Source organism: Mycobacterium sp. (assembly GCF_035506235.1).
Lineage (GTDB): Bacteria > Actinomycetota > Actinomycetes > Mycobacteriales > Mycobacteriaceae > Mycobacterium.
The window spans coordinates 1-57,090 of the sequence record NZ_DATJPU010000003.1 but is presented as its reverse complement, the minus strand read 5'-3'; the positions used below and the strand labels follow the sequence as shown (position 1 = coordinate 57,090).

Genomic DNA, 57,090 nt, shown 5'->3' with positions numbered 1-57,090 from the left:
TTGACTCTGCCGAGCGTGGCGGATACCGGCAGGGAACCGGATCCGTTGCAACGCCTCTCGACCAGAAAAGTCTACGTCGTCACCCAACGTCTGGACGCCCAGCTCGACCGGACCCGCTCGGCGATCGCGGTGCCCCTGAGCGCCAGTTCGCGGATCTTGTCGGCAATGTCGTAGTTACCGGTGTTAACCAGTTTGCAGTCGAACGTATTTCGTCTTGACCACGTCGACGCCGCTTGTTGACGTCGTCCAGGGTGAGGTCCGCGGCCTGCAACTGGGTGCCCATCGCGCCGTCGCCGACCACCACGCGCTGGGACAACGTGTCCAGGATGTCGCTGTCGTAGTCGTATTCGTCGGCGGCAGTCACGCCACAAGGATAGTCGTCCTATGAAATACGCCCAGTGGTTGACAGGTCTCTGCCAGGCAAGCCGCGCGGAACGGCGCAGGCGGTTTGCGACAGGCCGTACGCTGATTCTGTGACATTGCCGGATCGTGGCCAGGAAGCCTCTGCGCTGCCCGAACTGCACAACACCGTCGTCGTGGCGGCGTTCGAGGGCTGGAACGACGCCGGCGACGCGGCCAGCGACGCGCTCGAGCACCTCGACGCCATCTGGGAGGCCGACCCCATTGTCGAGATCGACGACGAGGCGTACTACGACTACCAGGTGAATCGCCCGGTCATCCGGCAGATCGACGGGGTGACCCGGGAGCTGGTGTGGCCGGCGATGCGGATCACCCACTGCCGGCCCCCGGGCAGCGACCGCGACGTCGTGTTGATGCACGGCGTGGAGCCCAACATGCGCTGGCGCACGTTCTGCGCCGAGTTGCTGGCCATCGCCGACAAGCTCAACGTCGACACCGTCGTCATCCTCGGGGCCCTGCTCGCCGACACCCCGCACACCCGACCGGTCCCGGTCTCGGGCGCGGCCTACTCCCCCGAGTCGGCGAAACGCTTCGGCCTCGAGGAAACCCGCTATGAGGGCCCGACCGGCATCGCCGGGGTTTTCCAGGACGCCTGCGTGGCCGCCGGGATCCCCGCGGTGACGTTCTGGGCCGCGGTCCCGCATTACGTGTCCAATCCGCCGAACCCGAAGGCGACGGTGGCGCTGCTGCGCCGGGTCGAGGACGTGCTGGACATCGAGGTCCCGCTGGGTGACCTGCCGGCCCAGGCCGAAGAGTGGGAGCAGGCGATCACCGAGATGGCCGCCGAGGACGAGGACCTGGCCGAATACGTGGCGTCGCTGGAGCAGCGGGGCGACGCCGAGGTGGACATGAACGAGGCCCTGGGCAAGATCGACGGCGACGCGCTGGCCGCGGAGTTCGAGCGCTACCTGCGCCGCAGACGCAAATAGTCCGCCGGGCGTCGACAGTGGTGATCGTGAGCGCGGCGTAGCCGGGCGAAACGGGTCGCCACCATCGAGCTAGTTGGGCGCAAGACCCTGACGGTTTTCGTGCAACAACTCCGCGTTGGACGCGGACATGGACCGGCCCAGCGCGGCGACCTCGGCGCCGATCCTGGGCAACAGCTCGGCGGTGATCTTGCGGATGGGAAGTTCGCCGGCCGGGGTGGACAGCACGGGCTTGAGCGATCGGAACAGGCCGGCTAAGCGTGGGCAGTAGATGCGGTCGGCACGTGCCTCGATGCCTGACGAACGCGTCCGCGCGCTTATCGACGGTGAGTGGCGATCCTCGCCGAGCTCGCCCCAGAGCGCCGTCAGTTCGGCCTGGTCGAGATTACCTTCCGGATGACCGGAGACGGCTACGGCCAGTATTCGTTCATCGGTTGGGCGAATTTGTCGTTGTTGGTCAACGGCGGCAGTCCCAACGAGTTTTCGATGGTGCGCAGCAAGCTGTAGTGATTGTTGTAGTTGACGGCCACGAAGTGGCCTTGGCGCATGCCGGAGTTCGGCGACGGGATCACGATCATGGGGATGTGGTTGCCCTCGTTGCCGTTGCCCAGATACAGGTTGTTGTAGTCCTCGTCCCAGGTGATGAAGACGGCGGAGCGCTGCGTCTGGAATGCGGGTGAGTTCAAGATCGTGGGCAGCGTCGCCGCGAGGAACTGGTCGCCGGAGCGGATGTCGTACTGATGAAACGCCAGCTGGCTGGCGGCGAAGCGCACGTCGTTGCACCCCTCCTGGTTATGACATTCGTCCGGCTCGAACCACACGTAGTTCGGGGTGGTCGCCGTAGAGGCGAGGTCGGTGGCCATCTGCGTCAGCGGGAGCACGTGCGCCTGGCAGCGGGGCCCGTTGGCGATGATGTCGTGGAAGGCGAGGAACGGCAGTTCGCCGGGGCTGTAGGGACCCGCGGTCCCGGTGAAGCACGGGCTGGGCATGGACTGCTCATAGGCGGCCCACGTCTTGCCCGCATGCTCGACGCTGTCGGCCAGGTTGGGTTGGTCGAAGCAGTCCATGGGGCAGTTCCAGTTCACGCCGAAGTCGGACCCTCCCAGGATCGGATAGTAATTGGGGCTGCTGGGGTGAGTCAGGGCGAAGTAGTTTGCGCCGTAACCGTATTGGTTGATCAAGGCGTTGATGTAGTCCGCATTGCGGCTGCCCACAATGTCTTTCACGCCGTGGTTTTCCAGATAGATCATGAACACGTGATCGAGGGGCCCGACTTTCGACGCCGGTGGTGCGGGCGGCGGCGGCGCGGGCAGCGCGGCGCCGACGGTGAAGGACAAGTTGTCGGCGTAGGCGTTGTTGTAGCGGCTGGGCGACGGGTTGCAATCCTTGAAATTCACGACCACAACGGCGCTGCGGGCGCCCACCGGAACCGTCCCCGTGGTGACCCGTTGCAGCAGCGCGGTTTTGAATCGGCGTTCTACCACACCGACCGGACCGATCTTGCCGGTGCCCAGCTGCGACTGGTCGGCCGCAAGGAAGTTGACGGTCACCGAGGCCTCGGAGGGGTCCTCCAGGAAGCCTCCGAGCCATCCGCTCAGGGTGTACGGCACGGTGCCGGTATCGATCTGGGCCGCCGCGCCGCTGAGGTCGACGGTTTGGCTCAGAGTGGCATCGGCCACGTTTCCGCCGCCGAAGAACTGCCCGCCGTCCGGGGGTCCCTCACCGGGCCGGGGAAATTGCAGGATCGTCGGAAAAGGCGGCGGCGGAATGGACAACCCGATCGGCCAACGCGTGACGGTGCCATATTTGACCACGGTCGGCGTGCCGGCCACCGTCCAGCCCGGCACCGACACCGAGCTGTAGCCCGACAACGACGGATCGCCCGCCTCGGCGCCCGGGTTCACCAGCAAGTTCGGACCCTGAATGGGGCCGGCCGACGCGGGAACCGTGTTCATCGAAACGACCAGCAGGCCGGCCGCGCCGAATGCCCCGGCCACACGGCGAAAACGACTGAACATCAGGCAATCACCTCTGTGATTGACGCGCTGCGTGCGCGTTGCTCCGTCGATGGTGGCCGATGACACGCCGCCTACCCAGATTGTTGTGCGAATCGACGCTCAGGCGTTGCCGTTTGGTGACTTTGGCGAGGCAAAGGCGCGAATCACCTTCTGCGCGCCGGCTTTTACAGCCGCACTCCCAGCAGCGCGTCGACCGCGGTCGCCACCAGCCTCGGCGAAGCGGCGTCGTGGCCGCCGTACTCCAGCGCGTCGGTGGACCAGCCATCCAGTGCGGCAAGGGCTTTCGGCGTATCGAGGTCGTCGGCCAGATACCGGCGAACGCGGCCGACGACGTCGGTGGCGTCCGGGGCGGCGGGCAGCGCGGTCGCCGCACGCCAGCGCAGCAGCCGGGCGTTGGCCTCGTCGAGCACCTGTTGGCTCCAGAACCGGTCGGCGCGGTAGTGCCCGGCCAGCAGGCCCAGCCGGATGGCCGCCGGCTCAGTGCCTTTCGCGCGCAGGTTCGACACCAGCACCAGGTTGCCGCGGCTCTTGGACATCTTGTGCCCCTCCCAGCCGATCATCCCCGCGTGCACGTAGTGCCGGGCGAATCGCCGCTCGCCGCGCACGCATTCGGCGTGGGCGGCGGTGAATTCGTGGTGCGGGAAGATCAGGTCGCTGCCCCCGCCCTGGATGTCCAGGCCGCTGCCGATGCGGCTGAGCGCGATCGCGGCGCACTCGACGTGCCAGCCGGGCCGGCCGGCACCAAACGGCGAGGGCCAGCTGGGCTCGCCCGGCCGCGCGGCGCGCCACAGCAGGGCGTCGAGCTCGTCGGTCTTGCCGGGGCGGCGCGGGTCACCGCCGCGCTCGGCGAACAGCTGCAGCATGGTGTCGCGGTCATAGCCCGACTCGTAGCCGAACTGCGGCGTGGCGTCCGCCCGGTAGTAGACGTCCGGGTATTCGCCGTCGAGGACGTACGCGGCGCCCGACGCCAGCATCTTCTCGACGAGTTCGACCACCTCGGCGATCGCCTCGGTCGCCCCGACGTACTCCCGCGGCGGCAGTATTCGCAGCGCCGTCATGTCCTCGCGGAACAGCGCGACCTCGCGATCACCCAGGGCGCGCCAGTCGACGCCGTCGCGCTCGGCGCGCTCCAGCAGGGGGTCGTCGATGTCGGTGACGTTCTGCACGTAGTGCACGTCGTGGCCGAGGTCCAGCCATTGCCGGTGCACGAGGTCGAAGGCCAGGTAGGTGGCCGCGTGACCCAGGTGAGTCGCGTCGTAGGGGGTGATCCCGCAGACGTACATGGTGGCCTTCGACCCGGCCGCCACCGGGCGCACCTGCCGGTCGGAGGTGTCGTACAGCCGCAGCTCAGGGCCGCGGCCCGGCACCACCGGGACCTGTGCGGAAGACCACGCCTGCATAACGTCGACTCTAAACGCGCGCCAGATCAGCGAAATTCCTGGCGGATCGCGCCGAGCAGGATCGGCGCCAGCTCCGCGCGGCACATGACGAAGTCGGGCAGGTACGGGTCGAGCTGGTTGTAGCGCAGCGGCGAGCCGTCGAGCCGCGAGGCGTGCATGCCGGCGGCCATCAGCACCCCGGCGGGGGCCGCCGAGTCCCATTCCCACTGGCCGCCCGCGTGCACGTAGGCGTCGACGTCGCCGTCGATGACGGCCATCGCCTTCGCGCCCGCCGAGCCGATCGCGACCGGTTGGATGTGCAGCGTCTGGCGCATGCGGTACAGGACGGCGGGCGGCCGGGTGGCGCTGACCGCGATGCGGATGGTTCCCGGGATGCCGACGCGCGCGCCGTCGGCGGTCACGGTGTCGCTGCGGTACACCGTGTTCCCGCGGGCGGGCAACGCGACGGCCGCATCGGTGATCTCGCGCTGCCCGTCGGTGGGGCGCTGCCACAGCGCGATGTGGACCGCCCAGTCGTCGCGACCCGGCGTGGAGAACTCGCGGGTGCCGTCCAGCGGGTCGACGATCCACACCCGGTCGTGATTGACCCGGGACAGATCGTCGTAGGCTTCCTCGCTGAGCACCGCGTCGTTCGGCCGCTCGGCCCGCAGCCGGCGCAGGATCAGCGCGTTCGCCAGGCTGTCGCCCGCGTCCCCGAGCGCCCAGGGGTGGCCGAAACCGACCTCATCGCGCACCCTCAGCAGCAGCTCCCCCGCGTCCGCGGCGAGTTCGGCGGCCAGCGCGGCATCCGTGAGATCGGACAGGCCCTCCGCGCCGTTGGTCACCGGTTCAGTATCGCCGCTAGAAAGCCGGCCACGGGATGGGGCGATGCCGGTTGGGTCCGGGCATCACCGGATTGCCCAGCAGCGCGAGCGCGCGCCTGCGCAGGGCCGCGATTTCCGCCCGCGTGATGTGGCCGGCCAGTTCGTCGCACAGCGAGGCGGTGAGCGCCTCGGCGAGCCCGGCGACCGCCTCGCACGTGTCGTCGTCGATCGGCTTGCCCGCCCAGCCCCACAACACCGTGCGCAGCTTGTTCTCCACGTGCAGGCACACGCCGTGGTCGACGCCGTACACCCGGCCGTCGAGGCCGCACAGGATGTGGCCGCCCTTGCGGTCGGCGTTGTTGATCAGCACGTCGAACACCGCCATCCGCCGCAGCTGCGCGTTGTCGGCGTGCACCAGGATGACCTCGTCGCCGGCGTAGTCGTAGGCGCGCAGCACCGGCAGGTAGCCCGGCCGCACCTTGTTGGCGGGGAACAGGTCGACCAGGTCCGGGCCCGGCGGCGGGTCGGAGTCGGCCGCGTCGCCGGGCTGCCGCACCCACAGCTGCAGCATCCCCGGACCCGCCGGGCCGTCGCGAATCACGGTGTAGGGCACGATGTTCCACCCCAGCTGCGTCGACACCAGGTATGCGCCCAGTTCGCGGCCGGCCAGGGTTCCGTCCGGGAAGTCCCACAGCGGCGCCTCGCCGGAGACCGGCTTGTAGACGCAGTGCACGCTGGATTCGCCGAGCGTCGATTCGCACAGGAAGGTGGCGTTGCTGGCTGAGCGGATGCGTCCGAGGACCGTCAGCTCGCCGTCCCGCAGCACCTCACGCTCGTCGTGCTCGTTATTCCTCGGCGTCATCGTCGGGCCCGAGCAGCGCGCTGCGCTTGTAGCCGTTGGTGCGCGCACAGATGTGGCCCTCGGGGTCCAGCGGTTCGTCGCACAGCGGGCACGGCGGACGCCCGGCCGAGATCACCCGAGTCGAGCGGGTGGCGAATTGGCGCGCCGACTCCGGCGTCAGGAACACCCGCACCGCGTCGGGACCCTCCTCGGTGTCGTCGAGCACCACCGAGGCGTCGAACTCGGCGTCGGTGACGGCCAGCAACTCGACCACGACGGTCTGCGCCTCCGAATCCCAGCCGAGGCCCATCGTCCCGACCCGAAACTCCGCGTCGACCGGTGTGATCAACGGGTTGAGGTCGTCGATCTCGGCGGGCTCCGGGGGTACGGGCGTGCCGAACCGGCGATTCACCTCGAGTAGCAGCGCCCCGATGCGTTCGGCGAGCACCGCGACCTGTTGCTTCTCCAAAACCACCGATACCACCCGGGAATCGCCCACCGCCTGGATGTAAAAAGTGCGGTTTCCGGGCTGACCGACGGTCCCGGCCACGAAGCGGTCGGGCGTGCGGAAGACGTGAATTGCGCGGGCCATGGCACCTCCAAAATACCGGCTGTTGCCGCTGCCGTGCGATTCGATTGCCCCGCTCCACCTGTTTTCAAGCGGAATTAAGCGCGATCAGTCCGGGGAGCCGCCGACCACCGCGTCGCTCGACGGCACGGCCCCGTTGGGCTCAGTTCGCGCCTCGCCCTTCGATTCACCGTGAGCCTCATCACCTTTGGATTCGTCCTTGGGTGGGGGCCCGGCCCGCAACGCGGCGGACAGGCGCGCGCCAGTGTGGTTGACGTGCAACACGAACGGGCGCAGCGGGGTGTACCGGATCACGGTCACCGACCCCGGGTCGGCGGTGACACGCTGGAACCCGTCCAGGTGCATGCCATAGGCGTCGGCGACGACGGACTTGATGACGTCGCCATGGGTGCACGCGACCCAGAGCGCGTCGCCGCTTTCTCCGCCGTGTTCCAGGGCCAGCCGACGGTCGTGCCCGCGGACGGCCGCGACGGCGCGCGCCTGCACTTGCGCCAAACCCTCGCCGCCGGGAAACACCGCCGCGCTGGGGTGGGCCTGGACGACGCGCCACAGCGGCTCGTTGGTCAGCTCGCCGATCTTGCGGCCGGTCCAGTCGCCGTAGTCCACCTCGGCGAGCTGGTCGTCGATCAGCGGCTCGAGGCACAGGGCTTCGGCGAGCGGCTCGATGGTGCGCAGGCAACGCAGCAACGGCGAGCTGACCACCGCCCGGATCGGCAGGTCGCCGATGCGGTCGATCAGCCCGGCGGCCTGCTCGCGGCCCTTGTCGTCCAGGTCGACGCCCTCGGAGCGGCCGGCCAGGACACCCGCGGTGTTGGAGGTCGAACGGCCGTGCCGCAACAGGATGACGGTCACGACGACGACCGTACAGGGTGCGGGGCGCCCGCGACGGGCCCGCGATCAGGCGGATGGGCGGCGACCCGCCGCGCCCCTAGCGCGAAACCGGCACCGCGTGGGCGACGGAGTCGCGCACCGCGGCCGTCAGGCTGCGCTCGTCGGTGAGGTCGATGTCGACCAGTCCGCGTACCGCCCTGGCCACCACGTCTTCGGCCTGCGGAACGGGGCCGGCCAGGCGCGGCCGGTAAATTTCGATGACGAGGGATCGGTGCTCAATGTGAAAGGAAAAACTGCGCCCATCACCGACTTGCCCGTACCCGCTGGCGAAGATGCCCGTCGAGATGTCCTCGACAGCAAACTCTTTGCTCGCGGTATGCCGGTCCACAATGACGGCCATGACGCGACCATACCTCTCCAGTCCGACCCGATGTAGGCAACATGGCCATATTGGATGCGAAACCGTTCCTTAAAATTTGACGTTCATGTAGATGACGCGAAGGAAAATAATTGCTGCCACGGCACAGAAGCGAAAGGCGCGCAATTCAACTCCGCGTGGCCGGCCTGCCGTTTTTGCTGGCACTGGTCGCGGGTTGTGGAGCGAATCCGTTCAACAGCGCGCCGCCCACCATCGAACCCGCCCGGCCGGCGGTATCACCGCCGGCGTCCGGAAACCCGGCCGGCACCGTGCGCCCTCTCGGCGGTCACGCCGCGGCGGCGATCTTCGACGCCGGCACCCGGCAATTGGCCGTCCTGGCCCCCGGTGCCGACCCGGCGGCGCCCGCCACCCTCACCGAGTTCGGCGATCCGCGCGTCGCGCCGCGGGTGATCGACCTCCCGGGCCCGGCGAGCGCGCTGACCGGCGACGGCCGCGGCACCGCCTACCTGGCCACGCGGGGCGGCTACCTCGCAGTCGACCTGTCCGCGGCCCGCGCAACACAAGTGCCCGTCGCACCGGCACAGCAGGCCGACTTCACCGCGATCGCCCGGCGCGCCGACGGCAAGCTGGTGCTGGGCAGCGCCGACGGGGCCGTGTACACCCTCACCTCCCCCGCACCGGCCGCGGCTAAGAGCGCGACCATCGGTAGCCGGAACAAGATCTTTGCACGCGTGGATGCGCTTGCGGCACAAGGGAATACGACGGTAGTTCTGGACCGCGGCCAGACCTCGGTGACGACGATCGGCACCGACGGGCGTGTCGAGCAGGCGCTGCGGGCCGGGGAGGGCGCGACCACCCTGGCCGCCGACCCGCTGGGCCGGGTCCTCGTAGCCGACACCCGCGGCGGGCAACTGCTGGTGTACGGCGTCGACCCGCTGATCTTGCGTCAGGCCTACCCCGTGCGGCAGTCCCCGTACGGGCTGGCCGGTTCGCGCGGGCTCGCCTGGGTGTCCCAGACCGCTTCGAACGTCGTCATTGGTTACGATCTGTCAACCGGAATCCCCGTCGAAAGGGTGCGATACCCAACCGTGCAGCAACCGAACTCGCTGGCTTTTGACGAAGCGTCGGACACCTTGTACGTGGTGTCGGGTTCGGGTGCGGGCGTCCAGATCATCGAGCACGCGGCGGTTCCGCCGTGACCGCGCCGCGGTGGACCCGCCTGCCGGAGGGCTGGGCTGCGGAGATGTCGGACGACTACGAGTGGATCCCGCTGCGCCTGCCACCGGAAGTGACGCGGCTCAGCGCGTCGATCCGGCTGGCCATCGAGGCCGAGTATCGCGGTTGGGAGCTGACGCGGGTGCGCCTCTACACCGACGGCAGCCGACGGGTTTTGTTGCGCCGCAAGAAGTCTCGTCTCGAAAGCCGACGGCCCGAGCAGCCGGGTCTGTGATGTACCGGCTGATCCGCCGGCTGTTGTTCCTGGTCCCGCCCGAGCGCATCCACACGCTGGTCTTCGCGATCCTGCGCGCCGTCACGAGCGTGGCCGTGGGCCGGCGAATGCTGCACCGCCTGCTCGGCCCGACCGATCCGGTGCTGGCCAGCACGGTGTTCGGGGTGCGCTTTCCCGCACCGCTGGGGCTGGCCGCTGGCTTCGACAAGGACGGCATGGGGCTGCTCGCCTGGGGCGCGCTGGGTTTCGGGTATGCCGAGGCCGGCACGGTCACGGCGCGGCCACAGCCCGGCAACCCCGCCCCCCGCCTGTTCCGGTTGCCCGCCGACCGGGCGCTGCTGAACCGGATGGGGTTCAACAATCGCGGTGCCGCCGCGCTGGCGATCCGGCTCGCCCGCCATCGGCCGGAGGTGCCGATCGGGGTCAACATCGGCAAGACGAAGACGACCCCGGCCGCCGACGCCGTCAGCGACTACCGGGCAAGCGCCCGGCTCCTCGCCCCGCTGGCGTCGTACCTGGTGGTCAACGTCAGCTCACCGAACACGCCGGGGCTGCGCGACCTGCAGGCGGTCGAGTCGCTGCGGCCCATCCTGTCGGGCGTCCTCGCCGAAGCCGCAGAAACCTCGACGCCGGTCCTGGTCAAGATCGCGCCCGACATCTCGGATTCCGACGTCGACGACATCGCGGACCTCGCGGTCGAACTGGGCCTGGCCGGCATCGTCGCGACCAACACCACCGTGTCGCGCGAGGGCCTGACCACGCCCGGCGTCGAGGAGCTGGGCGCCGGCGGCATCTCCGGGCCGCCGTTGGCGCGCCGCGCCGTCGAGGTGCTGCGCCGGCTCTACGGCCGGGTCGGCGACCGCTTGGTCTTGATCAGCGTCGGGGGCATCGAGACCGCCGACGACGCGTGGGAGCGGATCACCGCGGGCGCGTCACTGCTGCAGGGCTACACGGGCTTCATCTACGGAGGAGGCCTGTGGCCCAAGCACATTCACGAGGGCATTGCACGCCGGTTGCACGACGGCGGGTTCGCCTCGCTCAGCGACGCGGTCGGGTCGGCGGCCATCGATCCAGGCAGACCGACGGGGTAGACCGCACCAGCGCCGAAAGAGCGAGCAAACAAACTTATTGTGCACATGTCAATTAATACAGTTTAAACGTGTGACCAATACGGGGCTTGTGCATTTCCATAACGAGCTGTTAAAAACAGCACACGGACGAGCGTTTAGCGCGTCACAGTATGGCCGACAATGTGATTGTTGTCACGCAGTCGGCAAATGGGGATGAGTCTTCGAGGGGAGACGGCGATGTCATTTGTGGTTACCGCGCCGGAGGCGGTCTCGGCCGCCGCCACGAACTTGGCGGGTATCGGGTCGACACTGCGGGAGGCCACTTCGGCGGCAGCGGGCCAGACGACCGCCATCACGGCGGCGGCCGCCGACGACGTGTCGCTAGCCCTCTCCGAGTTGTTCGGCACCTACGGCCAGCAATTCCAGGCGTTGAGCGCTGAAGCGGCGGCGTTCCACAACGAATTTGTGAGCCTCCTGAACGGCGGGGCTGCGGCCTATCTCGGCGCCGAGATCGCCAACACCCAGCAGGCCATGGCCGCGGGCGGCGCGGCCGCCGCGACCGACCCCCTTCTCGGCGGTCTTTTGGGCGGCGGGCTGCTCGGCGGCGATTCGGGCGGCGGCGGGCTGCTAGGCGGCTTAGTCGGCAGCGGTTCAGGCGGCGGGTTGAACCAGCTCCTCGGCGGCTTCAACAGCGTCGGCACCCAATTCGCCAACGGCTTGGGCTCCCTCTTCAACCCGGCGATTCTCAGTGCCTTCCCGACCCTGAGCGACCTCATCGGGCCGATAAACCTCGGCAACTTAACCCCGGGCCTGAGCCTCACCTCGGGGCCCCTCGGCGCCCTGCTGGGGCCGACCCTCAATGGCGTCGGACTGGACCTGGGCAACTTCGTGTCCAACGAGCTGGTCAACGGCATAACCCTGTCCAACCTTCTGGGCTTTGGCACCGGGCTCTTCCAGGACGTGCCGCTGCTCCAGGGACTCCAACCTCTGCTGAATTCGTTGCTACCAGGGCTTTTCGCGCCGGTGCCATCCGGCAGCCCGGCTCCCTACCCCAACCCGTACACCGTCCTCTTCGAGACTACGGCGATGAATCTGAACCTGATGGGCTCGCAGTTCGCAGCCCACCCGTTCCCGGTCCTGAGTCAGATTGTCATCAACCAGAATCACTACGCGCAGCTCGTCGGGAGTGGGATCACGACAGACCTGCAGGGTTTCCCGGCGAACGTGCCGGCGAACATCCAGATCGCCGTGCAGGGCGCTTCGACCTTCAACCCGGCGGCCATCGGACAGGACTTCGTCAACGGGACGACCGGCTTCTGGGGGACCGTCGACTCCTCGCTGACCAAGATGGGCTCGGACCTCCAGCAGACGATTCCCACCGCCAGCAACGACATGGCGATGGCCGGCCAAGCGATACAGATGGGCGATTACTACGGCGCGGTGCAGGACGCGGCACACGCCCCTATCGATCTCTTCATCACCGGATTCGACACCAAGCACTTGACGACCACCGTCAACGGTTCCATACCAAGCCTCAGCGCCACGATCTCCATCGCGGGTCCAGTCGGTTTGAAAGGCCCGGTCGTCGACCTGCTCCCCATCCTGACTGCCATCGGACAGCAGCCGGTCGGCGTGGCCAGCCTGGCCTCGCATGGGTCCATCCCCGGAATGATGTTGGGCAACCTCGCCAACGCGATCAACACCCTCACCAACGCAAATGTCACAGCGGACTTCACGGTAACCCTGGCGGCTTTGCCTCTGGGCGGCACGCTGGCGGGCCAGGCCGTATTCGGGTTGCCATTGCAGCTCGGCTTCGCGATACTGGGCCCACCGTTCGCCATGGCGAACGGAATCGCCCAGGGGGCAACGGCATTCGCCGCGGCGGCGCAGACCCACGACGTCCTGGGAATGCTGAACGCGATCGGCGATATGCCAGCCTACGCGATGAACGGCTTCCTCAACGGCCAATTGTTGGTGGATCTGCCGCTGCCGGTGACCGTCATGGAGCCGGGGGTGGGACTCATCACCCTGCCGGCCACAGCCCACGTGCCGTTCGACGGGCTTCTTACTCCGCCGGAACCGCTTTCGGTCACAATTCCATTGAACCTTCTCGGCATCGAGATCCCCATAAACCAAACCCTCGGTGGCACGGAATTCGGAGGCCTCTTCCCGACGCTGCTGAACACCATTCCGGAAGCAATAGCCGCGGCAATCACACCCACCGGCTAACTGGACTGCTCAGATAGGTGTCAAAACTCGGCATTCCGGGTACCTATAGCCGCCGCATTTGCGAACATGGTCACGTACCACGCACGCGGGAGGCGTAAGCCGAGGGGGAAGGTATGCCCTTTCTAGTCGCCACGCCGGAAATGCTGACGGCGGCGGCCGGGAATGTGGCCGGGATCGGCTCGGCCCTGAACGAGGCCACCTCGGCCGCGGCGGGCTCCACAACTAGCATCACTGCCGCGGCCGCCGACGAGGTGTCGACCGCGATCTCGCGCCTATTCGGCTTGTACGGTCAGCAATTTCACGCTGTGAGCGCCCAGGCGGCGGCGTTTCACAGCGAATTTTTGAGCCTGCTGAAGGGCGGAGCGACGGCGTATCTCGACACCGAGATGGCCAACGCGGCCGGTGCCGCGGCCACGGATCCGATTCTCGGTGGCCTGGGCCCGATCCTCGGCGGTGGTGGCGGCGGCGGTGTTCTGGGCGGCCTGCTCGGCGGAAATCCCGTGGGCTCGATCTTCAGCGGAGTCAGCCAGCAGATCGGTTCCTTTTTGACCGCTCGGTGGGACGGGTTCGAGATCAGGCTGCTGCCAGCGTTATTCGCGGACAGCGCGACCATTTCTGCCGCCGGCGACCCCTGGCAAGCGCTCTTTGCCAATACCGGTGCAAACCTGCAGACCATATTCAACGACTGGATGTCCGACCCGTTCCCCGCCCTGCGGCAGGTCATCAGCAACCAGAACGGGTACGCGCACACTGTCGGGACGGTGGTGGCCAACCAGCTACAGAACTTCCCCACCACGTTGGCCAACATCCCGGCGAACATCCAGATCAGCATCCAGGGGACATCGACCTTTGTGCCCGCGATGCAGTCGTTCATCAACCAGCAGAACAGCTACAACCAGGCGACCAACGCGGCCTTACAGAAGTTCGGCGCGGACCTGCAGAAAACCTTCCCCGCGTTCGAACGCGACATGGGCATGGCCGGCGATTCGGTGATGACGGGCGACTACCACGGCGCCGTTGAGGCGGTCCCGCGCGCGTTCCTGGATCTGTTCCTCAGCGGAATCGACATCAAGGTCATCGGAGTCGACCCCAGCAACCCGTCGCTGCTCAGCGCGCCTTCGTACACGGTCGAGGGCCCGGCGGGAGACCTTCTTCCCCTAGCCTCCATCTCGGCCGAACAGCAACAGTCCCTCGTCAACTTGCTACCGCCGGGCTCGATCCCCGCACAGATGGCGCAGAACTTCGTCAATGCATTCAATACGACCACCCTGCCGTTGGGCTTCGCGATCATCGGTCCGCCGATCGCCACCCTGGACGGGCTCGCAACGGGCGCCACGGTGTTCGGGGCGGCACTTCAGACCGGAAACGGAGTAGCGGCGATCGGCGCGCTCGTCGACATGCCCGCCTACGCCCTGAACGGCTTCCTCAACGGCCAAACCGTCATCGACCTGACAATCCCGGTGACCGAGACGGTGACTATCGGCGCCATCCCGCCCCTCCTTCCGGGCATCACCATCGTCCCCGCCAACACACCGATCGTGGTGCACGTGCCCTTCTGCGGGATTCTCACTCCGCCGCAACCGGTCTCGGCGACGCTGGACGTCTCCGAAGGTGTTGGCCAGCCCGTTCAGGTCGTCAACGTCACCTTGGGCGGAACGGAATTCGGCGGCCTGGTCCCCGAATTGGTGAACTTCATGCCACGGCAGATCGCCGAGGCTATCGCACCGTAGGTAAGCATGAACGTCGTGCGAACGGCTGCTCAGATGAAGGGCCGGCGTTGGTTGCCTCAGGTGGCCGCACACGTGCAGCGGCGCTGCGGGGTCAGCGCACCGCGCTAACGCGGCTCCGTCGCGAGGGTGCAACTGCCGACGCGTTTACCGAGTGAACCCGCCGGTCGTTCGCGAACCAGCGAGCTACGTCTGTTCGTAGGTGCCGTAGATGTAGGCCCGCGCGATCGCGTGCTGGAACAGGTTGAATCCCAGGAAAGCGGGGCTCGCGTCCTCGAGCAGGTCGAGTTTGTCCACGTCGACGGCGTGCACGGCGACGTAGTAACGATGCGGGCCGTGGCCGGGAGGCGGCGCGGCGCCGACGTAGCGGCGCATTCCGGCATCGTTGACCAGGGTCAGCGCGCCACCAGGCAGCTCGCTGCCGTCGCCGGCGTTTTCGGGCAGCTCGGTGACGTCGGCGGGCAGGTTGGCCACCGCCCAGTGCCAGAACCCGGACAGCGTCGGCGCGTCGGGGTCATAGACGGTGACCGCGAAGCTGCGGGTCTCCTCCGGAAATCCCGACCAGCTCAGCTGCGGGCTGACATCCTCTCCCCCCGCACCCATGATGCCGCTGATCTGCGGGGTCGCCAATGGCTGACCGTTGGTGATCGAGTTCGACTCCAGGCTGAACAACGGCAGCTTGGGCAGCGCGTCGTACGGGTCGCGCGGCAGGCTCATGGGCGGTCCTCTCGTGTGTTGTCCAACTAGCCTTCTTTTCCGACTAGTTTTTCCGACTAGCAGTGTGTCAGGAAGTGCGCCAGCACATCGGCGCCGAACCTCAGCGCGTCGACGGGTACCCGTTCGTCGACGCCGTGGAACAGCGCACTGAAATCCAGATCCGGCGGTAACCGCAACGGGCTGAAGCCAAAACAGCGAATACCCAAGCGCGCGAAGGCTTTCGCGTCGGTCCCACCGGAAAGCATGTAGGGCACCGTGCGCCCGTCCGGGTCGAGCGCCAGCACGGCGGCGTTCATGGCGTCGACCAGGTCCCCGTCGAAGCCGGTCTCATACGACGGCAAGTCCCGGATCCATTCCCGGGTCACGTTGGGGCCGATCAGCTCGTCGACCTCGGCCTCGAACGCCGCCTTCCGGCCCGGAAGGATGCGGCAGTCCACCACCGCCTCCGCCGTGCCGGGGATGACGTTGGCCTTGTACCCGGCCTTGAGCATGGTGGGGTTGGCGGTATCGTGCAGCACGGCCTTGAGCATGCGGGCCGCCGGGCCAAGCTTTTCGACCGTGCCCGCCAGATCACCCGACTCGATGTCGAACGTCAGCCCGGTGTCCTCGCTCACCGCAGCCAGGAATTGCGCGACGGTGTCGGTCACCACGAGCGGAAACTGGTGGCGGCCCAGCCGGGCGACCGCCTCGGCCACGGCCGTGACGGCGTTCCGGTCGTGCACCATCGAACCGTGGCCGGCCGGGCCCCGCGCGGTCAGCCGCATCCACGACAGCCCCTTCTCGGCCGTCTCGATCAGATAGAGCCGGCGTTCACCCCCGTCACGGCGTGGCACGGTCAGCGAGAAGCCGCCCACTTCCCCGATCGCCTCGGTGACACCGGCGAACAGCTCCGGCCGGTTGGCGACCAGCCATTGGGCCCCGAAGTGACCGCCGTGCTCCTCGTCGGCGACGAACGCGAACACCAGATCGCGGGGCGGCACGATGCCGGCCCGCTTCAGCCGCCGGGCGACCACGATCATCATGCCGACCATATCCTTCATGTCGACCGCACCGCGGCCCCAGACGAAGCCGTCCCGGATCGCGCCCGAAAACGGGTGCACGGTCCATTCGGCCGGCTCGGCCGGCACCACGTCGAGATGCCCGTGGATCAGCAGGGCGCCGCGCGAGCTGTCCGCGCCGCTGAGGCGCGCGATCACGTTGCCCCGGCCCGGCGCGCCGGATTCGACGTATTGCGGCAAGTAGCCGACCTCTTGGAGCTGCTCGGCGACCCACTGTGCGCACGCGGCCTCTCCTTGCGTGGTCTCGGGTTCGCCGGTATTGGTGGTATCGAACCGGATCAACCGGCTGACCACCTGGACCACGTCGTCGCCGGGATTGGTTTGGTCGATGGCCCCAGTCTCAAAGGTCACAACCACCTTTCCTACCACTGCGGGGCCCGCTGGGCGTGGGCTCGCGGCGGGCGGCGAGCTGGGTTGGGTCTGCGCGGGCCGATCCGATAGCCTTAGCTGCCAACTCTCGTTTGGTCTTGTCCGAGTGGCGGAATGGCAGACGCGCTAGCTTGAGGTGCTAGTGCCCTACTAATGGGCGTGGGGGTTCAAGTCCCCCCTCGGACACCACTTTCTAGGACCCGACGCGCCGTTTCGGCGGCGGGTAGACGGCCCGGGCGATCGTCGCGGACAGCCACCCGATCCACCATCCCCCGAACACCAGCATGAGCGTGTGCCGGGTGGTGCTGCCTGCCATCGATGACACCGCGGCCAAGATGACGGCCCACACGATCGCGCAGCCAATGCTGTAGCCCGCGTATGTTCTGCGAAAGCGTCGACTCATCTCGTGGATCCTCTCGATCGTGCCTGACCAAAAAAGCGATATCCGGCAGTGCAGGGACAGCGGCTCGTCGCCGAACATGTCCTGCAGCAAGGCCACCAGCTCGTCGCCGTAGCGGCTGCGCCAGGCCCGTGGATACCAGCGCAGCGCCCGCCGCGCGTCGTCGGCGGTCATACCGACCAGCCCGGCCGCGGGGCGCGCAACGGCATGCCCAACCGTCGAGCGCCCTCGCTGGCGATCACGCCCAACTCGCGCACGGCCGCGGCGAGCTCCGCACGCCCGGCCGCCGTCAACCGATACGGCCGCCGCCGCTCGTCCTGTTGCAGAGGCTCGATGAGGCCTCGCTCCTCCAAGCGGGTGATCGCCCCGTAGAGCGTTCCCGGACCCAGCGCCGCGCCGGAGAACGCCTCGATGTCGCGCGCCAGCGCGTACCCGTGCTTGGGCCCGGACGCCAGGCTCGTCAGGATCAGCACCCCGGGATCGTTCGGCCTTGCCACGCCCGCCAAGTTAGTACGTACGACGTACTAGGGCAATCGCCGGCGGCCCCTCGGGATGCGGCAATCTCGTGGGGCGGCGTTAGCCTGGAGTGCACCAATGAACCCACCGAGCGGCTTCCTCCGGCGCGCGACGGTGCGCACGTACCGCGACCGTCGTGAAGCGGGTCGCGTGCTGGCCGAGGAGTTGGCGTCCTATCGGGACAGGGACGACGTCCTGGTCTTCGGGCTGGCGCGCGGCGGCGTCCCGGTGGCCTGGGAAATCGCCTCGGCACTGCACGCCCCGCTGGACGTGTTTCTGGTGCGCAAGCTCGGGGTTCCGCGCTGGTCGGAGCTCGCGATGGGCGCGCTGGCCAGCGGGGGCGGGGTCGTGATGAACGACAATGTGGTTTCCAGCCTGCATGTCACCGACGACCAGGTGCGCGAGGTGATCGCCAGCGAGACGGCCGAACTCAACCGGCGCGAGCGGGCCTACCGGGGCGGGCGAGCCATCGCCGATCCTAGGGGCAAGGTCGTGATCTTGGTCGACGACGGCATCGCCACCGGCGCCAGCATGCTGGCCGCCGTCCGCGCGCTGCGGACCGCGGGACCGCAATCGATCGTCGTGGCGGTCCCGGTCGGGCCCGCGTCGATCTGCCGCGAAATCGGACAGGAAGCCGACGACGTGGTGTGTGCGACGACGCCGCCCGGATTCGAAGCCGTCGGGCAGGTCTACGCCGACTTTCGCCAGGTCAGCGACGATGAGGTCCGCGAACTGCTGAAAACGCCGACCCGCTGAGGACCGATCCGCGGGCTACTTGGCCCGGTCGTCCCCGCGGCCGTCGGCGGGTACCGCCGACTCTTCGCTGGTTTTGGGGCTGGTTTCCAGCCCCTGCGATGACTCGTCGACCGCGTCCCTCGGGTGCTGCCGCCCCTCGTCCGGGACCTCTTCGGGGTAATCGACCGGGGCTTCCTCCTCGTGCCCGGCTTCTTCCACGTCATGTGCATCGCCGACGGCATCACGACGCTGGCGTTCCCGCAACGCGTCGACGATCAGCAACACCACGCCCAGGACGCTGGCGCCGATGCACACCCATGCGACGAGCTCGTTGCTGGTGACCACCGCGAACACCAACGCGACAAGCCCGATCAGGGCGAGTACCAGCGCAATGATCAGCATCGGTCATCCTCCAGCCGACGAGGGGGACTGCCAGGTCTAGTGCAGGCTAGTGTGCCGAGCTTGAACCCTGGCGAGCGCCCCGGCACGATCGCCCGGCTAGTTATTACCCCGATTGAATTGGTCGAACCCACCGGCGTCGGCGCTGGAGTCGACGGGCGCCGCCGATCCACGCTGGCCGAGCTCCTCCAGCTGGGATTCCAGGTAGGTCTTGAGCCGGGTGCGGTATTCGCGTTCGAAGGTGCGTAGCTGCTCGAGGCGGCCTTCCAGCACGGTGCGCTGCTGGTTGATGGTTCCCATGATCTCGGAGTGCTTGCGTTCGGCGTCGGCCTGCAGGGCGTCGGCCTTCTCCTGCGCCTGGCGCAACTGGGTCTCCGAGCGGCTCTGGGCGTCGGCCAGCATCGTGTCGGCGCGTTGCCGGGCATCGGCGACCGTCGTCTCGGCGGTCTGACGGGCCTCGGTGAGAATCTGGTCGGCGTTGGCGCGGGCGTCTGCCAGCATCTTTTCCGACTCTGCCTTGGCGGTGTTGGTCAGCCGGTCGGCGGTGTCCTGGGCCAGGGTCAGAACCCGGGCGGCCTTCAGGGCCTGTTCCTCGTTGGTTCCCTGGGCCGCCGCCGCGACCGGCGCCGGCTTGACCGGCTCGGTTTCGGGCTCGAAGGTCGGGATCGCCTGGGTGGGCTGAGCGGCGCCGCCGCCCCCGGCGGCGGCCAGCTCGCGGTCCAGTTCCTCTATCCGTTGACGCAGATCGGAGTTCTCCTCGATGAGCCGCGTCAGCTCGTTTTCCACCAGGTCGAGAAAGGCGTCGACCTCGTCTTCGTTGTAACCGCGCTTGCCGATCGGCGGCTTACTGAACGCCACATTGTGGACGTCGGCTGGTGTAAGCGGCATTGTTCGTCCCCTCGAGTTCCTGTCAAACGATCTGGAAAGTGTAGAACGGAGTGGTTGCCGTCGTGCAACTGCCGTCCATCCTGTCACACCAGACTCGGCGATAGCCGATTAGCCCAATAAATAAGAACCTATTTCACACACTAAGACCAATAAAATCCAAACCCTTAAAATTTTTAAATTGCGGCGGCCCAACCGACGCTAAAACGTGTCCGAACCGTCTCCGGGCCCCGGCCGGGGGCTGCGCGGCACGGCTCACGCCGCGGCGCCGAACGCCAGTTGCATGCCGATGAACGCGACCAGCAGCAGCACCATGATCGACAGGTCGAAGCGCACCGCCCCGATGGTGAGCTGCGGAATCAGCCGCCGCAGCAGTTTCACCGGGGGGTCGGTGATCGACATGATGATCTCGAGGATCACCACGGTGATGCCGGTGGGATGCCAGTCGCGGCTGAACGAGCGGATGAACTCGACGACGACCCGGGCGATGAGCAGCAGCCAGAAGATGAACAGCGCAAACCCGAGGATCTGAAAGAACAGCACCAACTGGAAGCCCCGACCTTAACCATGAGATGACCCGAATGTCAGCCGCCGCCTTCGGGCGGCAAAAGCCAGCGTACCGACTCTTCAGCTGCGGACACACATGTCAGGTGGGCCACGTCGGGGCCTGATCCCGCCTGCGGCGGGACGGGTGTGTCTACTGGTAGGCGTAGAAGCCGGTTTCGGCGATCCGGCGACGCTCCTCCGGCGACACGTCGACGTCGGCGGGCGACAGCAGGAACACCTTGGTCGCGACCTTGTCGAACGACCCGCGCAACGCGAAGGCCAGGCCGGCCGCGAAGTCGACCAGCCGCTTCGCGTCGGCGTTGTCCATCGACACCAGGTCCATGATCACCGGGGTGCCGTCGCGGAAACGCTCGCCGACGGTGCGCGCCTCGCTGTAGTCCTTGGGCCGCAGCGTGGTGATCTTCGACAGCGGGCTGCCTTCCTCGAACAGCATCGCCATCCGGCGCGGGTCCATCGCCAGCGCACCGCGCGTGGAGTTCCGCAACCACGAACCGAGGCGGGGGCGGCTCATCTCGGGCCGTTCGAACTCGCGCGGATGAACGGGACCGTAGCGCCCCTCCTCGGCGTAGCCGCCGCGGTACCCGCCGGTGGGCGGGTAGTCGGCCGGCTCGCCGCGCGGGTCGTCGTAGTCGCGGCCCTCAAACCGGCCTTCGTAGCGGCCGTACCCGTCGTCGAACCGGGGACGCGGGAAGCCGCGGGAGGGCGCCGCCCGGTCGTCGTAGTACTCGTCGTCGTAGTCCTCCATCGGAGCCATACCGAAGTAGGCCTTGACTTTGTGCAGTGTGCTCATCGCGTAAACCCTTCTAGCCCCTGGGAGTATTGGTGTCTGTGATGAAGGTGTGACTACAGTGACTACTCACGGTGACGGTAGCCGCCTCGGACCCAATAGCGCGGTACCGACACGCACACACGTCGAACCATGTTTGACGGCTATTTCGAAGTCGTTGGACATGCCGGCGGACAGTCCCACCGCGTTCGGGTGCGATTCCAGCACCCTGTGGTGCTCGGATCGCAGCAGGTCGAAGGCGCGCGCGGGGTCCCAGTCCAGCGGCGGGATGCCCATCAGGCCAAGCAGTTCCAGGCTTCGGGACTGCGCGACCTGCGCGCAGACCTCATCGACCGCGCCGGGCGCGGTGATGTCGACGCCGCCGCGCGACACATCGCCGTCGAGGCTGATCTCGACGTAGACGCGCAGCGGCTCCTGCCGGCGCCCGTCGGCCAGGGCCGCCGCTACCGCCCGGTCGAGCGCGGCGACCAGACGGGTGCTGTCGATCGAGTGGGCGGTGTGCGCCCACTGCGCCAGCGACCGCGCCTTGTTTCGTTGAATCCGGCCCACCATGTGCCAGTGCATAGTTCGCAAGTCGGCACGCCCGGAACTGGCGGCCAACCGGGCGACTTCGGCGACCTTCGCCGTCGCTTCCTGGTCGCGGGATTCGCCAACGCACCGACAACCCAATCGAGACAAAATCGCGACATCGGTTGCCGGAAAGAATTTGGTAATAGGGAGAAGTTCAATTTCGCTGACATTGCGACCCGCCGCTTCCGCGGCCCCCGCAAGTCGCGATCGCACTCCGGCCAACGCATGCGTCAATTCCGATTCGCGGTCGCCATGCTCGTGGGCCGGCATGTCTTCCGCCATGCCGTCACTCCATCCAGATCAGCGACGCCAGCCGCCCGGTCGGCGCGCCCCGGCGATGACTGAACAGAGCCGGGTCGTCCACCGTGCAGCGCGGATCCGTGTCGATCGCCGTGACGCCCAAATCGCGGAGCTGGCAAGCGATTCCGGCGCGAAGGTCGAGTCCGGGCGTGCCGGCCGCGGTGGTGGTGCGGCTGCCCGGCAACGTCGCCTCGACCTCGTCGGCCATCGCGGCGGGCACCTCGTAGTTGCGGCCGCTGACCGCCGGGCCGAGCAGGGCCGAGACGTCGCCGGCGTGCGCGCCCCGCGCCAGCATCGCCTCCACCGCGCGCGCCACCACCCCGCGCTGCGCGCCGACGCGGCCGGCGTGCACGGCGGCGATCACGCCGGCGCGCGCGTCGGCCAGCAACACCGGCACGCAGTCGGCGGTCACCACCGCCAGCGCCAGCCGCGGTGTGCCGGTGACCAACGCGTCGGTGCCTGCCTCGCCGCCGACGGCGGCACTCTGCGGGCCGTCGACCGCCTCGACCCGGTCACCGTGGACCTGGTTCATCCACACCACCCGGTCGGCGCCCAGCCCGATCGCGGCGGCCAGCCGCTTCCGGTTGGCGGCCACCGCCGCCGGGTCGTCGCCGACGTGGTCGCCGAGGTTGAAGGTGTCGAACGGCGGCGCCGAGACACCTCCCGCGCGAGTGGTGGTCACCCGCCGAATGCGAACGCTCACGTGACCAGTATCCGGAGCGCACCGCCTGCCAGAGGGCAACGCCACCCGGACGCGGCCGGTTTGTCGCGCACTGGCAAGCAAATCGAGACCCTTAGCGGCGCATGAACGGCGGCACGTCGACGTCATCGTCGTCGCCGCCGATGTTCAGCGTCGAACCGTTGGTGTGAATCGGGACACTGACGGCGTCGACGGGCTCGAACAGCGTCGAGCTGAGCTTGCCGGCCTTGGCCGACTCGATGCGGTGCGCGCCGCCCTTTTCGTCGGCGCCGCCCCCGATGACCGGCTTGCGACCCGGTCCCGTGGCGTCGAAGCCCGCCGCGATGACGGTGACCCGCACCTCGTCGCCCAGCGAGTCGTCGATCACGGTGCCGAAGATGATGTTGGCGTCCTGATGGGCGGCGTCCTGCACCAGCGAAGCCGCCTCGTTGATCTCGAACAGGCCCAGGTCGCTGCCGCCGGCGATCGACATCAGCACGCCCCGCGCGCCCTCCATCGACGCCTCCAGCAGCGGCGAGTTGATGGCGATCTCGGCGGCCTTGAGCGACCGGCCCTCGCCGCGCGCCGCGCCGATGCCCATCAACGCGGTGCCGGCGCCGGACATGATGCCCTTGACGTCGGCGAAGTCGACGTTGATCAGGCCCGGGGTGGTGATCAGGTCGGTGATGCCCTGCACGCCGTTGAGCAGCACCTCGTCGGCGCTGCGGAACGCGTCCATCAGCGACACCGCGGCGTCGCCCATCTGCAGCAGCCGGTCGTTGGGGATCACGATGAGGGTGTCGCAGCTCTCGCGCAGCGCGGCGATGCCGCTTTCGGCCTGATTGCCCCGCCGCTTGCCCTCGAAGGAGAACGGCCGGGTGACCACGCCGACGGTCAGCGCGCCCAGCTTGCGGGCGATGCTGGCGACGACGGGCGCCCCGCCGGTGCCGGTGCCGCCCCCCTCGCCGGCGGTGACGAACACCATGTCCGCCCCGCGCAGCAGCTCTTCGATCTCGTCCTTGGCGTCCTCGGCGGCCTTACGCCCGACCTCCGGGTCCGCTCCGGCGCCCAACCCGCGGGTGGAGTCGCGGCCGACGTCGAGCTTGACGTCGGCGTCGCTCATCAACAGCGCCTGGGCGTCGGTGTTGATCGCGATGAACTCCACCCCCTTGAGGCCCTGTTCGATCATCCGGTTGACGGCGTTGACGCCGCCGCCACCGATACCCACAACCTTGATGACGGCCAAGTAGTTGTGCGGGGGGGTCATCATTCGTCTTCCTCCCTGGTGGGACTCGGTGTGTCGGCCTGGCAAACCCTCAACCTCAACCATAGAGTTAGAGTTATGTCAAGTTGTTCCGCGCAAACAGAACGGTATGGGTAGTCCGCGCGCTTATCCCGCAGGCGCGCCGAGGCGCGGCACGCAAATTTTTCCGTCGCGAGCGTCACGCCGGCGTGACGTTCGCCGTCGAGCGTCACGCCAGCCTGACCCTCGACGGAGTGGGGCGGGCCCGAAACCTACTTGACGGTCGGCAGATCGGGGCTCGACACGTCGTAGGTCTTGCCGGGCTGCGTCAACAGCCCGGCCAGCTTTTCGGCCTTCTCCTCGGTGCGGTCGGTGGTCCCCCAGATCACCACCCGCCCGTCGCCCAGCGTCAGGGTGATCGAGGCCACCGACGGGGCCGCGATCCGGCTCACCTGGCCGGCGACCTCGGGGCGCAGCGCGGTCAGCACCTGCAGCGCGGCCTTGGTCGCCGGGTCGTTCGGTCCGGGATTGGCCACATCGATGTAGGGCAGCGCCGGTGGCGGCGGCGCGGTCGCGAAGTCCACGCCGTCGCGGTCGAACAGGTGCGGCCCGTCCGGAAAGTCCTTCACCGCCAACGGGACTCGCTCGACGATGGTGATGCGCAGGGCCGACGGGTACTGGCGCTGCACCCGGGCGCTGGCCACCCGCCGGATCGCCGCCACGCGCTCGGCGACCTGGTTGGTGTTGATCTGCAGCAGCGGCGTCCCGGGCCGCACCCGCGCGGCGTCGAGCACCTCCTCGCGCGTCACCGTTCCGATCCCGGTGACGACGATGTTGCGTGCCGACATCGCCGGCGTGAAATAGAGGATGAGCCCGAGGCCGACGCCGACGATGGCCACTATCACGCTGGCCAGCAGCATCTTCAGGCCCCGCACGACGCCGCGTGCGACCGGTTTGGGCTGGTTGACGATGCGACCGCTGGCCCGGCGCTTGGCCTCGCGGCGAGCTTCCTCGATGGCCCGGGCGCGGGCCTGCGCGGCGCGGCGCTCGGCTCGCTCGCGGCGGGCCCGCCGGCGCGGCCCTTCGAATTCGGCCTGGTCAGCCTGCGGCTCTTCGTCGGGCGCCCCCGTCGCGATCGGTTCGGTGATCACGCCGTCGGCGGGCTCGGGGTCGCCCGGCGTGGGCTCCTTCGGCCCGGTCATCGCGGGATCCCCGGGCTGCCCGGGGCGCTGCGGTTGGCCCGCACCCGCAGCGCGGTCACGATCTCGGGACCCAGCAGGGTCACGTCGCCCGCGCCCATCGTGACGACGACGTCCCCGGGGCCCGCGGCCGCGGCGACCTGCTCGGCGACCGCCGAGAAGTCCGGGAGGTAACGCACCGGCACGCTGACGTGCTCGGCGACGCTGGCCCCGCTGACACCGGTGAGCGGTTGTTCGCGGGCGCCGTAGACGTCGAGGACGAACACCTCGTCGGCGGCATCCAGCGCGCGGCCGAACTCGGCAGCGAAAGTCTTTGTGCGCGAATACAAGTGGGGCTGAAATACCACGATGCAACGACCGCCGAGACCGCTGCCGCTCTGCTCGAGAGCCGCGCGAACCGCCGCCAGGGTGGCGCTGATCTCGGTGGGGTGGTGGGCGTAGTCGTCGAACACCCGCACCGTTCCCGACGTTCCGACCAGTTCGAATCGGCGGCGCACCCCCTCGAATCCGGCCAGCCCGTCGAGCACCTGATCGGCCGACGCGCCGATCTCGATCGCCCCCAGCAGCGCGCCCAGCGCGTTGAGCGCCATGTGCCGGCCGGGCACCGACAGCCGCATCACCCGCGGACGGGGTTCTGCGGCAAGTTGGATGTGGGCGACCGCCTCGGTGCCCTGTTGGTCCCACGACAACAGGGTGGCGGCCAACGGGGCACCCGGCCGGTCCGCCGAGCCGTAGCGCAGCACCCGGATGCCCAGCTCGGCGGTGCGTTCGGCCAGCGCCGCCGCCCCCGGGTCGTCGGTGCACACGACGAGCGCCCCGCCGGGGGCGAGCCGCTCCACGAAGGAGTCGAACACCTCGACGTAGGCGTCGGCGCTGCCGTAGAAGTCCAGGTGATCGGTCTCGATGTTGGTGACCACCGCGACGTTGGGCGTGTACTCCAGCAGCGAGCCGTCGCTTTCGTCGGCCTCGGCCACGAAGCAGTCGCCGCTGCCGTGGTGGGCGTTGGTGCCGGCCTCCCCCAGGTCGCCGCCGACCGCGAACGACGGGTCCCGCCCGCAGTGCTGCAGGGCGACGATCAGCATCGACGTCGTCGTCGTCTTGCCATGCGTGCCGGTGACCATCAGCGTGGTGCGCCCGGCCATCAGCTTGGCCAGGACGGCCGGTCGCAAGAGCACCGGGATGCCGCGCCGCCGCGCCTCGACCAGCTCGGGGTTGGTCTTCGGGATGGCGGCGTGGGTGGTGATGACCGCAGTGACGCCGCCGGGCAACTGATCCAGCGACGACGCGTCGTGGCCGACCCGGATCTGCGCGCCCCGGGCCCGCAGCGCGTGCAGACCGCGCGACTCCTTGGCGTCGGACCCGGACACCAGCCCGCCCCGGTCCAGCAGGATGCGGGCAATGCCCGACATCCCGGCTCCGCCGATGCCGACCATGTGCACCCTCTGTAACTCAGGGGGCAGCTCGGGCGGCGACTGCTCGGCGTTCACGGGTTTCTCCCGGGCGCCGCGCGGCCGAACCGGGCCTGTCGCGCGATGTCCAGCGCCGCCTGGGCCACCCGGCGCGCCGCGTCGGGGTGTCCCACGCGCGCGGCGGCCGCCGTCATCGCCGCCAGCCGCGGCGGGTCGGTGAGCAGGCCGGCCACCTCGCGGGCGACCAGGGCCGGCGTCAGGGCGGCGTCGGCGACGAGCATGCCGCCGCCGGCGTTGACCACCGGCAACGCGTTGAGCCGCTGCTCGCCGTTGCCGATCGGCAGCGGCACGTAGATGGCCGGCAGGCCGACGGCCGAGACCTCGGCGACCGTCATCGCCCCGGACCGGCAGATCGCCAGGTCGGCGGCGGCGTAGGCCAGGTCCATCCGGTCGAGGTAGGGCACCGCGACGTAGGGCGGGTCGCCGGGTGCCGGCTCACGCAGGTCGAGGGTGTTCTTGGGCCCGTGCGCGTGCAGCACGCTCACGCCCGCCGCGGCCAGGTCGGCGGCCGCCCCGGACACGGCCCGGTTGAGCGAGACGGCGCCCTGCGAGCCGCCGAACACCAGCAGCACCCGGGCGTCGTCGGCGAAGCCGAAGTGCCGGCGCGCTTCGGCGCGCAACGCCGCGCGGTCGAGCGCCGTGAGGGTCGCCCGGATCGGCACGCCGACCACCTCGGCGCGCGGCAGGCCGCAGCCCGGCACCGCCGAGAGCACCCGGTCGGCGCCGCGGGCGCCGACGCGGTTGGCCAGCCCGGCACGGGCGTTGGCCTCGTGGATCACCACGGGGACGCGACGCCTTGAACGTGGGAGCGCGAGCGCGCCGCCCGCGGCCAGGTAGGCCGGCACCGCCACGTACCCGCCGAAGCCGATCACCACGTCGGCGTCGACGGCGTCGAGCACCGCGCGGGCCTCTCGGACGGCCCGCCACACCCTGGGCGGGAGCCGCGCCAGGTCACCGTTGGGCTTGCGGGGCAGCGGCACCGGCGTGATCAGCTCGAGGTGATAGCCCCGCTCGGGAACCAACCGGGTCTCCAGCCCGCGCCGGGTGCCCAGCGCGGTGATCCGGACCCGGGGATCCAGCGCGCTGAGCGCGTCGGCGACGGCCATCGCGGGCTCGACGTGACCGGCCGTGCCGCCGCCGGCGAGCACGACGGACAGGGAATCACGCGACGAGGTGGAATTTACCGATGATGCAGCACCGGCGGGCGAGGGGTTTCCCCCCAGCCCGCCGGCCGGCTGTTTGATCGTGCCGTTCACCCGTAACGCTGACCTTCCAATGCGCGTGCCCGCCGTGTCGGACGCTGACCGCCGTACCGCCGGCCAGATCCATGATGCCCTCCCCGCACCCGCGCGGCGCCCCCAGACTGGCGCGCCGCCGGCCGCAGCGGCTTGTCGGGGTTGCGCGACGCCTTCCGGGCCGGCACCTTGGGGCCGTTCCGGGGCGCCGGTGCGCCCACCTGCTTGCGGTCGCGGAACACCTCGATGCGGCTCGGCACATACGGCCGCGGCAGCGGCAGCCGCAGCAGCTGGTTCACCTTGTCGTCACGCCCCGCCCGCAGCGCGGCCACCGCCTCGGGTTCGTGCCGGGCCGCGTTGGCCATGATGCCGATCATGAATAGCGTTGCGGCCGTTGATGTTCCGCCTGCGGAGATGAGTGGCAGCTGCAGGCCGGTGACCGGAAGCACGCCGATCACGTAGCCGATGTTGATGAACGCCTGGCCGAGGATCCACATGGTCGTGGTGGCGGTCACCAACCGCAGGAAGGGGTCGGCCGACCGGCGCGCGATCCGCATCCCGGTGTAGGCGAACAGCCCGAAGAGGGCCAGCAGCCCGAACGCGCCGACGAAGCCCAGCTCCTCGCCGATGATGGCGAAGATGAAGTCGTTGTGGGCGTTGGGCAGGTAGTTCCACTTGGCCACGCCCTGGCCGAGGCCATCGCCGAAGATGCCGCCGTGGGCCAGGGCGAACTTGGCCTGCCTGGCCTGGTAGCCGGTGTCCTGCGGGTCGTTCTCGGGGTTGATCCAGGACCGCACCCGGTCCGAGCGGTATCCGGCCGACATCGCCAGGACCGCGCCGGCCATGAAGACGGCCAACAGCGACGTGACGAAGACGCGCAGCGGCAGCCCGGCATACCAGAGCAGGGCCAGCAGGATGATGCCCAGCGACACCGTCTGGCCGAGGTCGGGCTGGGCAACGATCAGCGCCAGCGCGATGACCGCGGCCGGGACCAGCGGGATCAGCATCTCGCGCAGCGAGGCCCGCTCCATGCGCCGGGCCGCCAGCAGGTGCGCGCCCCAGATGGCGAAGGCGATCTTCGCAAGCTCGGAGGGCTGCATCGAGAAGCCGGCGATCACGAACCATTTGCGGGAGCCGTTGGCCAGGTTGCCGATCCCGGGAACCAGCACGAGGACCAGCAGGATGATGGTGACGAGGTAGCCGGTGAAGGCGACGCGCCGGATGAACTGCACCGACACCCGCATCGCGACGTAGGCCGCGATCAGCCCGATGACCGTCCACAACACCTGCTTGGCGAAGATCACCCAGGCCGACCCGTCGGCGTCGTAGGAGCGCACGCCTGAGGCGGACAGCACCATGATCAGACCGAGCGTCGTCAGCAACCCGGTGACCGCGATGATCAGGTGAAACGAGGTCATCGGCCGGCCCAGCCAGGCCCCGAACCGGGTGCGCAGACCGCCCGGCACGGCGGCGAGCCTGGCCCTGGCGGCGGCCGGGGGCTTGGCGTCCGCCGGCTCGGCGCCGGTGTCGATGACGTCCGTCGGGGCGTCGAGGTCCGGGGCGCTCGCCTCGCCCGGCTCCGGCGCGACGGCCTTGCTTCCCTGACCCCGGCGCAGCCGCCTGGTCAGCGCGTTTGCCACGCCCACCTACCGGGTCGCCGCGCGCACGGCGGCCGCGAAGGCGTCACCCCGGGCTGCGTAGCCGGCGAACTGGTCGAACGACGCGCCGGCCGGTGCCAGCAGCACCGTGTCGCCCGGCTTCGCGAGCTCCCGGGCGGCGGCGACGGCCGCGGTCATCACGCGAGCGCCGAGGTCCCCATCCGAAGGTCTCACTTCTGTCACATCTACACCAGGAACCACAGAAGTCGCATTCATATCAGCATCCTCGCCTGTCACAACCTGGACGACGGGGACATCCGGCGCGTGTCGCGATAACGCCTCTGCAACCTCCGCGCGATCTCGGCCGATGAGCACCGCGCCGACCAGCCGGGGCGCCACCCTGGCGACCTCGGCGTCGACCGATGCGCCCTTCAGCAAACCCCCGGCCACCCACACCACGCGCGGGTAGGCCAGCACCGACGCCTCGGCGGCGTGCGGGTTGGTGGCCTTGGAGTCGTCGACGTAGGTGATCCCGTCGGCGACGGCGACGACCTCGGCCCTGTGCCGGCCCACCCGGAACGACGCGATGGCCGCCTCGATGGCCTCCGGGGGAACGCCGACGCTGCGGGCCAGGGCCGCCGCGGCCAGGGCGTCGAGCACGCCGACCGGGCCCGGCACCGGTATCGCGTCGGCCGGCAACAGCGCCAGGTCGTCGGCGAAGGCCCGGTCGACCAGCCGGCCGCCGCGCACGCCGAGCTCGCCCGCGCCGGGCTCCCCGAGCCGGAAGCCGACCCGGACCGGCGCGGCGGCGGTGCCCAGCAGCGCGGCGGCCCGGGCGTCGTCCAGCCCGACCACCGCCACCCGGCCGTCGAGCACCCGGGCCTTCGCCGCGGCGTATTCGGCCATCGTGGAATGCCAGTCGAGGTGGTCCTCGGCGATGTTGAGGACCACGCCGGCCTCGGGCCGCAGCGAGGGCGCCCAGTGCAGCTGGAAGCTGGACAGCTCGACGGCGAGCAGGTCGGCGGGTTCGTTCAGGACGTCGAGCACCGGGCTGCCGATGTTGCCGCACAGTACGCTGCTCCTACCGCCGGCGGTCAGCATGGCGTGCAGCATCGACGTCGTCGTGGTCTTGCCGTTGGTCCCGGTCACCGCCAGCCAGCGGCGCGGCCGCCCGTACCGGCCCGCGGCGTCCAGCCGCCACGCCAGTTCCACGTCGCCCCAGATGGGCACGCCCGCCGTCGCCGCGGCGGCCAGCAGCGGCGTGGCCGGGGAGAAGCCGGGGCTGGTCACCACCAGGGCGTATCGCGAGATCTGCTGCGTCGCGATCGACGTCGGCACGGTGGCCGCGCCGTTTTCGGCGTACCGGCGCAGCGTGGCCGGGTCGTCGTCGCACAGGGTCGGCGCGGCGCCGAACCGGGTCAGGGCGGCCAGCACCGCCCTGCCGGTCACGCCGCCGCCGGCCACCAGCACGGGCGCGCCCGGTCTCAAGGGGTCAAGACCGCTCATCACGCACCGATCGCGGCCAGCCATTCACCATAGAAGAGGGCCACGCCCAGGCCGCAGGCGATCGCGGTGAGCAGCCAGAACCGGATGATCACCGTCGTTTCGGCCCAGCCGGCCAATTCGAAATGGTGGTGGAAGGGCGCCATCCGGAACACCCGGCGCCCGGTGGTGCGGAAGGCCAGGATCTGCAGCACGACGGAGGTGACTTCCGCGACGAACAGCGAACCCAGAACGACGGCGAGGATCTCGGTGCGGCTGGTGACCGACAGGCCGGCGATGATCCCGCCCAGCGCCAGGGAGCCGGTGTCGCCCATGAAGATCTTGGCGGGCGCGGCGTTCCACCACAAAAAGCCGATGCAGGCGCCGGCGGTGGCGGCCGCGATGAGCGCCAGGTCGAGCGGATCGCGCACGTTGTAGCAGCCCAGCCCCGGCGCGGTGACGCACGCGTTGCGGTACTGCCAGAAGGTGATCAGCACGTAGGCGGCGCTGACCATCGCCATGCAGCCCGCGGCCAGCCCGTCCAGGCCGTCGGTGAAGTTGACCGCGTTGGACCAGGCGCTGACGATCACCACGCAGAACAGCACGAACAGCCCGGGAGCCAGTGTGACGGTGGCGATTTCGCGCACGTAGGACAGGTTCGCGCTGGCCGGGGTGAGGCCGTTGGCGTTGCGGAACTGCAGGACCAGCACGCCGAACAACACCGCGGCGAGGATCTGCCCGACCGTCTTGGCCGTCTTGTTCAGCCCGAGGTTGCGCGACCGGCGGATCTTGATCAGGTCGTCGACGAACCCGACGCCGCCCAGCGCGGTGGCCAGGCCCAGCACCAGCAGACCCGACGCGGTGATGCCTTCGCCGTCGAACGCCAGCCCCACCAGATGCGTGCCCAGGTAACCCGCCCAGATGCCGGCCAGGATCGCCACGCCGCCCATCGACGGCGTGCCGCGTTTGGTGTGGTGGCTCGGCGGGCCGTCCTCGCGGATCTGGTGGCCGAACCCCTGCTTGGTGAACAGCCGGATCAGCACCGGCGTCAGCAGGATGGACACGGTCAGCGCGATGGCGACGGCGACGAGGATCTGTCTCACGGACCGGCCCCGCCGTCTGCGGCCAGCGCTTCCGCCAGCGCGCCGAGGCCGGCGGCGTTGGAGGCCTTGACCAGGATCACGTCGCCGGGCCGCAGCTCGGCCCGCAACAACGCCAGGGCGGCATCGCCGTCGGGCACCGCGACCGCGCCCCGGTCGCCGGAAGCCCCCCACGAGCCCCATGCTCCTTCCAAGACCGCGCCGCCGTGCATGGCGCTCATCGACCTCCCGGTTCCCACGACAACGAGTCGAGACACATCTAAGCGCACCGCGAGCCGGCCGATGCGATCGTGCTCGGCGATCGCGTCCTCACCGAGCTCGGCCATTTCACCGAGCACGGCCCAGCTCCTGCGCCTGTCGGCGCCGGCGCCTTGGCCTTGTTGAGGGCCGTGGGCGATCCAGGCCAGCGCCTGCAGGCCGGCCCGCATCGAGTCGGGGTTGGCGTTGTACGCGTCGTCGATCACGGTGACACCGTCGGCGCGGGTGGTCACCTGCATGCGGTGCCGTGACACCGGGCCCGCCCCCTCCAGGGCGGCCGCCACCTGCGCGACGCCGGCGCCGCAGTCCAGCGCGACCGCGGCGGCACACAGCGCGTTGGTGACCTGATGGTCGCCGAACACGCTGAGTCGCACGTCGACTGCGCCGTCCATCGCGTGCAGGGTAAAGCGCGGCCGGGCCAATTCGTCGAGCGACACTCCCTCGGCCCACACGTCGCTGGGCCCCGAATCGGTGTGGTCGGAACGGCTGACCCGGACCACCCGGGCCGCGGTGACGCCGGCCATCGCTGCCACGGCCGGGTCGTCGACGTTGAGGATGACGGCGCCGGATGACGGAACGGCTTGGGGCAGTTCGGCTTTGGTGCGCGCGATGGCCTCCCGGGAGCCGAACTCGCCCAGGTGGGCGGTGCCGACGTTGAGGACGACCCCGATCGACGGGGGCGCGATCTCGGCCAGCGCAGCGATGTTGCCGGGATGCCGCGCCGACATCTCGAGAACCAGGTAGTCGGTGCTGCGGGTCGCGCGCAACACCGTCCAGGGATGGCCGAGCTCGTTGTTGAACGACCCGGGCGGGGCGATCACCTCGCCCAGCGGCTCGAGCACGGCGGCCACCAGGTCCTTGGTCGAAGTTTTTCCCGACGAGCCGGTGATCCCGATGATCCTCAGCCCGCCCGCCACCAGTTCGGCGGCCACCGCCTTGGCCAGCGCGGCCAGCGCGGCCAGCACCGCCGCGCCGGAGCCGTCGGCGTCGTGCTCGAGCACCCCGGCCAGCCCGGCCCCGGTGGGGCGGGGCCGGGGTTCGACCACGATGGCGGGCACCCCGACCGGCCGGGCCGCCAGCACGGCGACCGCGCCGGCCGCCACCGCCGAGGCCGCGTGGTCATGCCCGTCGGAGCGGGCACCGGGCAGCGCCAGGAACAGCCCGCCCGGGCCGACGGCCCGCGAGTCGAATTCGACGGTCCCGGTGACGTGCAGGTCCGCGGCGGCCTCGGGCGAGACGTCGGCCAGTGTGCCGCCGACGATTTCGGCGATGCGGGCGACGGTCAGGTCGATCACCGCGGAGTCCTCAGCGCCTCCAGGGCGCGAGCGAGCTCCACCCGGTCGTCGAACGGGCGCGTCTCCCCCGCCGCCCGCTGCCCCGTTTCGTGGCCCTTGCCCGCGACCAGCACCACGTCGCCGGGGCCGGCCCAGGCCACCGCGCGGTCGATCGCCGCGCGGCGGTCGGCGATCTCGACGAGCTCCGCCTTGCCGCCCGCGGCCCCGGCCAGGATCTCGCGGCGGATCGCCGCGGGGTCCTCACCGCGCGGGTTGTCGTCGGTGACGACCACCAGATCGGCCAGCTCGGCGGCGATCTCTCCCATCGGCGCCCGCTTGCCCGGGTCGCGCTCGCCACCCGCGCCGAACACCACCGCCAGCCGGCGATCCGGCCGCGCCAGCGCGGTCAGCACCGCGCGCAACGCGCCGGGCTTGTGGGCGTAGTCGACCAGGGCGAGGAAGGCCTGCCCGCGGTCGATCTCCTCGAGGCGCCCGGGGACACGGGTGTGCAGCAATCCCGGCGCCGCCTGCTCCGGCGAGATCCCCACCGCGTCGAGGATCGCCAGCGCCACAAGGCAGTTGGCGACGTTGTAGTGGCCCGGCAGCCGGACGCCGACGCGGTGGTGCACGCCGGCAGGGTCCACGACGGTGAACTCTTGCCCCCCGGCACCCATCGGCGCCAGGTCCATGGCGCGCCAGTCGGCGGGATGGCCGGCAGCGCTGACGGTGATCGCGTCGCCGGCCCGGGCGGCCATCGCCCGCCCGGCGTCGTCGTCGATGCACACCACGGCCGTGCGGGCGCGCAGCGGCGAGGCGGGGTCGAACAGCACGGCCTTGGCCTCGAAGTAGTCGGCCATGGTGGGGTGGAAGTCGAGGTGGTCGCGGGACAGGTTGGTGAAGGCGCCCACCGCCAACCTGGTGCCGTCCACCCGGCCCAGCGTCAGCGCGTGGCTGGAGGCCTCCATGACCACGGTGTCCACCCCGCGTTCGGCCATCGCCGCGAGCATCGCCTGCAGGTCGGGGGCCTCCGGGGTGGTCAGCGCGCTGGGGATGTCGGCGCCGTCGATGCGGATGCCGATGGTGCCGATCAGGCCGGCCGTGCGCCCGCCGGCCCGCAGCCCGGACTCCACCAGATAGGTCGTGGTGGTCTTGCCCGACGTCCCGGTGATCCCAATGACCGTGACCTTCTCCGATGGGTTTCGGTACACCGCGGCGGCCAGGCCGCCGAGCACGCGGCGGGGCGACGGGTGCACCAGGGTCGGCACGACGCCGGCTCGGGAGCCCAGCTCGGCGACTCCGGCGGCGTCGGTGAGCACCGCGACGGCACCGCGTTCGATGGCCTCGCCGGCATAGCGGGCGCCGTGCGTGGTCGAGCCCGGCAGCGCCGCGAACAGATCGCCGGGGCGCACGTCCTGGGCGCGCAGCGTCACACCGGTGACGGTCACGTCGGGAACGGCCACCCCGTCGGCCATGACCGCGCCGACCTGGGCCGCCAGCGCCGGCAACCGCACACCCGGGAGGGCGGTCGGGCGCTGTACAGCGGGCACCGAGACCACAGCCGCACCTCCCTCCGATGTCACCCCGTCGCATGATCAGCCATGACACCCTACCTAGCCGCACCGGCCGCGAGGCGTTCCCCGCAGGAGGGGCCCGCGCATTAGCAGGGGCGCTACGCCGAGATCGACGCTAACGCGAAAATGTGCGAGTAGACCGCACGCTAACGTCGATCTCGGCGATATCAGGCCATCGGACGCAGCCGTCAGGTGGCCTGCAAGGTCAGCGGCGGCCCCGGATCGGGTGACAGCGGCACGTTCTCCCGCTGCATCAGCCAGCCGGCGATGTTGTGGAACAGCGGGGCCGCCGAATGCCCGGGCGAGCCGTCGGCGTTGCGCTGCGGGTTGTCCATCATGATGCCGATGACGTAGCGGGGATTGTCGACGGTGGCCATGCCGGCGAAGGTGATCCAGTAGACGTCGTCGAAGTAGCAGCCGCACCCGGGGTTGATCTGCTGGGCGGTGCCCGTCTTGCCGGCCATCTGATACCCGGACACCGCGGCCGCCGGCCCGGTGCCCTGCTGGTAGCCCATCGGGTCGTGCTGCACGACGGCGCGCAGCATGCCCCGCACGGTCTGAGCGGTCTGCGGCGACACCACCCGGATACCGTCGGGCCGCGGTTCCTCGGTCCGGGTGCCGTCGGGCGCGATGGTGGCCTTGATGATCCGGGGCGGTATCCGCAGCCCGTCGTTGGCGATGGTCTGGTACATGTCGGTCATCTGCAGCAGGGTCATCGAAAGACCTTGGCCGATGGGCAGGTTGGAGAAGGTGCTGCCCGACCACTGGTCGATCGGCGGCACCAGGCCCGCGCTCTCACCGGGCAGCCCGACGTTGGTGCGCTGGCCCAGCCCGAACTTGCGGACCATGTCGTAGAAGCGTTCCGGGCCGACGCGCTGCGCCAGCATCAGGGTGCCCACGTTCGACGACTTTCCGAACACGCCGGTGGTGGTGTAGGGCATCACGCCGTGGTCCCAGGCGTCGTGCACGTTGACGCCGCCCATGTTTATCGAGCCGGGCACATGCAGCACCTCGTCGGGGTTGGACAGCCCGTATTCGATGACCGAGGACGCGGTGATCACCTTGTTCACCGAGCCCGGCTCGAAGGGCGAGGACACCGCCAGGTTGCCCAGCTGCCGGTCGCCCTGGCGGCCGATGTCCTGGGAGGGGTCGAAGGTGTTGTCGTTGGCCATCGCCAGCACCTCGCCGGTCTTGGAGTCGAGCACCACGGCCGAAACATTGTGCGCCCCGGACAGGTTCTTGGCCTGCTGGACCTGCTGCTGCACATAGAACTGGATGTCGTCGTCGAGGGTCAGCTGGACGGTCGACCCGTTGACCGCCCGGTGCCGGTTGCGGTAACTGCCGGGGATGACGACGCCGTCGGAGCCGCGGTCATAGGTGACCGAGCCGTCCGTTCCGGAGAGCACGGAGTCCAGGGAATCCTCCAGCCCCAGCAGCCCGTGGCCGTCCCAGTCGATGCCGCCGACGATGTTGGCCGCCAGCGATCCGCCCGGGTACTGGCGCAGATCCTGCCGCTCGGAGCCGACCTCGGGATACTTGTCCGAGATCGCGCTGGCCACGGCCGGGTCGACGGCGCGCGCCAGGTAGACGAAGTTGTCGTTGCCCTGCAGCTTCTTCAGCACGGTCTGAAAGTCCGGCTTGTCGTTCAGCCGGGTGGAGACCTCCTTGGCGATGTCCCGCAGCCGCTCCTGCGGGTCGGGGGCGGCTGAATTCTTTTTCTTCGCCTCGTCGAGCTGCTGGCGAATCCGCTTGGGCTGGAACGTCAACGCGCGCGACTCGATGGTGAACGCCAGCTGTTGGTTGTTGCGGTCGACGATGCTGCCGCGGACCGCCTTCTCGACGTCGGTGACCTTGAGCTGCCCGGCCGCCTGGGCCCGCAGCTTGGGGGCGTCCTTGACCTGCAGCATGAACAGCTGGGCCGCCGCCACGATCATCAGCACTCCGATGACCGCGTTGCCAGCCCGGTGCCGGAAGACGAACGACGCGCCGCGCGACCCCACTTCGACGATCTGGCGGGTGCGCCGCTCGCGTGCGGAATGACCGGTGCCCATCGCGTCGGGTCGCCCCGCGGCGCGGGTTTGCTTGGCCCGCTTGGCTTTCCGGAACCTCTTCGGCCCCCGCGCGTCCGAGGCTTGCGGGGCCTGCTTGGGCTTGCGGGGCGGCTTCGGTTGCCGAACGCCCTTGGGCTCCTGCGGTTTACGCGGACCGCGGCTCGGCCGCGCCGACTGCGACCGGCGCGCCCGCCCGGCCTCGCCGCGGCTCACCGGGCGGCGCCCGGCGCCGCGGCGGTCAGGGGCCCGAACTGTCCGCCGTTAGCCGGCACACCCGGCGCCGGCGCCGGGCCCCCGGGGACGGCCGGGGCCACACCCTGCGGCACGCCCGGCGCTTGAGGGCCGGATATCCCCGGCTGCACCGGAACCGGCACCTCCGCGGGTGGCGGCGCGTGCGCCGGGGCAGGAGGCGGAATGGGCAGGCCGCCCAACGGGATCGGCACCTCGGCAGGCACCGGAGCGGTCGCCGGTGCCGCAGGGCCCGGCAGCCCCGGTAAAGGCATCACACCCTGGAACTGCCCGGTGGCCGGCCCGCCGGGCATCCCCGGCAGCGGCGCGACCGGCTGCGAAGGCAGGTGCTGGCCGCCCACCGTCGACGACCCGTCCGGGGCACGCAACAGCGCCTCCGGTCCCGGCCTGGCCGGCTGGGCCGGGCCCCCGGGCGCCGGTTGCACCCGGACCGGAACCTCCGGCGGGAGCGCCGGCGGCGGCGGTGGGGGCGGTGGCGCATCGGAAATCTTGGTGTTCAGCGGCGGCGGCGGAACCCCGTCGGCCGGCTTCGGGGTGCCCACGACCACCCAGTTACCGGACGGGTCCTGGACCAGATGCGCGGTGTCCCTCGTCGGGATCATGCCCTGTTTGCGGGCCGCCTCGGCGAGCGCGGGCGCGGACTCCGCCTCGCGCACGTCGCGTTCCAGCGACTCCTTCTGCTCCTGCAGCATCCGGTTCTTCTCGCGTGCGTGGCTCAGCTGGTAGGAACGCTCGGCGGAGGCGGTGGACAACCACAGCGTCAGGCCCAGCCCGAGGCCGAGCGCGCCGATGATCAACACGACGAACGGAACCTTGGCGGCCAGCGTCCGCGGCCGCAGGTCGATCGACGCCAGCCGGGTGGCCAACCGCTCCGACAGCCGGGGCCGGACAACCTTGGGCGCCTTGGCTTTCCGCGCTTTGGCGCGCGCCTTGGCCTGGCTGGCGCTCTTGGGTCGGCCCGGCCGGTCGACGGGCCGGGCGATCGGGCTGGTTTGCGGCCCGGACTTGTGGGCACCGGCCTCGCGGGTGTTCGCCGAGGCCGGCCGCGTGCGCCGCGGCGACGCCGAGTCGGCGGTGGCGCGCCTGCCCTTGCGGGCCGAACCGTCGCGTCCGCCCCGACGGTCGCCGCCGCCGCGGCGCTTCGGCGTCTCGCGCTTTACCTTCATCAGTCGCCTTTCCGGCTAGCCTGCTGTGATTGCACCCGCTGCCCCAGCCGTTGCAAGGCCCGTAATCGCACGGCGGCGCTGCGAGGGTTGCGTTCGATCTCGGCCGCGTCCGCGCGTTCGGCGCCGCGCGTCAGCGACCGGAATCGCGGCTCGTGGCCGGGAAGCTCGATAGGAAGGTCCACCGGCGTCCGCGAGGCGACCGCGTCGGCGAACACCCGTTTGACGATCCGGTCTTCCAGCGATTGGTAGGCCAGCACCGCGATGCGTCCGCCCACGGTCAGCGCGTCCAGGGCGGCGGGCAGGGCGTCGCGCAGCGAGTTCAGTTCGTCGTTGACGGCGATCCGCAGCGCCTGGAAGGTGCGCTTGGCCGGATGCCCGCCGGTGCGGCGGGCGGGCGCCGGAATCGCTTGATAGAGCAGGGCTACCAACTCCGCGGTCGAGGTGAACGGGGCGTGGGCGCGCCGGCGGACGACCTGCGCGGCGATGCGCCGCGCGAACCGCTCCTCGCCGTAGCGGTGCAGGATGTCGGCCAGCGCCGCCTCGTCGTAGGTGTTGACGATGTCGGCCGCGGTCAGCGGTGACGCGGGGTCCATTCGCATGTCCAGCGGCGCGTCCTGGGCGTACGCGAAACCCCGTTCGGCGCGGTCCAACTGCATGGAGGAAACGCCCAGGTCGAACAGCACGGCGTCGACGGATTCGGCTGCGGGATAACCGGATTCGGCCAGGGCGCCGGCCAGGCCGTCATACCGGGTGTGCACCAGCATGACCCGGTCGGCGAACGGGGCCAGCCGCTCCCGCGCGATGTCCAGCGCGCTGGGATCGCGGTCGAGCCCGATCAGCCGCAGGCCGGGCAAGTCGGTGAGAAACCGCTCCGCGTGCCCACCCGCGCCGAGTGTGGCGTCGACGAGGACCGCCCCCGAGCCGTCCGGGTTGTCGCGCGTCAGGGCGGGGGTGAGCAGCTCGACGCAGCGTTCCAATAGGACGGGCACATGGCCGAAATCGTCTGAGACATCGGGCACCGCAACGCCTCCCCGGACTCCGCGGGCGGCCCCTGCACCCGGGTCCCTGTCCGAAGGCGCGAACCTGGCGTTGGGGAAGTACGCCAGGGTCGGTTCGGGCAGAGGCCACGATGCACGGGCATGCGCCTCAGATAATGTCGCCGAGTGCTTCATCGCTGGCCGCGGAGAAGTTCTCTTCGTGGGTCTGCTGGTAGTCCTGCCAGGCCTGCGCATCCCAGATCTCGAGGTAATCGACCGCTCCGATCACCACGCAGTCCTTCGACAGGTTCGCGTAGCGGCGGTGGTCGGCCGACAGCGTGATCCGCCCCTGCGCGTCGGGATGCTGCTCGTCGGTGCCGGCGGCGAGGTTGCGCAGGAAGGCTCGCGCCTCGGGGTTGCTGCGCGACGTCTTGCTCGCCCGCCGCGCCAGCTGCTCGAATTCCGCCCGCGGGTAGACGGCCAGGCTGTGGTCTTGGCTCTTGGTGACCATCAACCCCCCTGCCAACGTGTCGCGGAACTTGGCGGGCAACGTCAGCCGCCCCTTGTCGTCGAGTTTGGGCGTGTAGGTGCCGAGAAACACCAGCTCACCTCCCGCACCGGTCACCCAAACACTTCAGCCACCATACCCCACGATCCCCCACTTCGCCCCATTGTTGTGGTGTCGTCGCCGACTTTTCCCGGTCATTCGCCACCGACGGGCGTCCCCGGGCCGTCCGATAGCCGGCGAGGGCCGGCGGCCAGGTGACCGTGGCGTCCGAAAATCGCACGTCAGCGGCGTGAAATGGCCGAGTGGGGCGCGGTGGGGGCTGCTCGGTGGGGCCCGGTGGGGCGTCAGCACACGCCCGGGACTCGATTGGGCCTCGATTGGGCGTCAGACGGGACTCGACGCCCGCGCGCCCGACGACAGACCCCCGGTGCGTGGCCCACGCTTGGGCTCACTGACAGGCTCGAGCACAAGAAACGGGGCAGCCTCGGCGGCTACCCCGTGTTGTGTGGCGTTCGCTACTCGTCGAAGCGCCGGCGGAACCGGTCCTCCATGCGACTGGTGAACGAGCCGCCACTCTTGTTGCGACGCTGGCGGGCCGACCCGGGCGCCGACCCGGAACGGTCCGGCCTGCCGGCCAGCCGGGGTCCGGTGATCGCGTAGACCACGCCGCCGAACATCACGATGAAACCGAAGACGCTCAGAATCGGGAAGCTTCCGATCATCGTGGCTTTGAACGCCACCCCGGACACCAGCATCGCCAGGCCGATGACGAACAATGCCGCGCCCTGCAGGCGCCGCCGCGCGGTCGGCGCGCGGAACCCTCCGCCACGGACGCTCGACGCGAACTTGGGGTCTTCCGCGTAGAGTGCGCTCTCGATCTGATCGAGCATCCGCTGTTCATGATCGGAGAGTGGCATTCGTCCCTCCTTGCCGACAGTTTGGCACGTAACTATCGATAGCACGCGGATGCCCGTTGTAAAGGCAACTAACACAGATGATACGAGGTCAATCTGCGCTGTACCACTGGTTCGGCAGCGATTCTATCCCGGCCGCATCCGCACACCGGCGCGGCCCGGGGCGACGGTGCGCGGTAACCGCGCCGCGCAAGCGGCCCGCCGGTCGCCCCCCGCCGCCCAGCCGCGACCGCGCGGCGCCCCGGGGAGAACCGCGTCGGATAATGGCGGCAGCGGCACGGGCCGAACCCGTAGATGCGGCCACCGGATGAGGAGGGCACCGCGAGTTGGCGATATTCCTCATCGATCTGCCGCCGAACGATATGGAGCGCCGCCTCGGTGACGCCCTGGGGGTCTATGTCGAAGCGATGCGATATCCGCGGGGCACCGAGAACCAGCGCGCCGCCATGTGGCTGGAGCACATTCGGCGACGGGGATGGCAGGGCGTGGCTGTTGTCGAGGCCGAGGCCGCCGAGGCGCCCGAACTGAGCGATGCCCCGTTGCTCGGCGTGGCCTACGGCTACCCTGGGGCGCCCGGGCAGTGGTGGCAGCAGCAGGTGGTCCTGGGCCTGCAGCGCGGCGGCTTGCCGCCCGCCGAGATCGGCCGGCTGATGAACAGCTACTTCGAGCTGACGGAGTTGCACATTCATCCGCGCGTGCAGGGCCGCGGGCTCGGCGAGGCGCTGGCCCGCCGGCTGCTCGCCGGGCGCTCGGAGAAGAACGTCCTGCTTTCCACCCCGGAAAACAACGGCGAGCCCAACCGCGCCTGGCGGTTGTACCGGCGACTGGGCTTCACCGACGTCATCCGCGGCTATCACTTCGCCGGGGACCCCCGCGCATTCGCCATCCTGGGCCGCGCGCTGCCCCTATAGCGCCGGGTAGTGGCGCGCATCTGGCACGATGACCTCGTGCACGCCAGCCCCTCCCCGCCTCGAGCCCGCGGTTTCACGTCTCGGCGGCGCCGCCTGCTGGCCATCGCGATGCTGCTGCTCGTCGTGCCCCTGGCCAGCGGATGCCTGCGGGTCCGGGCGTCGCTCACCATCTCGCCCGACGATCTGGTTTCCGGGGAGATCATCGCCGCGGCCAAGCCGAAGACGCCCAAGGACTCCGGTCCCCAGCTGGACACCAACAACCTGCCGTTCGGCCAGAAGGTGGCGGTGTCCAACTACGACAGCGACGGCTACGTGGGGTCGCAGGCGGTGTTCTCCGACCTGACCTTCGCCGAGCTGCCGCAGCTGGCGAACATGAACTCCGATGCCCAGGGCGTGAACCTGTCGCTGCGCCGAAGCGGCAACCTGGTGATCCTGGAGGGCCGCGCGGACCTGACGTCGGTGAACGACAACGACGCCGACGTCGAGCTGACCGTCGCCTTCCCCGGCGTGGTGACCTCGACCAACGGTGACCGCGTCGAGCCCGACGTAGTGTCCTGGAAGCTCAAGCCGGGCGTGGTGAGCACCATGACCGCCAACGCCCGCTACACCGACCCCAACACCCGCAACTTCACCGGGGCGGGCGTGTGGCTGGGCATCGCGTCCTTCGCGGCGGCCGGCGTGGTGGCGCTGCTGGCCTGGATGAGCCGCGACCGCTCGCCGCGGCTCACCGCGCCACGCGACCAACCGCCCAGCTAGGACGACCGCAAGCGCGGCGAAAATTCGCCGGGCGCTGGGGGTACCCCCGCGAAGCTGGGGGACGGGTCGCCCGCGGACACCTAGGGCGACCAGTAGGCCAGCATCTCCGCGAAGGTCTGGAAAGCGGGCCCCGACACTCCGTAGGTCGCCTCGAAATGGATGCTCAACGGGAAGCCGAGCCCGGCGACGCCGTCGATCACCCGCTTGTACAGGTCGACCATGAGCTGGCGCTTCTTGTCCGGTTCGCTGGCGGCCAGCCTCTTGACGAACTCCTGCTCGCCGGCCACGGCGGCGTTGCCCGGGTCCTGGATCAGCCAGTTGATCAGGCCGACGCGGCACTCCACCTTCGGCACGAAGCCGAAGGACAGCAGGATTTCGGGCCGGTGATCCGTGTTATTGGCGAAGTCGGTCAAAAAGCCCACGATCGCGTCGGAATACAGCAGCTGCGTCATGCCGTACGTCGCGCCCTGGTTGCACTTGAAGTTCAGCCGGCCTTGTTCGCCTTCCCGGGTGGGGATCACGATCACGCCGCGGTTGCTCACCAGCTCGCGATAGATCGACAAGGCGTCGGTCGGTGCGACACCGGAGCCTTCACCGTCGTTCATCGTGCGCGGCACGCCGACGAAGACGACGCCCTCCATCCCGGCGTCGCACAGGGCGGTGAGCCGTTGGCGCAGCGACGCCTCATCCATGAAAGCGGTGACCTGCGTGCACAGGCCGTGGAAGCCGGGCAACTCCGGTTTGATGATCGACCAGAAGTCCAGCACGTCCAGCTTCGGCTTCATCGCGACGGGACGATCGTCGTCCTCGGCGATCATCCCCGGGATCATCACGTGCCGGATCCGGCCCTCGAGGCCGAATTCTGCCGTGTACCGCACCACTTTCGTCGCGTCGTCGAGCGCCCGCTCCTTGCCGTCTTCGACGTTGGGGGGCACCAACTCGAGCGCGATGGTGTTGAGGCTCACGCGGCTCCTCTCCTTCGCCGGGCCGCGCTGCGCCACGCAGCGCCCGGACACCCTCGCCAGCATAGGGGCGGGATAGTGAGGCAGTCGAAGCAACTAGGCGCCGAAGCGACATAAACTGTCGGCCCTAGAACCAATACACGCCACGCCGAGCAGAAAGGGGCGCAGCGCTGAGCCCGAAAGCCCCAGCAGCAGCGGCAACCGTCGAATTGACCGGCGCCATCACCGAGCAACTTCGGCGGTATCTGCACGACCGGCGCACCCAGAGCGGCTACATCAGCTCCGAGGGCGGCGACTTCGACGTCCTGATCGCGACCCTCGAAGACTTCGTGCTGGGCGGCGGCAAGCGGCTGCGCCCCGCCTTCGCCTACTGGGGCTGGCGGGCCGTGGCGACCGCGGATCCCGATCCCGAAGTGTTGCTGCTGTTTTCCGCGCTGGAGCTGCTGCACGCCTGCGCGCTGCTGCACGACGACGTGATCGATGACTCCTCCACCCGCCGCGGCAAGCCGACGACCCACGTCCGCTTCGCCGCGCTGCACCGCGACCGGAGCTGGCGCGGCTCGGCGGAGCGGTTCGGGACGTCGGCGGCCATCCTCCTCGGCGACCTGGCCCTGGCCTGGGCCGACGACATCGTCTCCGGGCTCGAGCTGCCGCCCGACGCCCGGCGGCGGGTGCGAGCCGTGTGGGCCGACATCCGCACCGAGGTGCTGGGCGGCCAGTACCTCGACATCGTCGCCGAGGCCAGCGCCGCCGAGTCGATCGCATCGGCGATGAACGTCGACACCTTCAAGACCGCCTGCTACACCGTGGCGCGACCGCTGCAGCTCGGTGTGGCCGCCGCCGCGGACAGGCCCGACGCGCAGGCCGCCTTTTCGGAGTTCGGCAGGGACCTCGGCGTGGCGTTCCAGCTGCGCGACGACGTGCTGGGCGTGTTCGGGGACCCGGCGGTGACCGGCAAGCCGTCGGGCGACGACTTGAGATCCGGCAAGCGCACCGTGCTGCTGGCCGAGGCGGTGGAGCTGGCGGACGAGTCGGATCCCTTGGCGGCCAATCTGTTACGCACCTCGATCGGCGCGCGGTTGACCGACGCGCAGGTGGCCCGGCTGCGCGAGGTCATCGAGTCGGTGGGCGCGCTGGCCGCCGCCGAGCAGCGCATCGCCGCGCTGACCGAACGCGCGCTCGCCACCCTCGCGGCCGCGCCCATCAACGCGGCGGCCAAAGCGGGGCTGGCCGAGCTGGCCAGGACGGCCACGAACCGGTCCGCCTGAGCCGATGACCACCCCGTCAACCCCCATACACACCCCGGCAGATTCGCCGGCGACCAAGAGGTCCGCGGCACAGTACGTGTCACGGCTGACGGCGTTTTCCGCCACCCCGGAGGCGCGCCCGGCGAAGCTGGGCTTCCTGGGGTCGGTGCTGATCGCCCTGGGCGGGCTGGGCGCCGGCAGCACCAAGCCGCACGACCCCCTGCTGGAATCGCTGCACCTGTCCTGGCTGCGCTTCGGCCACGGGCTGGTGCTGTCGTCGATCGTGTTGTGGACCGGCGTGGGTCTCATGCTGATCGCGTGGGTGGCGCTGGGCCGGCGCGCACTCGCCGGCGACGCAACCGAGTTCACGATGCGGGCGACCACCGGCTTCTGGTTGGCGCCGTTGCTGTTGTCGGTGCCCGTCTTCAGCCGCGACACCTACTCCTACCTGGCGCAGGGCGCGCTACTGCGCGATGGCTTCGACCCCTACGCGGTCGGTCCCGTCGCCAACCCAAACGTGTTGCTGGACAACGTAAGTCCCATCTGGACCATCACCACGGCGCCCTACGGACCGGCGTTCATCCTGATCGCGAAGCTGGTCACGATCGTGGCCGGCAACCACGTGATCGCCGGGACCATGCTGCTGCGGCTGTGCATGCTGCCCGGATTAGCCCTGCTGATCTGGGCAACCCCCCGGCTGTCGCACCATCTGGGCACCAACGGCGCACTGGCGCTGTGGATCTGCGTCCTGAACCCGCTGGTGCTCATCCACCTGATTGGCGGGGTGCACAACGAAATGCTGATGGTCGGCCTGATGTCCGCCGGGATCGCGCTGACCTTCCAGGGCCGCCACGTCCTGGGCATCGTATCGATCACGGTGGCGAGCGCGGTGAAAGCCACCGCCGGGATCTCGTTGCCCTTCATGGTGTGGGTGTGGACGCGGCATCTGCGGGACCGACGGGGATATCGCGCCGGCCCGGCTTTCCTGGCGGCCACGGCGATCTCCGTGCTGATCTTCGCCGCGGTTTTCGCCATCTTGTCGGCCGCGGCCGGCGTCGGCCTGGGGTGGCTGACCGCGTTGGCCGGGTCGGTGAAGATCATCAACTGGCTGACGGTGCCGACTGCGGTCGCCAACGTGATCCACGCGCTCTTCAGCGGGTTCTTCCCCGTCGACTTCTACGCCACGCTGCGAGTCACCCGCTTGATCGGCATCGCGATCATCGCGGTGTCGTTGCCGTTGTTGTGGTGGCGATTTCGGCGCGACGACCGCGACGCGCTGGCCGGGATCGCGTGGTCGATGCTGATCGTGGTGCTGTTCGTCCCGGCCGCCCTGCCCTGGTACTACTCCTGGCCGCTGGCGGTGGCGGCGCCGTTGGCCCAGTCCCGGCGCGCGGTCGCGGCCATCGCCGGCCTGTCGACCTGGGTCATGGTGATCTTCAAGCCCGACGGCTCGCACGGCATGTATTCGTGGGTGCAGTTCTCGCTGGCAACCGCGTGCGCGCTGGCCGCCTGGTACGCGCTGCACCGGGCGCCGGAGAAGCAACCGGACGACGTGGCCGAATCGGTCAGTAAGCCATAGCCTGCGCGCGCCGCACGACTTCCCGCGCCTGGTGGGCGTGCAGGGCGTCGACGGGCCGGGCGTTGCTGATGGCATCCCGGGTGCCGTCGCGCGTGATCGTCAGCGAGGGGTCGGGGGTGAACAGCCAGCGCACAATTTCCGTGTCGCGGTAACCGCCGTCGTGCAGGATCGTCAACAGCCCCGGCAGGCTCTTGACCACCTCGCCGGAGTTCGTGAAAAACACCTGGGGCACCACCACACCGCCGCCACGCCGCACCGCGACCAGGTGCCCCTCCCGCAGCTGCTGCTGGACCTTGCTGACCGACACGCCGAGCAGCTCGGCGACCCGGGGCAGCTCGTAGATGGGTTCGTCGGGGTCCAGAACGTCGTCCCCGGCCGGAACACTGCTCATCGCGCCAGTGTAGGCCCAGCCTCACGCGTTGGACGGACGTTCTGAGGCGGTTCTGGGCCCGATCTCGCGCCCGCACCTACTATGGCCCCGTGGCCGGAGCTGGGACGGGGGACCCGATGGAGGGCGCGTTGCTGGACGGCCGCTACCGCGTCGAGTCCAGGATCGCCAGCGGCGGCACCTCGACGGTGTATCGGGGCCTGGACGTGCGCCTCGACCGGCCGGTCGCGGTGAAGATCATGGACGCTCGCTACGCCGGCGACGACCAATTCCTGACCCGATTCCAGCTCGAGGCACGCACGGTCGCCAGACTGAAGAACCCCGGGCTGGTCGCCGTCTATGACCAGGGCCTCGACGCCCGGCACCCGTTTTTGGTGATGGAGCTCGTCGAGGGCGGAACCCTGCGCGAGCTGCTGGCCGAGCGCGGTCCGATGCCACCCCATGCCGTGGCGGCGGTGCTTCGCCCGGTGCTGGGCGGGCTGGCCGCCGCGCACCGGGCCGGCCTGGTGCATCGCGACGTCAAACCCGAGAACGTCCTGATCTCCGACGACGGCGACGTCAAGATCGCCGATTTCGGGTTGGTCCGCGCCGTCGCCGCCGCCGGAATCACCTCCACCAGCGTCATCCTGGGCACCGCCGCCTACCTGTCGCCCGAGCAGGTGCGCGACGGCACCGCCAGTCCGCGCAGCGACGTCTACTCGGCCGGGATCCTCACCTACGAGCTGCTGACGGGGCGCGCGCCATTCACCGGTGACTCGGCGTTGTCGGTCGCCTACCGCCGGTTGGACGCCGACGTGCCGCCGCCTAGCGCGGCGATCGACGGTGTGCCACCACAATTCGACGAATTCGTGCTGCGGGCGACGGCCCGCGACCCCGCCGAGCGGTACGCCGACGCCGTCGAGATGGGTGCCGACCTCGACGCGATCGCCGAGGAACTCGCCCTGCCGGACTTCCGGGTGCCGGCGCCCCGCAACTCCGCCCAACACCGCTCGGCGGCGCTGTACCACCTGCGGATGAGCGAGCGCCTGGCGGCCGCGCAACCCTCCCGTCCGCCCGTCGCGGCCCCGGTTCGCCACCCCACCCGTCAGCTGACCCGCGGACCCGGCGACTGGGCCGGGCCGGCACGCCCGGCCACCCGCGAGCCCGAACCCGACGACTACGAAGACCAGCCGGTCTCAGGCGAATTCGCCGGCATCGCGATGAGCGAGTTCGTCTGGGCGCGTCAGCGGGCCCGGCGGATGGTGCTGATCTGGGTGGCGATCGTGCTGGCGCTCACCGGCCTGGTCGCGACCGTGGCCTGGACGATCGGCAGCAACCTCAGCGGGCTGCTCTGACGGCGAGCAGACGCAGAAGCCCCCAACACGCCGATGAAAACGGGGCTTTTGCGTCTGGTGGCCGGGCCGGGCCCGGCGAACACCGATGGAAGAAGCTAGTCGCGCAGCATCTCGGCGACCAGGAAGGCCAACTCCAGCGACTGCTGGGTGTTCAGCCGGGGGTCACACGCCGTCTCGTAGCGGCCGGCGAGGTCGGTGTCCGAAATGTCTTGCGCCCCACCCAGACACTCGGTGACGTTCTCGCCGGTGATCTCGACGTGGATGCCGCCGGGGTGGGTGCCCAGCGCGCGGTGGACCTCGAAGAACCCCTGGACCTCGTCGACGACGCGGTCGAAGTGCCGGGTCTTGTAGCCGTTGGACGACTCGTGGGTGTTGCCGTGCATCGGGTCGCATTGCCAGATCACCTGATGCCCGGCGGCCTGGACCTTCTCGACGATCGGCGGCAGCAGGTCGCGAACCTTGTTGTTGCCCAGCCTGCTCACCAGCGTCAGCCGCCCGGGCTTGTTGTGCGGGTCGAGGCGCTCGACGTATTCGACGGCCAGCTCCGGGGTCATCGTCGGGCCGATCTTGACGCCGATCGGGTTGGCGATCACCTCCGCGAACGCGACGTGCGCGCCGTCGAGCTGGCGGGTGCGCTCGCCGATCCACACCGTGTGCGCCGACAGGTCGTAGAGCTGCGGCTCCCCGCCCTCGGCGTCGGACAGGCGCAGCATGGCCCGCTCGTAGTCGAGCACCAAAGCCTCGTGGCTGGCGTAGATTTCGGCGGTCTGCAGGTTGCGGTCGGCCACCCCGCAGGCGCTCATGAACCGCAACCCCCGGTCGATCTCGGTGGCCAGCGCCTCGTACCGCGCGCCGGCCGGCGAGGTCCGCACGAATTCGCGGTTCCAGTCGTGCACCAGGTGCAGCGACGCCAGCCCCGACGAGGTCAGCGCCCGCACCAGGTTCATCGCGGCGCTGGCGTTGGCGTAGGCGCGCACCAGCCGCGACGGGTCGTGCTCGCGCACCGCGGCGTCGGGGGCGAAGCCGTTGATCATGTCGCCGCGGTAGGACTTCAGGCCCAGCGCGTCGACGTCGGCCGACCGGGGCTTGGCGTACTGGCCGGCGATCCGGGCCACCTTGACCACCGGCAGGCTGGCGCCGTAGGTCAGCACGACGGCCATCTGCAACAGGGCGCGGACGTTGCCGCGGATGTGCGGTTCGGTGTTGTCGACGAACGTCTCCGCGCAGTCGCCCCCCTGCAGCAGGAACGCCTCGCCGCGCGCGACCTGGGCCAGCTGTTCCTGCAGTCGGACGATCTCGGACGGCACGGTCACCGGCGGCACGCTCTCGAGGACCGTGCGCATGGCCGCGGCCTGTTCTGCGTCCCAGCTCGGCTGCTGGGCGGCCGGCTTGGCCAGCGCGGCGTCCAGTCGCGCCCGCAACTCGGCCGACAGCGGCGGCAGCGGCGGCAGCTGGTCGATCGGTATGTCGACGGTCCAGTTCATCGGTCCATGGTAGCCGGGGTCGGCCGACGGCTGATCAGGGCGAACGCCCCCTGCGCCCGCCGCGGCGGAATCTGGTTGTCCTGCTTCTCAGCGCGCCGCTTCGTCGCCGGACGTGATCAGCCGGAACCGGCGCAGTTGATCGCGGGCGTCGACCAGGGCGTCGTGGGCGTCGGGCGGCCGCGGGGGCATCCGGGGCGACCCGCGCTCCTCCCAAAGCTGCCGCAATTCCCTGGTGAAGCGCGGTATCGGCTGCGGCAGCGCCGGCATCGCCCCCCACAACTGGCACAAGGCGACGTGGTCATAGGCTCCCACCCAGGCCCACAGTTCGATCGGCTCGCCGCCGTCCACGCCCAGGAACTCCTCCAGGTCCAGCCGGATCTGCTTGCGCGAGCGCCACAAGGGCGACGACGGCGGCGGCAGCTTGGGCAGCACGTTGGCGCGCACCCAGTTACCGGCCCGCTCGGGATCGAATTCGGTGGACACCGCGTAGTACTCCCGGCCGTCCTCGGCCACGACCCCGATCGAGATCAGTTCGATGGTGCGGCCGTCCTCGATGAACTCGGTGTCGTAGAAGTACCGCACCTTGAAAGACTAGGCCGCCAACGATGAGTGCCGGTTCGGCACGAACAAGGAGGCGGCGAATCAGGCACAGAGCAGCCTATCTGCTGATCAGGATGGGCCCCGTCGGCGCCGGCGCCGCATGCACGTCCTGGTCGAGCGTGGCGTCGACCGTGCGCTCGTCGGGCAGGCGCGGGGTGCCCGCGATCGCGCACTGCACCCACAGCTTGGCGCGCACGACCGGGCGGCGCAGCCGCCGTTCCCGCTGCAGCGCGCGCCGCATCTTGTCCGGCTGGGTGGTGTACCGCCACCGCGCCCACGGCGCGTGCGGGCGCGACAACCGGATGGCGCCGATCACCAGGAGCACGACGACGAACATCCCCAGCAAACCGGTCCACACCTTGCCCTTGAGCACCACCACCACCGCCAGCGGCAGCGCGAACACCATCGCGCCGGCCACGCCGGCGCGCAGCGCCACCGAATCGGCACCATGCCAGATCGGCAGGAAGAACATCAGCGGGTGCAGGCCCATCATCAACAGCCCGGCCACCGCCACCGCAGCGAACACCGCGTCGACCGACGTGCGGCCGTCTTCTTCCCAGTAGACGTCGGACAGGTGCAGGATCAACGCGTACTCATCGAGCACCAATGCGGCGCCGATACCGAAAAGCGTTGCAGCTAAGACGAATTCGAGCTCATTTCCATCGACGGACAGGGTCACCAGCGTCAGCCCGGAGACCAGCACCAGGACCACCCCGAACGTCACGTGGTGGATGTGCACTCCCCCGACATGAACGTTGCGCGGGTGCCACCACTTCGCCTGCCGACCGGTCTTGGCGCGGTGGCGGATCACGCGCACGAAACTGCGGGTGACGAAAAACGTCAGGATGAACGCCACCAGGCAGCACAGCAGGGGCAGCCGGCCGCCTTCGTGGATGTCATGGGCGAACCAGTGGGAAACCCCGTACACGAACCAGTGGAACACCCTTGAAACCTACGCCTGCGCGTCCCGGCAACGCGGTAGCCGCGCAGGTACCGATTACGCTGTTCTGCGACATGAGTAGATGGCGGGCGCCCGGCGCGGGCAGTCAACCCGGGCGGGTGTTGCTGTGGTGCCTGCTTTGGCTGGTGGCGGCCGCGGCGATGTATTACGTGGCCGGGCGGCTGTTCGGCCACACGCCCTACCGCATCGACATCGACATCTACCAGATGGGCGGCCAGGCCTGGCTGGACGGGCGTCCGCTCTACCGCGGGGATGTGTTGTTCCACACACCCATCGGGCTGAACCTGCCGTTCACCTATCCCCCGCTGGCGGCCATCGTGTTCTGCCCGTTCTCCTGGCTGCACATGCCTGCCGCAAGCGTCGCGATCACGCTGTTGACGCTGGTGCTGCTGGTCGCCTCGACGGCGATCCTGCTGACCGGCCTCGACGTGTGGCACACGTCGGCCGTGGTGCCCGGTCCGGCGTGGCTGCGCCGGCTGTGGTTGGCCGTGCTGATCGCCGCCGCGGCGACGATCTGGCTGGAACCGGTCGCGTCGAACTTCGCCTTCGGCCAGATCAACGTCGTCCTGATGACCCTGGTGATCGCCGACTGCGTGCCGCGCCGCCTGCCGTGGCCGCGCGGGCTGCTGCTGGGCCTCGGCATGGCGCTGAAGCTCACCCCGGCGGTGTTCCTGCTCTACTTCCTGCTGCGCCGCGACAACCGCGCGGCGCTCACCGCGCTCGCGTCGTTCGCGGCGATGACCCTGCTGGGCTTCGCGCTGGCGTGGAGCGACTCGTGGGAATACTGGACCCACACCGTCCACCACACCGACCGCATCGGTGAGGCCGCGCTGAACACCGACCAGAACATCGCGGGCACCCTGGCCCGGCTGGGTCTCGACGAGCACGCACGCTTCCCGCTGTGGGTCGTCGCGTGCCTGCTGGTGCTCGCGGTGACGATCTGGGCGATGCGGCGGGTGCTGCGTGCCGGTGAGCCCATCCTGGCGGTGATTTGCGTCGCCCTGTTCGGGTTGGTCGTTTCGCCGGTGTCCTGGTCGCACCACTGGGTCTGGGCGCTGCCGACGGTGCTCGTGACCGGGGTGCTGGCTTGGCGGCGCCGAAATTTCGCGCTGGCCGTGCTGAGCGCCGCCGGGGTGGCGCTGATGCGGTGGACGCCGATCGACCTGCTGCCCAAGCATCACGAGACCACGGCGAACTGGTGGCGCCAACTCGTCGGGGCGTCCTACGTGTGGTGGGCGCTGGCCGTCATCGTCGTGGCCGGGCTGACCGTCACCGCGCGGGTGGCGTCGCGGGATCCGGCCGCGCGGACACTGGCGCCGGTATCGGCGGCCAGCTGATCGGTGGCGGGCCGGCCCGACGGTCGCGACCCGTCCCCCAGCTCCGCGGGGGTACCCTCAGCGCTCGGCTACACCGCGCTCGCGATCGCGACTAACCGGCGGCGGTCGCGGGGATACGCGCGGCGTCACCCGTCGATTCCGCGTCGTTGCCGCGTTCCTTGACGCTGGCGGCGTAGATGTCGACGTACTCCTGCCCGGAGAGGCCCATCAGCTCGTAGATGACCTCGTCGGTGACGGCCCGCTCGATGAAGCGGTTGCCGGCCATGCCCTCGAATCGGGAGAAGTCCATCGGCTTGCCGAAGCGGACGGTGACCCGCCCGGGGCGGAGCATCGTGGTACCCGGCGGGTTGACCACGTTGGTGCCGATCATCGCGACCGGGATCACCGGAACCCCGGTGTGCAGCGCCAGCCGCGCCAGCCCGGTCTTGCCCTTGTACAACCGGCCGTCGGGCGAACGGGTGCCCTCGGGATACATGCCCAGCAGCTTGCCGTCGGCCAGCACCTGCTCGGCGGTGTTGAGGGCGGCCTGGGCGGCGTCGGCGTCGGTGCGGTCGATCGGCACCTGCCCGACGGCGGTGAAGAACCACCGGCTGAACCAGCCTTTCAGCCCGGTGCCGGTGAAATATTCGGACTTGGCGAGGAAGGTGATCCGGCGCCGGACGACCAGCGGCAGGAAGAAGCTGTCCATGACGGCCAGGTGGTTACTGGCCAGGATCGCCGGCCCGGAGGTCGGAACGTGTTCCAGCCCTTCGACTTTCGGTCGACCAAGCAGGGTAAGCAACGGGCCCAGCAAGACGTACTTGAATAGCCAGTACCACATGGCCCTCCCTCTCGCCCGCACCCGCAGTGTTCTGCGCCAACTGTACCGACCCGCGGCGGAAGGGACCACCTTCGGCGCGGGCGGGTCACTCCTCGACGGTGACCGGGATGGGTTGGTACCGCGCCTTGGCGGTCGCATCGCCCGCGGGTGCCCCGGAGCCGGGCTCGGCGCCGCCACCGCCGGGCGGCCCGTCGGGCGGCGGTTTGGCCGACCGGTCGATGTCGGCGACGATCCCGCGGATCACGTCCAGCAGGGCGATGCTGTGGTCGGCGATGACGGTGAGCAACGGGTGCTGGTCGCCGGTCGCCAGCGCGGCGAGCGCGCACACCGGGCACCACACCTGCTGGCACTTGCCGGTCCCGACCCCCGCGCCCGCCGTCAGCGCGGCCGCCGTCCGCACGGCGGGGTCGATGCCGTCCAGGATCGCCTGCGCAAGCCGGCGCAGCTCGGGACCGATGTCGGGGTGAGACCCACTCACTTTGGCCACACCTCCGGGTCCGGTCGAAAGCGAACTGTCAGCTCGGTGCCCCGCAGTTGGGCGTCGAGCACCGTGCATCGCCGCAGCACGGACGCCAACCGAACCCTGCGCCGCAACCCTCCGGCGCTGATGATCAGGTCGTCGTCGACTCGGCCCAGCGACAGCCCTCCGGGATCGAGCTGGGGCAACGTTAGCCGCATACGGTATATCGACCCAAGCCCCGACCCGGATTCGAGGTCCACCACGGGGCGCAGCGGACCCGGCGGCGCCGCCCCGCCGCGCCGGCGGGCGGCGTCGAGGAGCGCGCCCAGCGCCTTGGGACCGATCGGCTCGCCGGGCAGGTGCGGGGTCAGCACCAGCGCCACGTCGCCGATGGTGGTGTCGAGTTCCTCGAGAACGACGCGTTGCTCGGCGATGCGTTCGGCGTACCAGTAGAACGCCGGATGGTCGGGCAGGTTGCGGTACTCGTAGGACTCGTCTTCGGTCAGGACCTGGTTGACGATCAGCTCCTCGACCCGCACGCCCATCAGCGACAGCGAACCCAGCGTTCGCACCGCCTCGGCCGCCACCACCCGCTCGGGGGTCAGCACCAGGTGCGCGGTGACCAGCTCGCCGTCGGTCAGCAACGCGTTCAGCGTCTCGACGCTGGCGCTGATGCGCTCCAGCAGTTCCACCATCGCGGCCGAGCGGGCGTCGTCGCCGGCGACGGACAGCCTGCGATGGCGTGGCCACGCGCGTTCCACGTAGAGCCCGAAGGTGGCCGGCAGGGTCAACATTCGCAGCGCGTCCGCGGTCGAGGCGCAATCGACGACGATGCGATCCCATCGCCCGGCGGCGGCGAGCTCGCCGACGGCATGCAGGCCCAGCACCTCCTGAACACCCGGCAACGCCGAAAGTTCTTCGGGGGCAATGGTACTCAGCTCGGAATCGGGAAATCGCCGATCCAAGGTGTCGACCACGCCATGCCACCGGGCCTCGAGCAGGGCCAGGGTGTCCAGCGCCAGCGCGTCGAGGAAGCCACCGCCGGCCTCCGCGTCATCGGCGAGCACCCGAACCAGTTCGCCGTGGCCGCTCGGCGGGACCGGGACGCCCAGCACGTCACCCAGCGAATGCGCCTGGTCGGTGGACACGATCAGCACCCGCCGCCCCGCGCCCGCGTCGCAGACCGCGGTAGCGGATGCCAGGGTGGACTTTCCTACCCCGCCCTTCCCGACGAAAAGACTGATCCGGGCCGGGGTCGGCGCCCGGAATTCACTGGACTCACTCAGCCTCGACTCGTTTCTTCAGTTCCTTCAAGGCCGTGTCGGTCAGCCTGCGCTCGGCCTTGCGCTTGAGCATCCCGATCATGGGCAGGGAGAGATCAACCGAGAGTTCATAGGTGACGTCGGTGCCGGATCCCTTGGGCGTCAACCGGTACGAGCCTTCGAGCGAGCGCAGCAGCGAGCTGGAGACCAGGGTCCAGCTCAGCGACCGGCGGTCTGCCGGCCACTGGTAGGACATCACCATGGTGTCTTTGATGATGCCGGCGTCCATCACGAATCGCACGACCTTCGGATAGCCGTCGGCGCCCCTCTCCTGCACCTCGGCTTCCTTATATTCCGAGATCCATTCCGGGTAGGAATCGATATCGGCGATCACCTCCAGCACCGTGCCCGGATCGGCGTCGATGTGGATGGTCTGCGTCGTCTTCTCCGCCACCTGGCTGCTGCCCTCTCTCCCGCGAGCGGGTAGGCCCCGCGATGTGCCGGACTACCCCGGCCTCCGGGCCGAAACGGTACTCCTACCGCCGAACCTTGATCCGGCTAAACTACCGGAGAAACGCCGACCGGTCGTGACCGTTCCGCCGTCCTTTTGACCTCGAAGGCCATTTTCTTGCCCGCCACCCGACGGCGGTGCGTCATCTTCGCCGTGTTCAGCTTGGCCAGCTGCCAGGCTGCCACGCCGGTGGGCTCGGCGTGCAGGAAGTAATGCAGCACCACGCCGTCCACCCCGTCTTTCATGGGTTCCAGCCAGATCTCCATGGTGCCGGTCAGCGCGCCGGTGACCGTCCACCGGATGCCCTTTTCGGCGCGATCCTCGACGACCTGCAGCCGCAGGTCCGGCCACCACCGCTGCCAGCACGACGGATCGGCGACCGCGGCGCCGACCCGCGCGCCGTCGGCGGCGACGAACGTCTGGTCGGCGATCTGGATGCTGTTCACCGACCCAGCTTCACACACCGACCGGAATCACCGGTATCCAGGCGTCGGGGCCGCGGGACCCGGAGCCGCAATCGCGGCCACGGCTCAGCGACCTCGGCCGTGCTGCGCGAATGCGCGGATTAGGCTGGGCCACAGCAAGCCGGCACCCGGCAACATGACGAGCCAATCGAGGTCATCAGAGTGCGTGAGTACAGTGTCCCCGCCCGCTTTACCGTCGGCGAGCACGAAAACGTCGCGGCCATGGTCTTCGGCCACGAGCGAGATGACCCCGGCTTCGTCATCTTTCAACGTCAGGTCGACGGCGTGTGGACCGACGTCACGTGCGCCGAGGTGGCCAACCACGTGCGCTCCGCCGCGCTGGGCCTGATCTCGCTCGGGGTGCAGGCCGGCGACCGGGTGTCCATCTTTTCGGCCACCCGTTACGAATGGCCGATCCTGGACCTGGCGATCCTGTCGGTGGGCGCGGTCACCGTGCCGATCTACGAGACGTCGTCGGCCGAGCAGGTGCGCTGGGTGCTGCAGGACTCCGAAGCGGTGGTGGCCTTCGCCGAGACCGACGCGCACGCCGCCATGGTCACCGAACTCACCACCGAGCTGCCCGCGCTGCGCAGGGTGCTGCACATCGACGGTTCGGGCCCCAAGGCCCTCGACCAGCTCGCCGAGGCCGGCGTTTCGGTGGAGCCGGCCGAGCTGACCGCCCGCCTTGAGGCACTGCGCGCCGACGACCCGGCGACCCTGATCTACACCTCGGGCACCACCGGCCGGCCCAAGGGCTGCCAACTCACCCATTCCAACCTGCTCTACGAGTCCCGCGGCGCCAAGGAATGCTTGCCGACGCTGCTGGACTCGGGCCAGCGGCTGCTGGTCTTCCTGCCGCTGGCCCACGTGCTGGCCCGGTCGCTGACCCTGTCGGCGTTCGCGAACAAGGTGGTGGTCGGGTTCACCAGCGACATCAAGAACCTGCTGCCGATGTTCGCGGTGTTCAAGCCGACGGTCGTGGTGTCGGTGCCGCGGGTGTTCGAGAAGGTCTACAACACCGCCGAGCAGAACGCCGTCAACGACGGCAACGGGCG

Annotated in this window: 55 protein-coding genes, 1 tRNA gene and 3 pseudogenes; 16 read left to right on the top strand and 43 right to left on the bottom strand. The window is 69.7% G+C overall.

From position 1 onward, the window contains the following. Window positions 1-15: 15 nt before the first annotated feature. Window positions 16-174, top strand: a complete 159-nt coding sequence (locus tag VMD50_RS00670; RefSeq protein WP_325423823.1) for a hypothetical protein — start codon at window positions 16-18, stop codon at window positions 172-174. A 70-nt stretch (window positions 175-244) separates the two neighbouring features. On the opposite strand, the pseudogene VMD50_RS29765 reads toward VMD50_RS00670, so the two are convergent. Further along, window positions 245-364: pseudogene (locus tag VMD50_RS29765) on the bottom strand (hypothetical protein); the annotation flags it as partial. A gap of 115 nt (window positions 365-479) precedes the next feature. On the opposite strand from VMD50_RS29765, the gene VMD50_RS00665 reads away from it, so the two are divergent. Next, window positions 480-1,349, top strand: a complete 870-nt coding sequence (locus VMD50_RS00665; RefSeq protein WP_325423864.1) for a PAC2 family protein — start codon at window positions 480-482, stop codon at window positions 1,347-1,349. A gap of 69 nt (window positions 1,350-1,418) precedes the next feature. Here the strand turns inward: VMD50_RS00665 and VMD50_RS00660 are convergent. The 8 genes and pseudogenes from VMD50_RS00660 to VMD50_RS00625 all read right to left on the bottom strand — a co-directional run. Beyond that, window positions 1,419-1,674 (bottom strand): annotated as a pseudogene (locus VMD50_RS00660) (short-chain dehydrogenase); the annotation flags it as partial. Window positions 1,675-1,756: 82 nt separating this feature from the next. Further along, window positions 1,757-3,364, bottom strand: a complete 1,608-nt coding sequence (locus tag VMD50_RS00655) for an alkaline phosphatase family protein (RefSeq protein ID WP_325423821.1) — start codon at window positions 3,362-3,364, stop codon at window positions 1,757-1,759. A 164-nt stretch (window positions 3,365-3,528) separates the two neighbouring features. Then, window positions 3,529-4,764 (bottom strand): cysteine--1-D-myo-inosityl 2-amino-2-deoxy-alpha-D-glucopyranoside ligase, encoded by a 1,236-nt coding sequence (mshC, locus tag VMD50_RS00650; protein ID WP_325423819.1) that lies wholly within the window; start codon window positions 4,762-4,764, stop codon window positions 3,529-3,531. Between the two features lie 26 nt (window positions 4,765-4,790). Continuing rightward, complete coding sequence (locus tag VMD50_RS00645) at window positions 4,791-5,588, bottom strand: 3'(2'),5'-bisphosphate nucleotidase CysQ (protein ID WP_325423817.1); 798 nt, start codon at window positions 5,586-5,588, stop codon at window positions 4,791-4,793. A gap of 16 nt (window positions 5,589-5,604) precedes the next feature. After that, window positions 5,605-6,429, bottom strand: coding sequence for an SCO1664 family protein (locus VMD50_RS00640; RefSeq protein WP_325423815.1), 825 nt, complete (start codon window positions 6,427-6,429; stop codon window positions 5,605-5,607). Then, window positions 6,413-7,000, bottom strand: a complete 588-nt coding sequence (locus VMD50_RS00635) for a DUF3090 domain-containing protein (RefSeq protein ID WP_325423813.1) — start codon at window positions 6,998-7,000, stop codon at window positions 6,413-6,415. Before VMD50_RS00635 ends, VMD50_RS00640 begins: the two co-directional genes overlap by 17 nt. Window positions 7,001-7,084: 84 nt before the next feature. After that, on the bottom strand, window positions 7,085-7,849 hold the full coding sequence (locus VMD50_RS00630; RefSeq protein WP_325423811.1) for a histidine phosphatase family protein: 765 nt from the start codon (window positions 7,847-7,849) through the stop codon (window positions 7,085-7,087). A gap of 76 nt (window positions 7,850-7,925) precedes the next feature. Then, a complete protein-coding gene (locus tag VMD50_RS00625; RefSeq protein WP_325423810.1) occupies window positions 7,926-8,228 on the bottom strand; it encodes a hypothetical protein in 303 nt (100 codons plus the stop codon). A gap of 110 nt (window positions 8,229-8,338) precedes the next feature. On the opposite strand from VMD50_RS00625, the gene VMD50_RS00620 reads away from it, so the two are divergent. From VMD50_RS00620 to VMD50_RS00600, 5 genes are all read left to right on the top strand, one after another. Beyond that, window positions 8,339-9,406 (top strand): YncE family protein, encoded by a 1,068-nt coding sequence (locus VMD50_RS00620; protein WP_414685964.1) that lies wholly within the window; start codon window positions 8,339-8,341, stop codon window positions 9,404-9,406. Then, window positions 9,403-9,657, top strand: coding sequence for a DUF5703 family protein (locus tag VMD50_RS00615; RefSeq protein WP_325423808.1), 255 nt, complete (start codon window positions 9,403-9,405; stop codon window positions 9,655-9,657). The genes VMD50_RS00620 and VMD50_RS00615 overlap by 4 nt, the downstream gene beginning before the upstream one ends. Beyond that, window positions 9,657-10,748 carry a quinone-dependent dihydroorotate dehydrogenase gene (locus VMD50_RS00610; protein ID WP_325423806.1) on the top strand — a complete coding sequence of 364 codons (1,092 nt, stop codon included), beginning with the start codon at window positions 9,657-9,659 and terminating at the stop codon, window positions 10,746-10,748. The genes VMD50_RS00615 and VMD50_RS00610 overlap by 1 nt, the downstream gene beginning before the upstream one ends. 225 nt (window positions 10,749-10,973) lie before the next feature. Beyond that, the gene (locus VMD50_RS00605) at window positions 10,974-12,956 is read left to right on the top strand and encodes a PE family protein (RefSeq protein WP_325423804.1); all 1,983 of its coding nucleotides are present in this window, start codon (window positions 10,974-10,976) and stop codon (window positions 12,954-12,956) included. A gap of 113 nt (window positions 12,957-13,069) precedes the next feature. Next, window positions 13,070-14,686, top strand: coding sequence for a PE family protein (locus VMD50_RS00600; RefSeq protein WP_325423802.1), 1,617 nt, complete (start codon window positions 13,070-13,072; stop codon window positions 14,684-14,686). Window positions 14,687-14,869: 183 nt separating this feature from the next. Here the strand turns inward: VMD50_RS00600 and VMD50_RS00595 are convergent, their stop codons facing one another. Next, entirely contained in the window at window positions 14,870-15,400 is a 531-nt protein-coding gene (locus tag VMD50_RS00595; RefSeq protein WP_325423800.1) for a YbhB/YbcL family Raf kinase inhibitor-like protein, read from the bottom strand. Window positions 15,401-15,456: 56 nt separating this feature from the next. Further along, window positions 15,457-16,809: a M20/M25/M40 family metallo-hydrolase gene (locus VMD50_RS00590; protein WP_325423798.1), complete on the bottom strand. Its 1,353-nt coding sequence runs from the start codon at window positions 16,807-16,809 to the stop codon at window positions 15,457-15,459. A 118-nt stretch (window positions 16,810-16,927) separates the two neighbouring features. Between VMD50_RS00590 and VMD50_RS00585 the strand changes: the two genes are divergently transcribed. Then, window positions 16,928-17,016: transfer RNA gene (locus VMD50_RS00585), tRNA-Leu, on the top strand. A 4-nt stretch (window positions 17,017-17,020) separates the two neighbouring features. Here VMD50_RS00585 and VMD50_RS00580 read toward each other — a convergent pair. Both VMD50_RS00580 and VMD50_RS00575 read right to left on the bottom strand, forming a co-directional pair. Continuing rightward, window positions 17,021-17,401: a hypothetical protein gene (locus VMD50_RS00580; RefSeq protein WP_325423796.1), complete on the bottom strand. Its 381-nt coding sequence runs from the start codon at window positions 17,399-17,401 to the stop codon at window positions 17,021-17,023. Further along, window positions 17,398-17,724 (bottom strand): PadR family transcriptional regulator, encoded by a 327-nt coding sequence (locus VMD50_RS00575; RefSeq protein WP_325423794.1) that lies wholly within the window; start codon window positions 17,722-17,724, stop codon window positions 17,398-17,400. Before VMD50_RS00575 ends, VMD50_RS00580 begins: the two co-directional genes overlap by 4 nt. 94 nt (window positions 17,725-17,818) lie before the next feature. Here VMD50_RS00575 and VMD50_RS00570 point away from each other — a divergent pair. Next, a pseudogene (locus VMD50_RS00570) lies at window positions 17,819-18,499 on the top strand (phosphoribosyltransferase); the annotation flags it as partial. Window positions 18,500-18,514: 15 nt separating this feature from the next. Here VMD50_RS00570 and VMD50_RS00565 read toward each other — a convergent pair. From VMD50_RS00565 to VMD50_RS00470, 20 genes are all read right to left on the bottom strand, one after another. Next, window positions 18,515-18,880 (bottom strand): hypothetical protein, encoded by a 366-nt coding sequence (locus tag VMD50_RS00565; RefSeq protein WP_325423792.1) that lies wholly within the window; start codon window positions 18,878-18,880, stop codon window positions 18,515-18,517. A gap of 96 nt (window positions 18,881-18,976) precedes the next feature. Further along, window positions 18,977-19,765 carry a DivIVA-like cell division protein Wag31 gene (wag31, locus tag VMD50_RS00560; protein WP_325423790.1) on the bottom strand — a complete coding sequence of 263 codons (789 nt, stop codon included), beginning with the start codon at window positions 19,763-19,765 and terminating at the stop codon, window positions 18,977-18,979. Between the two features lie 252 nt (window positions 19,766-20,017). Further along, window positions 20,018-20,308, bottom strand: a complete 291-nt coding sequence (locus VMD50_RS00555) for a YggT family protein (protein ID WP_007170773.1) — start codon at window positions 20,306-20,308, stop codon at window positions 20,018-20,020. 151 nt (window positions 20,309-20,459) lie between these two features. Then, entirely contained in the window at window positions 20,460-21,119 is a 660-nt protein-coding gene (locus VMD50_RS00550; protein WP_325423779.1) for a cell division protein SepF, read from the bottom strand. Window positions 21,120-21,185: 66 nt separating this feature from the next. Further along, window positions 21,186-21,968 (bottom strand): YggS family pyridoxal phosphate-dependent enzyme, encoded by a 783-nt coding sequence (locus tag VMD50_RS00545; protein ID WP_325423777.1) that lies wholly within the window; start codon window positions 21,966-21,968, stop codon window positions 21,186-21,188. A 4-nt stretch (window positions 21,969-21,972) separates the two neighbouring features. Next, window positions 21,973-22,689 carry a peptidoglycan editing factor PgeF gene (gene pgeF, locus VMD50_RS00540; RefSeq protein WP_325423775.1) on the bottom strand — a complete coding sequence of 239 codons (717 nt, stop codon included), beginning with the start codon at window positions 22,687-22,689 and terminating at the stop codon, window positions 21,973-21,975. A 91-nt stretch (window positions 22,690-22,780) separates the two neighbouring features. After that, entirely contained in the window at window positions 22,781-23,932 is a 1,152-nt protein-coding gene (ftsZ, locus tag VMD50_RS00535) for a cell division protein FtsZ (protein WP_325423860.1), read from the bottom strand. Window positions 23,933-24,180: 248 nt separating this feature from the next. Further along, window positions 24,181-25,110, bottom strand: coding sequence for a cell division protein FtsQ/DivIB (locus VMD50_RS00530; protein ID WP_325423773.1), 930 nt, complete (start codon window positions 25,108-25,110; stop codon window positions 24,181-24,183). After that, on the bottom strand, window positions 25,107-26,540 hold the full coding sequence (murC, locus tag VMD50_RS00525; RefSeq protein ID WP_325423858.1) for a UDP-N-acetylmuramate--L-alanine ligase: 1,434 nt from the start codon (window positions 26,538-26,540) through the stop codon (window positions 25,107-25,109). Before murC ends, VMD50_RS00530 begins: the two co-directional genes overlap by 4 nt. 50 nt (window positions 26,541-26,590) lie before the next feature. After that, window positions 26,591-27,832: an undecaprenyldiphospho-muramoylpentapeptide beta-N-acetylglucosaminyltransferase gene (gene murG, locus VMD50_RS00520; RefSeq protein ID WP_325423771.1), complete on the bottom strand. Its 1,242-nt coding sequence runs from the start codon at window positions 27,830-27,832 to the stop codon at window positions 26,591-26,593. Continuing rightward, entirely contained in the window at window positions 27,829-29,451 is a 1,623-nt protein-coding gene (gene ftsW, locus VMD50_RS00515) for a putative lipid II flippase FtsW (protein ID WP_414685962.1), read from the bottom strand. The genes murG and ftsW overlap by 4 nt, the downstream gene beginning before the upstream one ends. Before the next feature lie 6 nt (window positions 29,452-29,457). Next, on the bottom strand, window positions 29,458-30,915 hold the full coding sequence (gene murD, locus VMD50_RS00510; protein ID WP_325423769.1) for a UDP-N-acetylmuramoyl-L-alanine--D-glutamate ligase: 1,458 nt from the start codon (window positions 30,913-30,915) through the stop codon (window positions 29,458-29,460). Next, window positions 30,915-31,994, bottom strand: a complete 1,080-nt coding sequence (mraY, locus tag VMD50_RS00505; protein WP_325423768.1) for a phospho-N-acetylmuramoyl-pentapeptide-transferase — start codon at window positions 31,992-31,994, stop codon at window positions 30,915-30,917. The genes murD and mraY overlap by 1 nt, the downstream gene beginning before the upstream one ends. After that, complete coding sequence (locus VMD50_RS00500) at window positions 31,991-33,544, bottom strand: UDP-N-acetylmuramoyl-tripeptide--D-alanyl-D-alanine ligase (protein ID WP_325423766.1); 1,554 nt, start codon at window positions 33,542-33,544, stop codon at window positions 31,991-31,993. Before VMD50_RS00500 ends, mraY begins: the two co-directional genes overlap by 4 nt. Beyond that, entirely contained in the window at window positions 33,541-35,079 is a 1,539-nt protein-coding gene (locus VMD50_RS00495; protein WP_325423854.1) for a UDP-N-acetylmuramoyl-L-alanyl-D-glutamate--2,6-diaminopimelate ligase, read from the bottom strand. The genes VMD50_RS00500 and VMD50_RS00495 overlap by 4 nt, the downstream gene beginning before the upstream one ends. A 203-nt stretch (window positions 35,080-35,282) precedes the next feature. Further along, complete coding sequence (locus tag VMD50_RS00490; protein ID WP_414685967.1) at window positions 35,283-37,145, bottom strand: peptidoglycan D,D-transpeptidase FtsI family protein; 1,863 nt, start codon at window positions 37,143-37,145, stop codon at window positions 35,283-35,285. A gap of 209 nt (window positions 37,146-37,354) precedes the next feature. Further along, entirely contained in the window at window positions 37,355-38,560 is a 1,206-nt protein-coding gene (gene ftsL / locus VMD50_RS00485; RefSeq protein WP_325423762.1) for a cell division protein FtsL, read from the bottom strand. Continuing rightward, window positions 38,560-39,732, bottom strand: a complete 1,173-nt coding sequence (rsmH, locus tag VMD50_RS00480) for a 16S rRNA (cytosine(1402)-N(4))-methyltransferase RsmH (protein ID WP_325423760.1) — start codon at window positions 39,730-39,732, stop codon at window positions 38,560-38,562. Before rsmH ends, ftsL begins: the two co-directional genes overlap by 1 nt. Beyond that, window positions 39,707-40,138: a division/cell wall cluster transcriptional repressor MraZ gene (mraZ, locus tag VMD50_RS00475; RefSeq protein WP_325423852.1), complete on the bottom strand. Its 432-nt coding sequence runs from the start codon at window positions 40,136-40,138 to the stop codon at window positions 39,707-39,709. Before mraZ ends, rsmH begins: the two co-directional genes overlap by 26 nt. Window positions 40,139-40,560: 422 nt before the next feature. Then, window positions 40,561-40,962, bottom strand: a complete 402-nt coding sequence (locus tag VMD50_RS00470; RefSeq protein WP_325423758.1) for a DUF3040 domain-containing protein — start codon at window positions 40,960-40,962, stop codon at window positions 40,561-40,563. Window positions 40,963-41,285: 323 nt separating this feature from the next. Here VMD50_RS00470 and VMD50_RS00465 point away from each other — a divergent pair, with 323 nt between their 5' ends. Together VMD50_RS00465 and lppM are read left to right on the top strand one after the other, a co-directional pair. After that, entirely contained in the window at window positions 41,286-41,870 is a 585-nt protein-coding gene (locus tag VMD50_RS00465) for a GNAT family N-acetyltransferase (RefSeq protein ID WP_325423756.1), read from the top strand. Between the two features lie 108 nt (window positions 41,871-41,978). Continuing rightward, window positions 41,979-42,626: a lipoprotein LppM gene (lppM, locus tag VMD50_RS00460; RefSeq protein WP_325423850.1), complete on the top strand. Its 648-nt coding sequence runs from the start codon at window positions 41,979-41,981 to the stop codon at window positions 42,624-42,626. Window positions 42,627-42,706: 80 nt separating this feature from the next. Here lppM and VMD50_RS00455 read toward each other — a convergent pair whose 3' ends face one another. Then, entirely contained in the window at window positions 42,707-43,591 is an 885-nt protein-coding gene (locus VMD50_RS00455; protein WP_325423754.1) for a mycobacterial-type methylenetetrahydrofolate reductase, read from the bottom strand. 206 nt (window positions 43,592-43,797) lie between these two features. Here VMD50_RS00455 and idsA2 point away from each other — a divergent pair, with 206 nt between their 5' ends. Together idsA2 and VMD50_RS00445 are read left to right on the top strand one after the other, a co-directional pair. Beyond that, entirely contained in the window at window positions 43,798-44,856 is a 1,059-nt protein-coding gene (gene idsA2 / locus VMD50_RS00450) for a bifunctional (2E,6E)-farnesyl/geranyl diphosphate synthase (protein ID WP_325423752.1), read from the top strand. Between the two features lie 4 nt (window positions 44,857-44,860). Next, window positions 44,861-46,414, top strand: a complete 1,554-nt coding sequence (locus tag VMD50_RS00445; RefSeq protein WP_325423750.1) for an alpha-(1->6)-mannopyranosyltransferase A — start codon at window positions 44,861-44,863, stop codon at window positions 46,412-46,414. Here the strand turns inward: VMD50_RS00445 and VMD50_RS00440 are convergent. Next, window positions 46,401-46,805 (bottom strand): Rv2175c family DNA-binding protein, encoded by a 405-nt coding sequence (locus VMD50_RS00440; protein WP_325423748.1) that lies wholly within the window; start codon window positions 46,803-46,805, stop codon window positions 46,401-46,403. The two genes, VMD50_RS00445 and VMD50_RS00440, sit on opposite strands and share 14 nt — an antisense overlap. Window positions 46,806-46,894: 89 nt before the next feature. Here VMD50_RS00440 and VMD50_RS00435 point away from each other — a divergent pair, with 89 nt between their 5' ends. After that, the gene (locus tag VMD50_RS00435; protein ID WP_325423746.1) at window positions 46,895-48,136 is read left to right on the top strand and encodes a protein kinase domain-containing protein; all 1,242 of its coding nucleotides are present in this window, start codon (window positions 46,895-46,897) and stop codon (window positions 48,134-48,136) included. A gap of 95 nt (window positions 48,137-48,231) precedes the next feature. Here VMD50_RS00435 and VMD50_RS00430 read toward each other — a convergent pair whose 3' ends face one another. The 3 genes from VMD50_RS00430 to VMD50_RS00420 all read right to left on the bottom strand — a co-directional run bounded on the left by VMD50_RS00430 (window position 48,232) and on the right by VMD50_RS00420 (window position 51,163). Beyond that, window positions 48,232-49,620, bottom strand: a complete 1,389-nt coding sequence (locus tag VMD50_RS00430) for a class II 3-deoxy-7-phosphoheptulonate synthase (RefSeq protein ID WP_325423744.1) — start codon at window positions 49,618-49,620, stop codon at window positions 48,232-48,234. A gap of 87 nt (window positions 49,621-49,707) precedes the next feature. Next, the gene (locus VMD50_RS00425; protein WP_325423742.1) at window positions 49,708-50,202 is read right to left on the bottom strand and encodes a polyadenylate-specific 3'-exoribonuclease AS; all 495 of its coding nucleotides are present in this window, start codon (window positions 50,200-50,202) and stop codon (window positions 49,708-49,710) included. Between the two features lie 76 nt (window positions 50,203-50,278). After that, the gene (locus tag VMD50_RS00420) at window positions 50,279-51,163 is read right to left on the bottom strand and encodes a hypothetical protein (protein ID WP_414685961.1); all 885 of its coding nucleotides are present in this window, start codon (window positions 51,161-51,163) and stop codon (window positions 50,279-50,281) included. A gap of 71 nt (window positions 51,164-51,234) precedes the next feature. On the opposite strand from VMD50_RS00420, the gene VMD50_RS00415 reads away from it, so the two are divergent. After that, complete coding sequence (locus VMD50_RS00415; protein ID WP_325423740.1) at window positions 51,235-52,518, top strand: glycosyltransferase 87 family protein; 1,284 nt, start codon at window positions 51,235-51,237, stop codon at window positions 52,516-52,518. 91 nt (window positions 52,519-52,609) lie between these two features. Here the strand turns inward: VMD50_RS00415 and VMD50_RS00410 are convergent, their stop codons facing one another. The 5 genes from VMD50_RS00410 to VMD50_RS00390 form a co-directional block, all read right to left on the bottom strand. Then, window positions 52,610-53,338, bottom strand: coding sequence for a lysophospholipid acyltransferase family protein (locus tag VMD50_RS00410; protein ID WP_325423738.1), 729 nt, complete (start codon window positions 53,336-53,338; stop codon window positions 52,610-52,612). A gap of 85 nt (window positions 53,339-53,423) precedes the next feature. After that, window positions 53,424-53,816: a hypothetical protein gene (locus VMD50_RS00405; protein ID WP_325423736.1), complete on the bottom strand. Its 393-nt coding sequence runs from the start codon at window positions 53,814-53,816 to the stop codon at window positions 53,424-53,426. After that, window positions 53,813-55,084 carry an ArsA family ATPase gene (locus VMD50_RS00400; RefSeq protein WP_325423846.1) on the bottom strand — a complete coding sequence of 424 codons (1,272 nt, stop codon included), beginning with the start codon at window positions 55,082-55,084 and terminating at the stop codon, window positions 53,813-53,815. The genes VMD50_RS00405 and VMD50_RS00400 overlap by 4 nt, the downstream gene beginning before the upstream one ends. Continuing rightward, a complete protein-coding gene (locus VMD50_RS00395; RefSeq protein ID WP_325423734.1) occupies window positions 55,077-55,514 on the bottom strand; it encodes an SRPBCC family protein in 438 nt (145 codons plus the stop codon). The genes VMD50_RS00400 and VMD50_RS00395 overlap by 8 nt, the downstream gene beginning before the upstream one ends. 104 nt (window positions 55,515-55,618) lie before the next feature. Beyond that, a complete protein-coding gene (locus VMD50_RS00390; protein ID WP_325423732.1) occupies window positions 55,619-56,017 on the bottom strand; it encodes a polyketide cyclase / dehydrase and lipid transport in 399 nt (132 codons plus the stop codon). 180 nt (window positions 56,018-56,197) lie between these two features. Between VMD50_RS00390 and VMD50_RS00385 the strand changes: the two genes are divergently transcribed. Next, on the top strand, window positions 56,198-57,090 hold an 893-nt coding region (locus tag VMD50_RS00385; RefSeq protein ID WP_325423730.1), incomplete at its 3' end, for an AMP-binding protein.

Bases quoted from the DNA above. Each gene is read 5' to 3' on its own strand.
- VMD50_RS00545 (WP_325423777.1), bottom strand. From the start codon at position 21,968: ATGGCGGAAGACATGCCGGCCCACGAGCATGGCGACCGCGAATCGGAA.
- VMD50_RS00635 (WP_325423813.1), bottom strand. From the start codon at position 7,000: ATGGCCCGCGCAATTCACGTCTTCCGCACGCCCGACCGCTTCGTGGCC.
- VMD50_RS00490 (WP_414685967.1), bottom strand. From the start codon at position 37,145: ATGGGCACCGGTCATTCCGCACGCGAGCGGCGCACCCGCCAGATCGTC.
- VMD50_RS00550 (WP_325423779.1), bottom strand. From the start codon at position 21,119: ATGAGCACACTGCACAAAGTCAAGGCCTACTTCGGTATGGCTCCGATG.
- VMD50_RS00565 (WP_325423792.1), bottom strand. From the start codon at position 18,880: ATGCTGATCATTGCGCTGGTACTCGCCCTGATCGGGCTTGTCGCGTTG.
- ftsZ (WP_325423860.1), bottom strand. From the start codon at position 23,932: ATGACCCCCCCGCACAACTACTTGGCCGTCATCAAGGTTGTGGGTATC.
- VMD50_RS00470 (WP_325423758.1), bottom strand. From the start codon at position 40,962: ATGCCACTCTCCGATCATGAACAGCGGATGCTCGATCAGATCGAGAGC.
- VMD50_RS00410 (WP_325423738.1), bottom strand. From the start codon at position 53,338: ATGTGGTACTGGCTATTCAAGTACGTCTTGCTGGGCCCGTTGCTTACC.
- VMD50_RS00640 (WP_325423815.1), bottom strand. From the start codon at position 6,429: ATGACGCCGAGGAATAACGAGCACGACGAGCGTGAGGTGCTGCGGGAC.
- lppM (WP_325423850.1), top strand. From the start codon at position 41,979: ATGCTGCTGCTCGTCGTGCCCCTGGCCAGCGGATGCCTGCGGGTCCGG.
- VMD50_RS00625 (WP_325423810.1), bottom strand. From the start codon at position 8,228: ATGGCCGTCATTGTGGACCGGCATACCGCGAGCAAAGAGTTTGCTGTC.
- VMD50_RS00445 (WP_325423750.1), top strand. From the start codon at position 44,861: ATGACCACCCCGTCAACCCCCATACACACCCCGGCAGATTCGCCGGCG.
- VMD50_RS00440 (WP_325423748.1), bottom strand. From the start codon at position 46,805: ATGAGCAGTGTTCCGGCCGGGGACGACGTTCTGGACCCCGACGAACCC.
- VMD50_RS00415 (WP_325423740.1), top strand. From the start codon at position 51,235: ATGAGTAGATGGCGGGCGCCCGGCGCGGGCAGTCAACCCGGGCGGGTG.
- murC (WP_325423858.1), bottom strand. From the start codon at position 26,540: ATGGTCGGCATCGGCGGAGCCGGGATGTCGGGCATTGCCCGCATCCTG.
- VMD50_RS00610 (WP_325423806.1), top strand. From the start codon at position 9,657: ATGTACCGGCTGATCCGCCGGCTGTTGTTCCTGGTCCCGCCCGAGCGC.
- murD (WP_325423769.1), bottom strand. From the start codon at position 30,915: ATGAGCGGTCTTGACCCCTTGAGACCGGGCGCGCCCGTGCTGGTGGCC.
- ftsL (WP_325423762.1), bottom strand. From the start codon at position 38,560: ATGAAGGTAAAGCGCGAGACGCCGAAGCGCCGCGGCGGCGGCGACCGT.
- mshC (WP_325423819.1), bottom strand. From the start codon at position 4,764: ATGCAGGCGTGGTCTTCCGCACAGGTCCCGGTGGTGCCGGGCCGCGGC.
- VMD50_RS00580 (WP_325423796.1), bottom strand. From the start codon at position 17,401: ATGACCGCCGACGACGCGCGGCGGGCGCTGCGCTGGTATCCACGGGCC.
- wag31 (WP_325423790.1), bottom strand. From the start codon at position 19,765: ATGCCGCTTACACCAGCCGACGTCCACAATGTGGCGTTCAGTAAGCCG.
- VMD50_RS00600 (WP_325423802.1), top strand. From the start codon at position 13,070: ATGCCCTTTCTAGTCGCCACGCCGGAAATGCTGACGGCGGCGGCCGGG.
- VMD50_RS00430 (WP_325423744.1), bottom strand. From the start codon at position 49,620: ATGAACTGGACCGTCGACATACCGATCGACCAGCTGCCGCCGCTGCCG.
- rsmH (WP_325423760.1), bottom strand. From the start codon at position 39,732: ATGAAGCACTCGGCGACATTATCTGAGGCGCATGCCCGTGCATCGTGG.
- VMD50_RS00530 (WP_325423773.1), bottom strand. From the start codon at position 25,110: ATGACCGGGCCGAAGGAGCCCACGCCGGGCGACCCCGAGCCCGCCGAC.
- VMD50_RS00595 (WP_325423800.1), bottom strand. From the start codon at position 15,400: ATGAGCCTGCCGCGCGACCCGTACGACGCGCTGCCCAAGCTGCCGTTG.
- VMD50_RS00655 (WP_325423821.1), bottom strand. From the start codon at position 3,364: ATGTTCAGTCGTTTTCGCCGTGTGGCCGGGGCATTCGGCGCGGCCGGC.